37 protein-coding genes, 1 other RNA gene and 2 riboswitches (1 of these 40 only partly in view) are annotated in these 40949 nt (G+C 67.5%); of the genes, 19 read left to right on the forward strand and 19 right to left on the reverse strand.

Annotated features, from left to right (window positions below; all coding sequences use genetic code 11):
* From nadB to LRH25_RS21755, 12 genes are all read right to left on the reverse strand, one after another.
* On the reverse strand, nt 1–846 hold the 5' portion of the coding sequence (nadB, locus tag LRH25_RS21700; RefSeq protein ID WP_231012187.1) for an L-aspartate oxidase. 828 nt of this gene lie to the left of the window's left edge; 846 of the gene's 1674 nt are visible here — the first part of the coding sequence; its start codon is at nt 844–846; the stop codon falls past the left edge of the window.
* A 126-nt stretch (nt 847–972) separates the two neighbouring features.
* Nucleotides 973–3579 (reverse strand): ATP-dependent chaperone ClpB, encoded by a 2607-nt coding sequence (gene clpB / locus LRH25_RS21705; protein ID WP_141288930.1) that lies wholly within the window; start codon nt 3577–3579, stop codon nt 973–975.
* A 141-nt stretch (nt 3580–3720) separates the two neighbouring features.
* Nucleotides 3721–4209 (reverse strand): flavin reductase family protein, encoded by a 489-nt coding sequence (locus LRH25_RS21710; protein WP_231012188.1) that lies wholly within the window; start codon nt 4207–4209, stop codon nt 3721–3723.
* 173 nt (nt 4210–4382) lie between these two features.
* The gene (locus LRH25_RS21715) at nt 4383–5690 is read right to left on the reverse strand and encodes an MFS transporter (RefSeq protein ID WP_141288934.1); all 1308 of its coding nucleotides are present in this window, start codon (nt 5688–5690) and stop codon (nt 4383–4385) included.
* A 34-nt stretch (nt 5691–5724) separates the two neighbouring features.
* On the reverse strand, nt 5725–6732 hold the full coding sequence (locus tag LRH25_RS21720; protein ID WP_231012189.1) for a MerR family transcriptional regulator: 1008 nt from the start codon (nt 6730–6732) through the stop codon (nt 5725–5727).
* A gap of 7 nt (nt 6733–6739) precedes the next feature.
* Nucleotides 6740–7123, reverse strand: coding sequence for a CrcB family protein (locus LRH25_RS21725; RefSeq protein ID WP_231012191.1), 384 nt, complete (start codon nt 7121–7123; stop codon nt 6740–6742).
* The gene (locus tag LRH25_RS21730) at nt 7120–7611 is read right to left on the reverse strand and encodes a molybdenum cofactor biosynthesis protein MoaE (protein WP_231012193.1); all 492 of its coding nucleotides are present in this window, start codon (nt 7609–7611) and stop codon (nt 7120–7122) included. Before LRH25_RS21730 ends, LRH25_RS21725 begins: the two co-directional genes overlap by 4 nt.
* A gap of 4 nt (nt 7612–7615) precedes the next feature.
* A complete protein-coding gene (locus tag LRH25_RS21735) occupies nt 7616–7870 on the reverse strand; it encodes a MoaD/ThiS family protein (protein WP_231012206.1) in 255 nt (84 codons plus the stop codon).
* Between the two features lie 2 nt (nt 7871–7872).
* Nucleotides 7873–9168, reverse strand: a complete 1296-nt coding sequence (locus LRH25_RS21740) for a molybdopterin molybdotransferase MoeA (protein WP_231012194.1) — start codon at nt 9166–9168, stop codon at nt 7873–7875.
* Nucleotides 9169–9173: 5 nt separating this feature from the next.
* On the reverse strand, nt 9174–10580 hold the full coding sequence (gene thrC, locus LRH25_RS21745) for a threonine synthase (RefSeq protein ID WP_141287689.1): 1407 nt from the start codon (nt 10578–10580) through the stop codon (nt 9174–9176).
* Between the two features lie 14 nt (nt 10581–10594).
* A complete protein-coding gene (locus tag LRH25_RS21750; protein ID WP_141287688.1) occupies nt 10595–11905 on the reverse strand; it encodes a homoserine dehydrogenase in 1311 nt (436 codons plus the stop codon).
* Nucleotides 11906–11929: 24 nt separating this feature from the next.
* Nucleotides 11930–13156 carry a pyridoxal phosphate-dependent aminotransferase gene (locus LRH25_RS21755; protein ID WP_141287687.1) on the reverse strand — a complete coding sequence of 409 codons (1227 nt, stop codon included), beginning with the start codon at nt 13154–13156 and terminating at the stop codon, nt 11930–11932.
* Between the two features lie 171 nt (nt 13157–13327).
* Here LRH25_RS21755 and LRH25_RS21760 point away from each other — a divergent pair, with 171 nt between their 5' ends.
* The 5 genes from LRH25_RS21760 (at nt 13328) to moaA (ending at nt 18251) form a co-directional block, all read left to right on the forward strand.
* Nucleotides 13328–13708, forward strand: a complete 381-nt coding sequence (locus LRH25_RS21760; RefSeq protein ID WP_141287686.1) for an Mth938-like domain-containing protein — start codon at nt 13328–13330, stop codon at nt 13706–13708.
* A 120-nt stretch (nt 13709–13828) separates the two neighbouring features.
* Nucleotides 13829–14305 carry a peroxiredoxin gene (locus LRH25_RS21765; protein ID WP_141287685.1) on the forward strand — a complete coding sequence of 159 codons (477 nt, stop codon included), beginning with the start codon at nt 13829–13831 and terminating at the stop codon, nt 14303–14305.
* A gap of 155 nt (nt 14306–14460) precedes the next feature.
* Nucleotides 14461–16116 carry a PhoH family protein gene (locus LRH25_RS21770; protein ID WP_141287684.1) on the forward strand — a complete coding sequence of 552 codons (1656 nt, stop codon included), beginning with the start codon at nt 14461–14463 and terminating at the stop codon, nt 16114–16116.
* Between the two features lie 387 nt (nt 16117–16503).
* Nucleotides 16504–17010: a C40 family peptidase gene (locus tag LRH25_RS21775; protein ID WP_375140575.1), complete on the forward strand. Its 507-nt coding sequence runs from the start codon at nt 16504–16506 to the stop codon at nt 17008–17010.
* Between the two features lie 122 nt (nt 17011–17132).
* Entirely contained in the window at nt 17133–18251 is a 1119-nt protein-coding gene (gene moaA, locus LRH25_RS21780) for a GTP 3',8-cyclase MoaA (RefSeq protein ID WP_141287682.1), read from the forward strand.
* Nucleotides 18252–18350: 99 nt separating this feature from the next.
* Here moaA and rnhA read toward each other — a convergent pair whose 3' ends face one another.
* Together rnhA and LRH25_RS21790 are read right to left on the reverse strand one after the other, a co-directional pair.
* Nucleotides 18351–18788: a ribonuclease HI gene (gene rnhA / locus LRH25_RS21785; RefSeq protein WP_141287681.1), complete on the reverse strand. Its 438-nt coding sequence runs from the start codon at nt 18786–18788 to the stop codon at nt 18351–18353.
* 11 nt (nt 18789–18799) lie between these two features.
* Nucleotides 18800–19681, reverse strand: a complete 882-nt coding sequence (locus tag LRH25_RS21790) for a class I SAM-dependent methyltransferase (RefSeq protein ID WP_231012195.1) — start codon at nt 19679–19681, stop codon at nt 18800–18802.
* On the opposite strand from LRH25_RS21790, the gene gloB reads away from it, so the two are divergent.
* Nucleotides 19680–20453 carry a hydroxyacylglutathione hydrolase gene (gene gloB, locus LRH25_RS21795; protein ID WP_141289862.1) on the forward strand — a complete coding sequence of 258 codons (774 nt, stop codon included), beginning with the start codon at nt 19680–19682 and terminating at the stop codon, nt 20451–20453. The genes LRH25_RS21790 and gloB overlap by 2 nt on opposite strands.
* Nucleotides 20450–22114: a transglycosylase SLT domain-containing protein gene (locus tag LRH25_RS21800; protein ID WP_231012197.1), complete on the forward strand. Its 1665-nt coding sequence runs from the start codon at nt 20450–20452 to the stop codon at nt 22112–22114. The genes gloB and LRH25_RS21800 overlap by 4 nt, the downstream gene beginning before the upstream one ends.
* Before the next feature lie 19 nt (nt 22115–22133).
* On the opposite strand, the gene recR is transcribed toward LRH25_RS21800, so the two are convergent.
* The 3 genes from recR to dnaX form a co-directional block, all read right to left on the reverse strand.
* Entirely contained in the window at nt 22134–22721 is a 588-nt protein-coding gene (gene recR, locus LRH25_RS21805; protein ID WP_141289861.1) for a recombination mediator RecR, read from the reverse strand.
* Between the two features lie 112 nt (nt 22722–22833).
* Entirely contained in the window at nt 22834–23160 is a 327-nt protein-coding gene (locus tag LRH25_RS21810) for a YbaB/EbfC family nucleoid-associated protein (protein WP_141289860.1), read from the reverse strand.
* A gap of 69 nt (nt 23161–23229) precedes the next feature.
* On the reverse strand, nt 23230–25356 hold the full coding sequence (dnaX, locus tag LRH25_RS21815) for a DNA polymerase III subunit gamma/tau (RefSeq protein WP_231012200.1): 2127 nt from the start codon (nt 25354–25356) through the stop codon (nt 23230–23232).
* A gap of 249 nt (nt 25357–25605) precedes the next feature.
* Between dnaX and LRH25_RS21820 the strand changes: the two genes are divergently transcribed.
* From LRH25_RS21820 to LRH25_RS21840, 5 genes are all read left to right on the forward strand, one after another.
* Nucleotides 25606–26535 (forward strand): hypothetical protein, encoded by a 930-nt coding sequence (locus tag LRH25_RS21820; RefSeq protein WP_141288447.1) that lies wholly within the window; start codon nt 25606–25608, stop codon nt 26533–26535.
* 75 nt (nt 26536–26610) lie between these two features.
* Entirely contained in the window at nt 26611–27744 is a 1134-nt protein-coding gene (locus LRH25_RS21825) for an AIR synthase-related protein (RefSeq protein ID WP_141288446.1), read from the forward strand.
* Between the two features lie 62 nt (nt 27745–27806).
* Nucleotides 27807–27903: signal recognition particle sRNA small type (gene ffs, locus LRH25_RS21830), an RNA gene on the forward strand.
* A gap of 181 nt (nt 27904–28084) precedes the next feature.
* Nucleotides 28085–28252, forward strand: a complete 168-nt coding sequence (locus tag LRH25_RS21835) for a hypothetical protein (RefSeq protein WP_170200925.1) — start codon at nt 28085–28087, stop codon at nt 28250–28252.
* Between the two features lie 77 nt (nt 28253–28329).
* Nucleotides 28330–30015: an NAD(P)/FAD-dependent oxidoreductase gene (locus LRH25_RS21840; RefSeq protein WP_141288445.1), complete on the forward strand. Its 1686-nt coding sequence runs from the start codon at nt 28330–28332 to the stop codon at nt 30013–30015.
* Nucleotides 30016–30030: 15 nt separating this feature from the next.
* Here the strand turns inward: LRH25_RS21840 and LRH25_RS21845 are convergent, their stop codons facing one another.
* Nucleotides 30031–30288 (reverse strand): hypothetical protein, encoded by a 258-nt coding sequence (locus LRH25_RS21845; RefSeq protein ID WP_141288444.1) that lies wholly within the window; start codon nt 30286–30288, stop codon nt 30031–30033.
* Nucleotides 30289–30339: 51 nt separating this feature from the next.
* A riboswitch (glycine riboswitch) is annotated at nt 30340–30430 on the forward strand.
* Nucleotides 30431–30446: 16 nt separating this feature from the next.
* A riboswitch (glycine riboswitch) is annotated at nt 30447–30572 on the forward strand.
* Nucleotides 30573–30631: 59 nt separating this feature from the next.
* Between LRH25_RS21845 and gcvT the strand changes: the two genes are divergently transcribed.
* The 4 genes from gcvT to LRH25_RS21865 all read left to right on the forward strand — a co-directional run bounded on the left by gcvT (nt 30632) and on the right by LRH25_RS21865 (nt 36747).
* Nucleotides 30632–31777 carry a glycine cleavage system aminomethyltransferase GcvT gene (gene gcvT / locus LRH25_RS21850; RefSeq protein ID WP_231012201.1) on the forward strand — a complete coding sequence of 382 codons (1146 nt, stop codon included), beginning with the start codon at nt 30632–30634 and terminating at the stop codon, nt 31775–31777.
* A gap of 166 nt (nt 31778–31943) precedes the next feature.
* Nucleotides 31944–32318: a glycine cleavage system protein GcvH gene (gene gcvH / locus LRH25_RS21855; protein WP_141288416.1), complete on the forward strand. Its 375-nt coding sequence runs from the start codon at nt 31944–31946 to the stop codon at nt 32316–32318.
* Nucleotides 32319–32418: 100 nt separating this feature from the next.
* Nucleotides 32419–35316, forward strand: coding sequence for an aminomethyl-transferring glycine dehydrogenase (gene gcvP, locus LRH25_RS21860; RefSeq protein ID WP_141288417.1), 2898 nt, complete (start codon nt 32419–32421; stop codon nt 35314–35316).
* A 39-nt stretch (nt 35317–35355) separates the two neighbouring features.
* Nucleotides 35356–36747, forward strand: coding sequence for an L-serine ammonia-lyase (locus tag LRH25_RS21865; RefSeq protein WP_141288418.1), 1392 nt, complete (start codon nt 35356–35358; stop codon nt 36745–36747).
* 33 nt (nt 36748–36780) lie between these two features.
* Here LRH25_RS21865 and LRH25_RS21870 read toward each other — a convergent pair whose 3' ends face one another.
* The gene (locus LRH25_RS21870; protein WP_141288419.1) at nt 36781–37011 is read right to left on the reverse strand and encodes a DUF2789 domain-containing protein; all 231 of its coding nucleotides are present in this window, start codon (nt 37009–37011) and stop codon (nt 36781–36783) included.
* Nucleotides 37012–37181: 170 nt separating this feature from the next.
* Here LRH25_RS21870 and LRH25_RS21875 point away from each other — a divergent pair, with 170 nt between their 5' ends.
* From LRH25_RS21875 to LRH25_RS21885, 3 genes are all read left to right on the forward strand, one after another.
* A complete protein-coding gene (locus tag LRH25_RS21875) occupies nt 37182–38042 on the forward strand; it encodes a DUF72 domain-containing protein (protein WP_141288420.1) in 861 nt (286 codons plus the stop codon).
* Nucleotides 38043–38118: 76 nt separating this feature from the next.
* The gene (locus LRH25_RS21880) at nt 38119–38814 is read left to right on the forward strand and encodes a response regulator transcription factor (RefSeq protein ID WP_141288421.1); all 696 of its coding nucleotides are present in this window, start codon (nt 38119–38121) and stop codon (nt 38812–38814) included.
* A 79-nt stretch (nt 38815–38893) separates the two neighbouring features.
* Nucleotides 38894–40456, forward strand: coding sequence for a sensor histidine kinase (locus tag LRH25_RS21885; protein ID WP_231012202.1), 1563 nt, complete (start codon nt 38894–38896; stop codon nt 40454–40456).
* Nucleotides 40457–40949: the final 493 nt, after the last annotated feature.

Here is a 40949-nt window from a genome sequence, read left to right on the forward strand (position 1 = left end):
CCGCAGCACCGCACCTTCACCGCGCATGGCCTCGGTGATCAGGAAGCTGCGCTCCTGCGGGTGGTAGAGGCAGGTCGGGTGGAACTGGATGAACTCCATGTTGGCGGCACGGCAGCCAGCGCGCCAGGCCATCGCGATGCCGTCGCCGGTGGCGGTGTCTGGGTTGCTGGTGTAGCGGTAGACCTTGCCGACACCACCGGTGGCCAGCACCACGGCACGGGCCGGCAGCGTCTCGACCCGCTGGGTGTCGATGTCCAGCGCGTAGATGCCGTGGCAACGCGGTGCACTGCCTTCGGACTGCTTCAGGTGGCGGTTGGTGATCAGGTCGACCGCCATCCAGCGCGCGCGCAGGTCCACCAGCGGATGCGCGCGGGCGCGGCCCAGCAGCGACTCGTGGATGGCCTTGCCGGTGGCGTCCGCCGCGTGGGCGATGCGGCGCACTGCGTGGCCGCCTTCACGCGTCAGGTGCAGGCCCAGCGGGCCGTCCGGGTCCGGCGAAAACGGCACGCCCTGCTCCACCAGCCAGCCCACCGCGCGCGCGCTGTGCTCGGCAATGAAACGCGCGGTGTCTTCGGCGACCAGGCCGGCGCCGGCGTCCTGCGTGTCGCGCACATGGGACTCGACGCTGTCGTCCGAACCCAGCACGCCGACGATGCCGCCCTGGGCCCAGGCCGTGGCGCCCTCGCCCAGGTCACGCTTGGCCAGCACGACAACGGGCTGGCCTTGCTCGGCCAGGTGCAGTGCCACCGTGAGCCCGGCCAGGCCGGCCCCGACGATGACCACCGGCAGCTCGCCGTTGACAGGAAAAGGCGAAATGCCGGCCGCGGCCGCAGAAGCTTGGGACATGGTGTGTGCAGCAAAGGGCGGGCTTCAGGCTTCGCCCATGAAAAAAGCGTGCGCCCATTCTAGGGACGCACGCTTGTCGCAGCCGGCAGCAGGGCCGCTGGCTGATTCAGCGCAAGCGCGGAGCGCTCAGTGCACCACGCGGCCGAAGTTGAACTGGCCGTCTTCCACGTCCACCGGCACCACATCCTTCGGGCCGAAGCGGCCTTGCAGGATCAGCTTGGCGACCGGGTTCTCGATGCGCTGCTGGATCGCGCGCTTCAGCGGCCGGGCGCCAAAGACGGGGTCGAAGCCGACCTTGGCAATCTCCGCCAGCGCCGCTTCCGAGACTTCCAGCTTCATGTCCATCTTGGCCAGCCGTGCATCCAGGCCTTGCAGCTGGATCTTGGCAATGGCGGCGATGTTCTTCTCGTCCAGCGCATGGAAGACCACGGTCTCGTCGATGCGGTTGAGGAACTCCGGCCGGAAGTGCGCCTTGACCTCGCCCCACACCGCCTCGCGGATCAGTTCCGGGTCCTGACCCTGCATCTGCATGATCATGTGCGAGCCGAGGTTGCTGGTCATCACGATGACGGTGTTCTTGAAGTCCACGGTGCGACCCTGGCCGTCGGTCAGCCGGCCATCGTCCAGCACCTGCAGCAGCACGTTGAACACGTCCGGGTGGGCCTTCTCCACTTCGTCGAGCAGCAGCACGCTGTAAGGCTTGCGCCGCACGGCCTCGGTCAGCGTGCCACCTTCCTCGTAGCCCACATAGCCTGGCGGCGCGCCGATCAACCGGCTCACCGAGTGCTTCTCCATGAACTCGCTCATGTCGATGCGCACCATGTGGTCCTCGCTGTCGAACAGGAAGCCGGCCAGCGCCTTGCACAGCTCGGTCTTGCCCACGCCGGTGGGCCCCAGGAACAGGAAGCTGCCCAGCGGCCGGTTCGGGTCGGACAGGCCGGCACGCGAACGGCGGATGGCATCCGCCACCGCGACGATGGCCTCGTCCTGGCCCACCACGCGCTCGTGCAGCTTGGTTTCCATCTGCAGCAGCTTGTCGCGCTCGCCCTGCATCAGCTTGGCGACCGGGATGCCGGTGGCGCGTGCCACGACCTCGGCGATCTCTTCGGCGCCGACCATGGTACGCAGCAACTGCGGCCGGCCGCTGCCGTCCTTCGCACCCTGCGCCTTGCCGGTCTCTGTGGCCTGCGCTTCCTTGTGCTTCTTCTCCAGCTCCGGCAGCTTGCCGTACTGCAGCTCGGCCACCTTGTTGAAGTCACCCTTGCGCTTCAATTCCTCGATCTGGAACTTGATGCGGTCGATCTCTTCCTTCAGGTGGGCCGAGCCTTGCGCAGCAGCCTTCTCCGCGGTCCAGATCTCTTCGAGGTCGTTGTACTCGCGCTGCAGCTTCAGCAGCTCTTCCTCGATCAGCGCCAGACGCTTCTGCGAGCCCTCGTCGTGCTCCTTCTTCATCGCCTCGCGCTCGATCTTCAGCTGGATCATGCGGCGGTCCAGCCGGTCCATGACCTCGGGCTTGGAGTCGATCTCGATCTTGATCTTGGCCGCGGCCTCGTCGATCAGGTCGATGGCCTTGTCGGGCAGGAAACGGTCGGTGATGTAGCGGTGGCTGAGCTCGGCCGCGGCGACGATGGCCGGGTCGGTGATCTCCACGCCATGGTGCACCTCGTACTTCTCCTGTAGGCCGCGCAGGATGGCAATCGTCGCCTCCACGGTCGGTTCGCCCACCAGCACCTTCTGGAAGCGGCGCTCCAGCGCAGCGTCCTTTTCGACGTACTTGCGGTATTCGTCCAGCGTGGTGGCGCCGATGCAATGCAATTCACCGCGCGCCAGCGCGGGTTTGAGCATGTTGCCGGCGTCCATCGCGCCTTCGGCCTTGCCCGCGCCCACCATGGTGTGCAGCTCGTCGATGAACAGGATGATGCGGCCTTCGTCCTGCGAGACTTCCTTCAGCACCGCCTTCAGCCGTTCCTCGAACTCGCCGCGGTACTTGGCACCGGCCAGCAAGCCGGCCATGTCCAGCACCAGCACACGCTTGTTCTTCAGGGTCTCGGGCACTTCGCCGTTGACGATGCGCTGCGCCAGGCCTTCGACGATGGCCGTCTTGCCCACGCCGGGTTCGCCGATCAGCACCGGGTTGTTCTTGCTGCGGCGCTGCAGCACCTGTATCGCGCGGCGGATCTCGTCGTCACGGCCGATCACCGGGTCCAGCTTACCCTGGCGGGCGCGTTCGGTGAGGTCCAGCGTGTACTTCTTCAGCGCCTCGCGCTGGCCCTCGGCTTCGGCCGAATCGACCGTCTGGCCGCCGCGCACTGCGGTGATCGCGGCTTCGAGTGCCTTGCGCGTCAGCCCGTGGCCGCGCACGATGCCGCCGATGTCGTTCTTCGCATCGGCCAGCGCCAGCAGGAACATTTCATTGGCGATGAACTGGTCGCCGCGCTGCATGGCTTCCTTGTCGGCCTGTTGCAGCAGTTGCACCAGCTCGCGGCCGGCCTGGACCTGCTGGTCACGGCCCTGCACGCTGGGCAGGCCGTTGATCGCCGTTTCCATTGCGGTGCGCAGCGCCGCGGTGTTGGCGCCGGCCCGGTCCAGCAAGGCCTTGGGGCCGTCTGGCTGGGCGAGCATGGCGGCCAGCACGTGGGCTGGCTCGATGTAGGGGTTGTCGCGCGCCACGGCCAGGCTTTGGGCCTCGGCGAGCGCCTGTTGGAATGCAGTGGTGAGTTTGTCGAGACGCATGGGAATGACCTCCAATTGCGTACGGACATGGGGCAAAGACGCCCTGTTTTCAAGTCCCGCCGCGGGTCTGCCAGCATTCGATGGCAAAGCCCGCACTCACGGCTTGCGCTGCATCAAGGCCAGCGCCGGATCACGCCCTGGCTACAGCGGCTCGCCCACCGCCCGGTAGTGACCCGACTGGAACACCAGCGGCGCGCCGGCATGATGCTGCAGCGCCAGCACCCTGCCAATGAACAGCACATGGTCACCGGCTTCCTGTGCGCTGTGCAGCTGGCAGGAAAAGTTTGCCAGCGCGCCTTCCAGCAGCGGCACGCCGCCGGGGCCGTCGTGCCAGGGGCCTTCGGCAAACCGGTCCGCGTGCGGCGTGGCAAAGCGGCGCGAAAGCTCCATCTGCCCCTGGCCCAGCACATTGATCGCAAAGTGCGAGGCCTGCTCGAAGATCGGCCGGTTCGGGCTGCCACTGCGCAGCGACCACAGCACCAGCGGCGGATCCAGCGACAGCGCATTGAACGAATTCGCCGTCAGCCCGACCGCGCGGCCGGCGGCGTCGCGGCAGGTGACGATGGTCACGCCCGTGGCAAAACGGCCCAGCGCGTGGCGCAGGTCCAGGGGATCGATCAGCCGTTCCATCAACATCAGACCGCGATGGTAAGGCGTTTACCCTCATTTTCCTCGCCAGGGACTTCGCCGCATCGCCAAGCCCGCGGCACTTTGCACCGGCTCTCAAGGGAACGCAGGGCCGCCCCAAGTTTCCTTGACCCCCTCGGGGGGCCTGGCGCGAGGCGTCGGGTCTGGGGGTGCTCTCAACCGGCCGCGGGCCCGTCGTTCACGTTGCGCATCGGCGTGGCCAGCAGCGCCACGCCGACCACAGCGACCAGCAGCCCGCCGCCCCCAAGGAACAGCGCATTCAGCGGCACCGCGCGCAGCAGCCAACCGGTGGCCGCGGCCGAGACTGGCGCCAGGCCCATGAAGATGAACATGAACAGGCTCATCGCCCGGCCCAGCATGGCCGGCGGCACGCGGCGCTGGATCCAGGTGAACACGGCCACCTGCATGAAGCCGCCCAGCGCGCCGATCAGCAGCAGCAGCCCCGCGCCCTGCCAGGTGGCAGTGATGCTGCCCATAGGCATGAACAGCAGGCCCACCGTCGCGTCCACCGCCAGCAGCGTCAGCCCCAGGCTGCGCAGCCGCCAGTGCGGCTTGGCGCCTGCCAGGCCCATGCCCAGCAGCGTGCCGGCACCATGTGCGGCCATCATGCTGCCCAGCGCTGCGGCCCCCAGTTGCGCTTGTTCCTTGGCCAGCACTGGCAATGCAATCTGCACCGGCCCGCTGATCAGCAAGGCCACCGCAGACCAGTAGAGCAAGCAGGTGCGCAGTTGCACATCCCGCCAAAAGGACTTCAGCCCGTCGGCCACCGCACCCAGCACCGAGGCCCCTGCCGGCATGGCCGGCTTGCCGCCCAGCATGTGCACCTTGCGCAGCGTCCAGATGGTGATGGCGAAGCTGAAGGCGTCCAGCGCAAACGCGGCCGCGAGACCGCGTGCATCCGTCAGCGCGCCCGCCTCATGGCCGGTGCCCAGCACGGCAATCATCAGCCCGGCCAGCAGCGGGCCGGCGAACATCGTCAGCTGGCGCAGGCCCAGCATCACGCTGTTGGCCGGCTGCAGCCACTCCCGCTGAACGACCTGCGGCAGCATGGACGTGCCGGCCGGGATGCTGAAAGCCGTGGCCAGGCCGATGCCCAGCGACAAGGCATACAAGCACGGCAGGTTCAGCGTGCCCGCCCAGACCATGCCCGCCAGCGTGCCCAGCAGCGCGGTGTTGACGTACTTGGTGACCATCATCACCTGCTTGGGCGAATGGCGGTCCACGAAGGCACCGCCGATCAGGATGAACAGCGCCCGCGGCACGCCCAGCATGGCCAGCACGATGCCCAGCACACGGGTGTCGGCCGTCATCTGCAGCACCAGCCAGGGCAAGCCGATCAGGGTGAACTGGTCGCCCAGCATCGAGATCAGGCCGCCGCTGAGCATCCAGCGGAAGTTGTGGTTGCGCAGCAGCGCTTGTCGCGGCGTGGGCGCGGCGGAAGGCGGGAGTGTTGGACTTGTCATGGCCGCGACTTTCCGGCCTGACGTGGCGTGAGGGTCAAGCCCCGTCGGGCACTGCCTGGTTCAGGAAGGCGCGCCGCTCGGGCGTCAGCGGGCCACCCAGTTGCAGCAGCGGCTCGGCTTCGAAGGCCTGGCGCAAGCGGTCGCGCAGCTTCGCATCGCCGCCGGTTGCCTGGTGCGACAGCTCGAACCAGCGGCGCGCCAGTGCCCTCACGGGCTCGCTGCCAGGCGCGGCCTTGGCGTCCATCAGGCCCTGCGCGTCGCTGGCCAGCTGGGCCCAGGCCTCGCGCGGCACATGGCCCAGCTGGCGCAAGTCGTCTTCGCTGAGGTAGCGCAGCATCAGCGACAGCCGCAGCTGCACCGCCGGCTCGATGAACTGCACCATGGCCAGCGATGGGCCGCCACCGAGTTGCAGGCCAGGGTCGCTGTGATAGGCCCGGCCCCAGCGCTCCATCATGTCGAAATCGCCCTGCATCCAGTCGCGCATCAGCGTCATCCAGCGCTGGGCCAGCGGCTGCACCTGCGGGTCCAGTGGGTCAACGCCGCGGTCCATCACCTCCTGGATTTCGGCGATCAGCTGCCACCAGTCGGTCGCCACGCTGGGCCAGCGGGCGAAGATGCGCCGCGTTTCGGACGGACTGAAATGCGCGTCGCAGACCGTCATCATCTGCAACGTGATCAGCAGCTCGTCCAGCTCCGGCCCCTGCCCTTCGTGGAAGCGCTGCTGCATCAGCTCCAGCCGCTGCTGCAGCGCCTGTGCCTGGCGGATCTGCTGCTGCAGGGCCAGCAGTTGGCGCTCGATGATCTGAGGCATCCGGGCGCCGTCTTCCGCCAGCAGCCGGCCGACTTCCTCCAACGTCAGCCCCAGGCCCTGCAGCGCCTGGATGGCATGCAGCCGCGCCACGTCGTCCTGGTTGTAGAGCCGGTAGTCGTTTTCGGCACGGGCCGACGGGCGCAGCAGGCCGATGCTGTCGTAATGGTGCAGCGTGCGCACCGTGAGGCCGGCGCGCCTGGCGAGTTCGCCGACCTTCAGCAGGGCCGCCATGCCCTGCTCAGCGCAGCACCAGCCGGCCGATGCCGAAGCCGGCGGCCGCGCAGGCCAGCGCGCCGAACAGGTGCGCCGCCGAATGCAGCAGCGCCATGCCGAACTGGCCGCGCTGCAACAGGCCCAGCGACTCGCCGGAGAAGGATGAAAAAGTGGTGAAGCCGCCCAGCACGCCGGTCACCAGCAGCAATCGCAACAACTCGTCCGGCGAGCGCGCGAACCAGACCAGCGCAAAGCCGATCAGCAAGCCGCCCACGCAGTTGACAAACAGCGTGCCCAGCGGGAAGCCGCCCCAGCTGCCGTTCAGCCACAGCGCCGCGCCCCAGCGCGCGAGCGCACCAACGGCCGAGCCGATGGCCACCGCCAGGGCCTGCAACAACGTTGGCGTCATGACGCCGGCGCCTCGCCCGCGGCGTTGCCAGCTGCGATGCCCCAGCGCGCCAGCGCTGCGTCGTCCGCCACGCGGGCGTCTACCCAGCGGCTGCCTTGCGGCGTGTCTTCCTTCTTCCAGAACGGGGCCTGGGTCTTCAGGTAGTCCATCAGGAATTCGCAGCCCTGAAATGCATCGCCCCGATGCGCCGCAGCGACCGCGACCAGCACGATCTGGTCCAGCGGCAGCAGCGGGCCCACGCGGTGCACCACGCGCGCCGCCAGCAAACCAAAGCGGGCCACAGCCTGGTCGACCATGGCCTCGATGGCCTTTTCGGTCATGCCGGGGTAGTGTTCCAGCGTCATGGCGCTGACCGCGGCGCCGTCGTTGCGGTCCCGCACCGTGCCGACAAAGCTGACCACCGCACCCACGCCAGCCAGGCCGGCGCGCAAGGCGGCCACTTCGGCGCTCAAGTCGAAGTCTTCGGTCTGGATGCTGACGCGGGGCATGGCCTCAGCCACCGGTGACCGGCGGGAAAAACGCCAGTTCGTCCCCGTCCGACAGCAGGGCGGACTCTTCGGCCAGTTGCTGGTTCAGCGCAGCGCGCACCGCCCTGCCCTGCGCCAGCTTGCCGGCAAAGGGCTCGCCCCGCGCGACCAGCGCGGCGCGCGCGGCGGAGATGCTGCTGCCGGCCGGCAGGCTCAGCGCCTGTTCGGCGCCCAGGGCCTCGCGCAGGGATGCGAAAAACTTCAGCTGGATGGTGATCATGGTCACGCCGCGATCAGGTTGGCCAGCGGCAGGAAGCGCACGGTGTCGCCGCGCACAATCGCCCGGCCGGCGGGGTTGTCCACCAGGCCATCGGCCCATACGGTGGAGGTGAGCACGCCCGAGCCCTGGTTGTCGAACAGCACCAGTTCACCTTCGGGCGTGATCTGCACCCGCAGGAACTCGCGCCGCTTGTCGGCCCTGGGCCAGTCGAAGGCGGCGCGCAGCGGCAGGCTTTGCGGCAGCGTGGCCGGCATGCCTTGCAGCGCCCGCAGCACCGGCGCCACCGTCACCAGGAAGGTCACGAAGCTGGAGACCGGGTTGCCCGGCAGGCCGATGAACAAGGCTTCGCCGCTGGCATCGTCGTCGCCACGGCGGATGGCGCCAAACGCCAGCGGCTTGCCGGGCTTGATGGCGATCTGCCACAGGTCCAGCCGGCCTTCGGCCTGGGCGGCCGGGCGCAAATGGTCTTCCTCGCCGACGGAAACGCCGCCGGAGGTCACGATCAGGTCCGCATCGTGCGCGGCGGTGCGCAGCGCGGCGCGTGTCGCGTCCAGCCGGTCGGGCACGATGCCCAGGTCCTGCACCTCGCAGCCGGCCGCCTGCAGCAGCGCACGCAGCGTGAAGCGATTGGAGTTGTAGATGGCGCCGGGCTTCAGCGGCTCGCCGGGCATGGCGAGTTCGTCGCCGGTCGAGAACAGCGCCACGCGCGGGCGGCGCAGCACCGGCAACTCGGCCAGGCCCACCGCCGCCGCCAGGCCCAGCGCCTGCGGCGTGAGCCGCGTGCCGGCTCGAAGCACGGTGGCGCCAATCGCCACGTCTTCGCCACGCCGGCGTATGGCTTGCCCGAGCTTGGGCTGCGCAGCGAGCGAAATGCGCACTCGCGCCACGTCACCCGCCACGTCCACCGCAGCCGGCAGGGCTTCGCAGATCTCCTGCATCAGCACCGTGTCCGCACCGGCTGGCACCTGGGCGCCGGTGAAGATGCGCGCCGCGGTGCCAGGCACCAGCGGCTGGCCAGGTGCACCAGCGGCAATGCGCTGGCTGATGGGCAGCACCGCCGCGCCGTACGCCCCCGGCAACAAGTCCGCGAAGCGAACCGCGTAGCCGTCCATCGCGCTGTTGTCGGCGGGCGGCACGTCCAGCGTGGACTGCACCGGCGAGGCCAGCACACGGCCCAGCGCCTGCGCGGTCGGCACGGCTTCCTGCGCCTGCAGGCGGTGCTGGGCCGCAGCAGACGTGAGGCGCTGCAGCGCCTCGTCCAGGGTCATCATCGGCGGGTGGGCAGCGGTGGTGCTCATGGCGGTCAGGCGCAATGCTGCTCGATGAGGGACTTGACTGCGGCAACGTCGGGCTTCATCACGCTGAAGCGCTTGGGCAGCAGTTCGATGTCGGCCAAGGCCGCGGGCCGGCTCGGCTCCCGGCCCAGCGCTTCGCGGATGGTCTCGGCGAACTTGGCCGGCAGCGCGGTCTCCAGCACGATCATCGGCACGCCGGCTTCGACGTGCTCGGCAGCGACCTTCACGCCATCGGCCGTGTGCGGGTCGATCATGTCGTGGTGCTGCTGCCAGGTGGCACGGATGGTCGCCACGCGGTCGGCATGCGTGCTCTTGCCGGAGACAAATCCGAACTCGGCGAAGCGGGCTTTTTCTGCGGCCGACAGCGTGAAGCTGCCTTCGCGGAACAGCGTGCGGGTGCGCTCTGCCGCTCCTGCGTCATGGCCCAGCAGGTCGAAGATGAAGCGCTCGAAGTTCGAGGCCTTGGAAATGTCCATTGACGGGCTGCTGGTCTCGTAGGTGTCTGCGCTGCCACGCACCCGGTAGGTGCCGGTGCGGAAGAACTCGTCCAGCACATCGTTCTCGTTGGTGGCCACGACCAGCTGCTTGATCGGCAGGCCCATCATGCGGGCGACGTGGCCGGCGCAGACGTTGCCGAAATTGCCCGAGGGCACGGCAAAGCTGACCTGCTCGCTGTCCTGCTTCGTCGCTTGAAAGTACCCGGCGAAATAGTAGACGACCTGCGCCAGCAGGCGCGCCCAGTTGATCGAGTTGACGGTGCCGATCTTGTGCTGGCGCTTGAAGGCCAGGTCGTTCGACACGGCCTTGACGATGTCCTGCGCATCGTCGAACACGCCCTCCACGGCGATGTTGTGGATGTTCTCGTCCTGCAGGCTGAACATCTGCGCCTGCTGGAACGGGCTCATGCGGCCATGTGGGCTGAGCATGAAGACGCGCACGCCGCGCTTGCCGCGCATCGCGTATTCGGCCGCGCTGCCGGTGTCGCCCGAGGTGGCGCCGAGGATGTTGAGCTGTTCGCCGCGGCGCGCCAGTTCGTACTCGAACAGGTTGCCCAGCAGTTGCATCGCCATGTCCTTGAAGGCCAGCGTCGGGCCGTTGGACAGGGCTTCGATCTGCAGCCCGCTGTCGCCCAACGCGCGCAGCGGCACGATGGCTTCGCTGCCAAACACGGCGGGGGTGTAGGTCTTGTGGACCAAGGCTTTCAGGTCGGCGGCGGGAATGTCGTCGATGTAGAGCGACAGGATCTCGAAGGCCAGTTCTGCATACGACAGGCCGCGCCAGCGCGCCAGCGTCGTGCTGTCGACCTTCGGGTAGACGACAGGCAGGTAGAGCCCGCCATCGGGCGCCAGGCCTTCGAGCAGGATCTCGCAGAAGCGGCGCTCGGTCTTGTCGCCACGGGTGCTGATGTAAAGCATGGGCGTTGTCCGGCTCAGGCGAGCTCTTCCTTGCGGATGCTGACGATGGGCCCCAGCACGGTGGGCAGGGCCTGCATCTGCGCCAGCGCGGCGCGCATGCGGCCTTCCAGCGTGTCGTGCGTCAGGATGATCAGGTCGGTCTGCTTCTCGCCTTCGTTGGACTCCCGCTGCAGCACGGCATCGATGGACAGGTTGTGCTCGGCCAGGATGGTGGTGATGCTGGACAGCACGCCCGGCTCGTCGGCCACACGCAGGCGCAGGTAGAACGAGGTCTGCACTTCGCTCAGCGGCAGGATGGGCGTGTCGGCCAGCGCGTCCGGCTGGAAGGCCAGGTGCGGCACGCGGTGGTCCGGGTCGGCGGTGTGCAGGCGGGTGATGTCGACCAGGTCGGCCACCACGGCCGAAGCGGTGGGTTCGGCGCCTGCGCCCTTGCCGTAATACAGCGTGGTGCCGACGGCATCGCCCTGCACCACCACGGCGTTCATCGCGCCTTCGACGTTGGCGATCAGGCGCTTGGCCGGCACCAGCGTGGGGTGCACCCGCAATTCAATCCCGCTGTCACGCCGGCGCGTGATGCCCAGCAGCTTGATGCGGTAGCCGAGCTGTTCGGCGTAGCGGATGTCGGTCGCCTGCAGCTGGGTGATGCCTTCGATGTGGGCCTTGGCGAACTGCACTGGCACGCCGAACGCGATGGCGCTCATGATGGTCAGCTTGTGCGCGGCGTCCACGCCTTCGATGTCGAAGGTCGGGTCGGCTTCGGCATAGCCCAGGCGCTGGGCTTCCTTCAGCACGGTGGCGAAGTCCAACCCCTTGTCGCGCATCTCGCTGAGGATGAAGTTCGTCGTGCCGTTGATGATGCCGGCGATCCATTCGATGCGGTTGCCGGTCAGGCCCTCGCGCAGCGCCTTGATGATGGGAATGCCGCCGGCGACAGCAGCCTCGAAGCCGACCATCACGCCCTTGGCATGCGCAGCGGCGAAGATCTCCGTGCCGTGCACCGCCAGCAGCGCCTTGTTGGCCGTGACCACGTGCTTGCCGGCGGCAATGGCTTCGAGCACCAGTTCCTTGGCCAGCGTGGTGCCGCCAACCAGCTCGATGACGATGTCGATGGCCGGGTTGGCAATGATGTCGCGCGCATTGGCGACGACCTCGGCCTTGTCGCCGACGATGGCGCGGGCCTGGTCCAGGTTGCGCCGGTTGACGGCGACCAGCTCGATGCCACGGCCGGCCCGGCGACGAATCTCTTCCTGGTTGCGGGAGAGCACGTGGAAGACGCCGGCACCGACGGTGCCCAGGCCAATCAGGCCAACCTGGATGGGTTTCATGAAAACAATGCTCGTGGAAAAAACTCAGGCGGAATGTCGCTTGCGATAGCCGTCAAGGAAGCGGGCGATGCGGCCCACGGCTTCGGTGAGGTCGTCGGTGTTGGGCAGGAAGACGACGCGGAAATGGTCCGGCGCGATCCAGTTGAAACCGGTGCCCTGTACGATCAGCACCTTTTCCTCGGCCAGCAGTTCGTAGGCGAACTGCTGGTCGTCGGCGATGGGGTACAGCTTCGGGTCCAGTCGCGGGAACATGTAGAGCGCAGCCTTGGGCTTGACGACACTGACGCCCGGGATCTGGGTCAGCAGTTCGTAGGCCAGGTCGCGTTGGCGTGCCAGCCGGCCGCCAGGCGCCACCAGGTCCTTGATGCTCTGATAGCCGCCGAGTGCGGTCTGGATCGCGAGCTGGCCAGGCGTGTTGGCGCAAAGGCGCATGGAGGCCAGCATGTTCAGGCCCTCGATGTAGTCCTTGGCGCGCTTCTTGTTGCCCGAGACGATCATCCAGCCAGCCCGGTAGCCGCAGGAACGGTAGTTCTTGCTCAGGCCGTTGAAGGTCAGGAACAGCACGTCGTCGGCCAGCGAGGCGATGCTGGTGTGCGTGGCGCCGTCGTACAAGGTCTTGTCGTAGATCTCGTCGGAGAAGACGACCAGCTCGTGCTCGCGCGCGATGTCGACCATGCCTTGCAGGATCTCGTCGGGATAGAGCGCACCGGTGGGATTGTTGGGGTTGATCAGCACCAGCGCCTTGGTGCGCGGCGTGATCTTGGCGCGCATGTCGGCCAGGTCCGGCAGCCAGCCAGAGCCTTCGTCGCAGTGATAGTGCACCGGCGTGCCACCCGAGAGCGACACCACTGCGGTGTAGAGCGGATAGTCGGGCGACGGGATCAGCACTTCGTCGCCACTGTCCAGCAGCGCGTTCATGCTCATCGAGATCAGTTCGGAGGCGCCATTGCCGAGGTAGACATCGTCCACCGTGACGCCGGCGATCTTCTTTTCCTGGCAGTAGTGCACCACCGCCTTGCGCGGCGCAAACAGGCCTTTGGAATCGGTGTACCCGGCGGCATTGGGCAGGTTGCGGATCATGTCCTGCACGATCTCGTCGGGCGGCTCCAGGCCAAACGCGGCCACGTTGCCAATGTTCAGCTTGATGATCTTGTGGCCCTCTTCCTCCATCTGCCTGGCTTTGTCCAGCACAGGGCCACGGATGTCGTAGCCAACGTTGGCGAGCTTGCTGGACTTGGCAATCGGTTTCAAACCGTTGTCTCCTGTGGGAAACCTATAATTTAACCATAGACACCCTGTGAAAAGGCCTGTTCCGAGGCCTTCGCAACAAGCGAAGCCAAGCCTGCCGAAACACGTAGCCGCAGCCCACGCTGCCATCTGCCGCTGGCCGCTCAGGTCACCCCAACGCCCAAAGGAAGTCGATTGAAATTCCAGCCCGATCAACTCGAAGGCGTGAATGCCATCTCCCGGCTTGATGCCGACCGCCTGTGGGTGCACCAGACGCCGTTCACGCACAGCGTGCTGGTGCCCTGGCACGGCGAAGTCCAGCCCTGGCATGCCAACTCGCCGGCCGAACTGACCGCTGCGCACTTCGAGCAGATCCTGACGCTGCAGCCCGAACTGGTGATCTTCGGCAGCGGGCCCAAGCTGTCGTTTGTCCCGCCGCAGCTGTACCGCGCGCTGATCGAGCGGCGCATCGGAATCGAAACCATGGACACCGGCGCCGCCTGCCGCACCTACAACGTGCTGGTCAACGAGGGCCGCAAGGTGGTGGGCGCAATCCTGTTGGCGCCGGCCGCCTGAAGCTCGATTCAGGGCTGACCCCGAGACATTCTGGTGCGAGCCGGAGCCAGGAATATGTCCGCTTCAATCTATAATGTCGAGTGATGCCTCCCGGGGCGCCCGCTAGAAGACACGATCCTCATGACGCCAGCCCTCAATAAACATCTTCCGGAAATTGAAGCGCAAGCCACCGGCGGTGTGAAGTTCACCCCGCAGGCGTTTCACGGTCGGGCCGTGGTCCTGTATTTCTATCCCAAGGACAACACGCCCGGTTGCACGACCGAAGCCATGCAGTTCCGCGACCAGCACAAGGAATTTGTCAAGGCTGGTGCGGTTGTATTTGGTGTGTCGCGCGACAACATGGCTTCGCACGACAAGTTCAAGCAAAACCTTGAATTGCCCTTCGAGCTGATTGCAGACACCGAAGAAAAGCTGTGCCACATGTTTGGCGTGGTCAAGAACAAGATCATGTATGGGAAGAAGGTCAAGGGCATTGAACGCTCCACCTTCCTGATCGACGAAAAAGGCGTGCTGCGCGCCGAGTGGCGCGGCATCAAGGTCGCGGGCCACGTGGACGAAGTACTGAAGGCGCTGAAGGAACTGAAAACAGCAGCCTGAAAGCCAGCGGCGCAAGCCGCTTTCCAGGGCCGGCGAGTTGTGCATAATGGGTTCATGCCCGAGATCAACGCGTCGCGCATCCAGCCAAAAGCCGCACAGCTTCCTGTGCGGCTTTTTTGTTTCTGAACCTGCTTTCGATCCAATCACCGCTGTCCATGCCTCTGCCCAAGCCCCCTGCCTCTCGCGCATCCTTCCTCCCCGCTGCCGCTTACGACACCCAGGCAGCACCCAAGCCCTCCCGCCAGCCCACCAAGGCCGCCGCACCGGCGGCCGACGAACGCACGCCAGCACTCGAACTGCGCGCCGACCCGGCGCCGGTTGCCGCCGCGCCCACCGGCATGCCCACGAAGGCCGCGGCCAAGAAGAGCACCGCCCCGGCTCGCCCGGCGGCCCAATCCAAACCCCGCAAGCCGCGCCACACCGGCCCGGCCAAGCTGTTCGTGCTGGACACCAACGTGCTGATGCACGACCCGATGTCGATCTACCGCTTCGACGAGCACGACATCTACCTGCCGATGATCACGCTCGAAGAGCTCGACGGCCACAAGAAGGGCATGAGCGAGGTCTCGCGCAACGTGCGCCAGGTCAGCCGCGAGCTCGATGCGCTGGCCGGCGACAGCCTGGACCCGGCTGCAGGTGTGCCGCTGGCCAAGACCGGCCACCGCGAAGCCGGCGGCAAGCTGTTCTTCCAGACCACCTTCCTGGACGCCAAACTGCCGGCCGGCCTGCCGCAGGGCAAGGCCGACAACCAGATCCTGGGTGTGGTGCAGTCGCTGCGCGAGCAGCACAGCAAGGAGCGCGAGGTCGTGCTGGTGTCCAAGGACATCAACATGCGCATCAAGGCCCGTGCGATGGGCCTGGCTGCCGAGGACTATTTCAACGACAAGACGCTGGAAGACGGCGACCTGCTCTACACCGGCGTGATGGCCTTGCCGGCGGACTTCTGGGAGCGCCATGGCAAGACCATGGAAAGCTGGAACCAGGGCGGCCACACCTTCTACCGCATCAGCGGCCCGCTGGTGCCGGTGCTGATGGTCAACCAGTTTGTCTTCCTGGAAGTGCCGGGCGAAGCGCCGCTGTACGCGCGCGTCAACGAGATCACCGGCAAGACGGCCGTGCTGAAGACGCTGCGCGACTACACGCATGCCAAAAACTCGATCTGGGGCGTGACTGCACGCAACCGCGAGCAGAACTTTGCGCTGAACCTGCTGATGGACCCGGAGTGCGACTTCATCACACTGACCGGCACCGCAGGCACCGGCAAGACGCTGATGACGCTGGCCGCGGGCTTGAGCCAGGTGATGGAAGACCGCCGCTACACCGAGATCATCGTGACCAGGGTCACCGTGCCTGTGGGTGAAGACATTGGCTTCCTGCCCGGCAACGAGGAAGAAAAGATGGGCCCATGGATGGGCGCACTGGACGACAACCTGGAAGTGCTGGCCAAGAGCGACAACTCGGCCGGCGAATGGGGCCGCGCCGCGACCAACGACCTGGTGCGCTCGAAGATCAAGATCAAGAGCCTGAACTTCATGCGCGGCCGCACCTTCCTGAACAAGTTCGTCATCATCGACGAGGCGCAGAACCTGACGCCCAAGCAGATGAAGACCTTGATCACCCGCGCGGGCCCGGGCACCAAGATCGTCTGCCTGGGCAACCTGGCACAGATCGACACGCCTTACCTCACCGAAGGCTCGTCCGGCCTGACCTTCGCAGTCGACCGCTTCAAGGGCTGGCCGCACTCGGGCCACATCACGCTGGCCCGAGGCGAACGCTCGCGCCTGGCGGACTTTGCCTCCGAGGTGCTCTAACACACCGCTGAAGCCGGTCGGCACCCGGGTAAACCGGGCTCACATTCAAAACGGGGCCGATCGACCCCGTTTTGCTGTGCAGTGCAGCAAAAACATGACTTCATCTGCCAACCCCAGGTCCACGAGTCAACAAGGCATTGGTGACAAAAAGCTGCGGCAATCTGTGCTAAGGGTTTGTCAGGCATGATTTTTCCTGGCTTTTTCGGCTTGACACCCCTAGCTTGCTTGTCTATTCTTGCCCGCGTGCATTCTCCTGAGTTCCCCGCTGGCCGGGTCAGCCAGCCGAGTCCCCGACTCGTCTTGTTGTGCTTGTTTTCGCTGCTGATGCTGCTCTTTGCGAGCCAGGCAGTCCAAGCCGCCCCTGACGCCGCCAATCCTGATCCTGTCATGCGCTTGCTGGAAGAGCGCGGCATGCTGCCGGTCGTTGGCAGCAATGGCGAACACTCCTTGCTCTCGCAGGTGCGCGACACAGCATCCGACTTGGTGCTGTCGGCCATGAACTTCATTGGCGTGCGCTACCGCCGCGGCGGCACCTCCGCCGAAGAAGGCTTCGACTGCTCTGGCTTCACCCGCCACATTTTCGAGAACAGCATCGGCCTGGTGCTGCCGCGCCGTGCAGACGAACAAGCCCGCGCCCCAGGCCTGCTGGCCGTCAAGGAATCGGACCTGAAGCCAGGCGACTTGGTGTTCTTCAATACCTTGCGCCATGCGTTCTCGCACGTCGGCATTTACGTGGGCGACGGCAAGTTCATTCATTCTCCGCGCGCTGGCGGCGAGGTGCGGGTCGAGGACATGCACTACTCCTACTGGGCCAAACGCTTCAATGGCGCGCGTCGTGTGCCGCAGATCGGCGCGGCCGAGCCGGTCACGGTGGCCCCCACCGACCGCCACTGAGCCACCCTCGCTCATCCAAGACCGCCCAGGCCCGCAGATGCGGGCCTTTCTTTGTCTTCATCGCTTCCAGCGCGATGCCCCTCGCAGCCGCCGACCTTGCAATGCACGGGCACAATGAGACGATGTCCAAACGCGTGATTCCTGTGGCCGACTGGCGCGACCTGGCGCCACCTGCCGTGGTGCCCGTCGCCGCGGCTTCACATGGCTTGGTGCTGGACAGCCTGCAGCGCCCGCTGCGCGACCTGCGCATCTCGGTCACCGACCGTTGCAATTTCCGCTGCAGCTACTGCATGCCGCGCGAAGTCTTTGATTCGCGCTACCAATTCCTGCCGCATGAAGCGCTGCTGAGCTTTGAAGAGATCTCGCGGCTGGCGCGGCAGTTCGCTTTGCTGGGCGTGCGCAAGCTGCGGCTGACCGGAGGCGAGCCACTGCTGCGCAAGCACCTGGAAAACCTGGTGGGGCAACTGGCCGAGTTACGCAGCCCGGACGGCCAGCCCCTGGACATCACGCTCACGACCAATGGCTCGCTGCTGGCCCGCAAGGCGCAAGCCCTGCGCGACGCCGGCCTGCGCCGCGTCACCGTCAGCCTGGACGCACTGGACGACGGCGTGTTCCAGCGCATGAATGACGTGGGCTTTCCCGTGGCCGATGTGCTGCACGGCATCGACACCGCACTGGCCACCGGCCTGGGACCGATTAAGGTCAACATGGTGGTCAAGCGCGGCGTCAACGACCACCAGGTCGTGCCGATGGCCCGCCACATGCGTGAGCACTACGGCCCGCTGGTCACGCTGCGCTTCATCGAGTTCATGGACGTGGGTGCCACCAACCGCTGGCAGCTGGACGAAGTGCTGCCCTCGGCCGAACTGCTGACACGGCTGTCGGCACACTGGTCGCTGCAGCCGCTGCCCGCCAGCGCGCCCGGCGAAACCGCGCAGCGCTGGGCCTATGCCGACGGCCGCGGCGAAATCGGCCTGATCTCCAGCGTCAGCCAGGCATTTTGCGGCGATTGCAACCGCGCCAGGCTGTCGACCGAAGGCAAGCTCTACCTCTGCCTGTTCGCCAGCCGCGGGTACGATCTGCGGCAATTGCTGCGCGAAGGCGCTGCCGACGCGGCACTTGCCGAGCGCATCCAGGCGATCTGGCAAGGCCGCAATGACCGCTATTCGGAGCTTCGAGCGCTGAACAGCACCGACTCAGAAGCGGAACGCCGCGTCGAGATGCACTACATCGGTGGCTGAATGGAACCCCACCCGCCAAGCGGGCCGTCATCCGGCTTGGGGCGGCCCTGCGCTCGGCTGATGCCGCCCTGTTCTACCTCTTCGCGGAACCACCCCGACTCAGCTTGACGACGAGGTCACGCCGCGGTTGGCCAGCGCGTCGGCGCGCTCGTTGCCTGGGTCGCCTGCGTGGCCCTTGACCCAGTGCCAGGTCACGTCGTGTTGCAGCACTTGCGCTTCCAGTGCCTGCCAGAGCTCGACGTTCTTGACCGGCTTGCCGTCGGCCGTGCGCCAGCCGCGTTTTTTCCAGCCGTGGATCCAGGTCATGATGCCGTTGCGCACGTATTCGCTGTCGGTGTAGATGGCCACCGTGCAGCGCCGCTTCAGCGTGCTCAGCGCCTGGATCACCGCGGTCAGTTCCATGCGGTTGTTGGTGGTCAGCTTCTCGCCGCCCCAGAGTTCTTTTTCATGCTCGCCGGCACGCAGCCAGGCGCCCCAGCCGCCCGGGCCCGGGTTGCCTTTGCAGGCACCGTCGGTGTAGATCGTCACATCGCTCATGTCTTGTTTCTTCAGGAAGGTCGCCGCGGGTCGCTGGCCCGGCCCTGCCGGTTGGCCACGGCCGCGGGCGCGGCCTGCTTGGCCTTGCGTTCGTTGCGCGCCAGGCCGATCAGGCGCATGCCGCGCACCCGCTTGACCGCCACGACAAAGTAGACGGCGCCCAGGACCGGCCACCAGCGGCCACCCACGCTTTCCATCCAGCCGAATCGCGCCAGCCAGCGCGGCGACAAAAGCGGCGGACGATAACAGCCCAGCCGCCCGATCTCCAGTTCCATGCCCAGCAGGCGCAGCCAGTCGCGCAGCCGCCAGTAGCCGATGAACTCGCCCTCGCTGGGCAGGAACAGCGGCCGCTCGCGTGCGCCCAGCCAGTGCCGCACCCGGCCGCCGCGCTGGCGCAGTCCCCACAGGCTCACCGGGTTCAGGCCCGAGATCACGACCCGCCCTTCGGGCCGCAGCACGCGGGCCACCTCGGCCAGCGTGCGGTGTGCGTCGGCCGCCATCTCCAGCGTATGCGGCATCACCACCAGGTCCAGGCTGCGGTCCTCGAAGGGCAAGGCCTCCGGTTCGCAGAACAGCGAAGGCTGGCGCAACGACAGCAAGCCCGGGTTGGCCACCGTACCGTCAGGGGTATCCAGCATGATGGCCCCCGATTGGCGTTCAATCCCAGGCCTGGGGAGCGCCGGATCGCCGGAGGGCAAGCCAGCCAGCCAACGTTGCGGCATGCGGTTGCAGCGCAAGGCGTCGATTTGCGGCAGGCCCAGCTGCAGCGCGTGAAAGCCGAACAGGTCAGCCACCGCTTCGTCGACGCGGGCCTGCTCCCAGTCCAGCAGATAGCGCCCCGGCGGGGTTTCCAGCCAGTGTGTCAACTCTATAATCCGGGCCTCATCTGTCATGAAACTGGTCGCACTGCCTGCCTTCACCGACAACTACATCTGGATGCTGCACGACGGCCGACAAGCGCTCGTCGTCGATCCGGGTGATGCGGCGCCTGTGCAGGAAGCACTCGCGGCGCAGCATCTGGTGCTGACCGGCATTCTAGTGACCCATCACCACGCAGATCACGTTGGCGGTGTGGCGGCCCTGATGCCGCAACTCGAAGGCCCCGTATGGGGCCCCGCCGGCGAAACGATGCCGGTGCCCGTCACCCGCATGCATCAGGGCGGACAAGCGTGTTGGCAAGGCCTTTGCTTCGAGATCCTGGACGTACCGGGGCACACTTCAGGGCACATCGCCTACTTTCTTGCTGCCAGCGGCGCCGAGGCGCCGCTGCTGTTTTGCGGCGACACGCTTTTCTCCGGTGGCTGTGGTCGATTGTTCGAGGGAACTCCACGGCAGATGCACGACTCACTGAACAGGCTCAGTGCCCTGCCCGGCAACACCCGGGTCTGCTGTGCCCATGAATACACCCTCTCGAACCTGCGTTTCGCGCAGGCCGTGGAGCCCGCCAACCCGGCCTTGGCCGCCTACGTCGAACACTGCCAAACGCTGCGCCGCGAGGGCCAGCCCACGCTGCCTTCGACGATTGCGACCGAACAAGCGATCAACCCCTTCCTGCGGTCCGAACAGCCCGCGGTGATGGCTTCCGCGCGTCAACACGACGCCTCGGTGCACGACCCGCTGTCAGCCTTTGCCGCCTTGCGTGAATGGAAGAACGTCTTCAGATGAACAAAACAATCCTCGGCTTCATGGCGGCAACGAGCGCCCTGCTGGCAGGCTGCGCCACCCCAGACTTTGCCGACCCGGCCAGCGGGTCGAGTGCCAGCGGCCCCGTCGCCCAGCGCCTGTCGCGCACGCCCGCCCTCGCTGTTCCCGCCATCCCGGCAGCGGCCCAGCTGAGGAATGACGACAGCGACCGGACCGTCTCTGCCATCCCCAGCCCGGTCGCCGGCCTGAACCTGGAAGCCTTGGGATCGGATTCGGCCAGCGATGTGCGGCCAATCGACCCGCTGGCGCCCAGCACCCCGATCGACCCACTGGCGCTCACCGCCCAGGAAGACCTCTGGCAGCGCATCCGCAACGGCTACGCCATGCCGGACCTCGAAGGCGAACTGGTCGCCAGCCGCGAGCAGTTCTATGCTGCCAAGCCCGAGTACATGCGCCGCATGGCCGAGCGCGGCGGCCGCTACCTTTACCACGTGGTCGACGAGCTGGAAAAGCGCCACATGCCGACCGAGCTGGCCTTGCTGCCCTTTGTCGAAAGCGCGTTCAACCCGCAGGCCATCTCGGTCGCCAAGGCCTCGGGCATGTGGCAGTTCGTGCCCGCCACCGGCAAGGACTACGCGCTCAAGCAAAACATCTTCCGCGACGACCGCCGCGACGTGCTGGCCTCGACCCGCGCCGCGCTGGACTACCTGGACCGGCTGCACACCATGTTCAACGACTGGCAGCTCGCGCTGGCAGCCTACAACTGGGGCGAAGGCAATGTGCAGCGCGCCATTGCGCGCAACGAGAAGGCCGGCCTGCCGACCGACTACGCCAGCCTGAAGATGCCGGACGAAACCCGCTACTACGTGCCCAAGCTGCAGGCGATCAAGAACATCGTTTCGAAGCCCGAGCAGTTTGCGGTGCAACTGCCGCCGCTGAAGAACCACCCGTATTTCCTCAGCGTGCCGATCGAGCGCGACATGGACGTGGCGCTGGCCGCCAAGCTGGCCAACGTGCCGCTGGAAGAGTTCAAGCAGCTGAACCCGCAGATGAACAAGCCGGTGATCCTCGCCGCCGGCACCGAGCAGGTGCTACTGCCCTACGACAACGCCAACCTGTTCGCCGACAACCTGCGCGCCTTCCGCGGCCAGTTGGCCAGCTGGACCGCCTGGCAGGCCCCGCGCACGCTGCACCCGGGCGAAGTGGCCAGGCAGGTCGGCATGAGCGAAGCGCAGCTGCGCGAGGTCAACCGCATTCCGCCGCGCATGCTGGTCAAGGCCGGCTCCACGCTGCTGGTGCCGCGTGGTGCCAAGCTGGAGGCCGACGTGCCCGAAGCCCTGGCCGACAACGCGACCATGGCCCTGGCACCGGATGTGCCGCCGCTGCGCCGCATGACGCTGCGCGCCGGCAAGAAGGGGGACAGCGTGGCCGCAGTGGCACAACGCTACCGCGTCAGCGCCGTGCAGGTGGCAGCTTGGAACAAGGTGACTGCGGCCGCGAAATTCAAGCCCGGCGTGTCCTATGTGGTCTTCGTGCCGCAGGCCGCGCCATCGCAGCGTGCTGCAACGCGAGTGGCGAGCACGGCCAATGCGCGTACCGCCACGGCTCGTGCAACCAAGCCGGCCCCGGCAACTCGCAATGTGAAGACGGTTGCCAAGCCTGTGCGGGTCGCGCAGCGCTGAGCCTGGCCAGGCGCGTCCGTCAGCGCCTGTCCACCATCGCATGCGCGATGGTGGACAGGTCCACATATTCCAATTCGCTGCCCGCCGGCACGCCACGCGCCAGCCGCGTGACACGCACACCCTGCGCCTTCAGGCCTTCGGCCAGCACATGCGCGGTGGCCTCGCCTTCGGCCGTGAAGCTGGTCGCGAGGATGACCTCCTCGACCTTGCCATCCAGCGCGCGCTGCACCATGGACAGCCCGCCCAGCTCGCTGATGCCGATGCCGTCCAGCGGGCTGATGCGGCCCATCAGCACGTAGTAGAAGCCGTGGTAGCTGCCGGTGCGCTCCAGCGCGGCCTGGTCGGCCGGGCTCTCGATCACGCACAGCTGCCGCGCGTCCCGCGACTCGTCGCTGCAGATGTCGCAGATTGCCGCTTCGGTGAAGGTGTGGCAGCGCTCGCAGTGGTGCACCGCACGCAGCGCGCCGCCCAGCGCCTCGGCCAGCTGCTCGGCACCCTCGCGGTCATGCTGCAGCAGGTGGAAGGCCATGCGCTGCGCCGACTTGACGCCGACACCGGGTAGACGACGCAGCGCCTCGATCAGCGCGTCAAGCCTCGTTTGACTCACGGCAGTGACCACCCCTCGCCCGACGGGAACGTCGGCCGGTCCCCCGAGGGGACTGCGGGCCAGCTTGGGGCGGCCCGGCGCTCGTCCCGCGGAATCACTCGTTCCTCGCTGATCAGAACGGCATCTTCATGCCGGGTGGCAGCGGCATGCCGGCCGTCAGCTTGCCCATCTTTTCCTGGCTCAGCGTCTCGGCGCGGCGCACCGCGTCGTTGAAGGCCGCGGCCACCAGGTCTTCCAGCATGTCCTTGTCGTCGGCCAGCAGGCTGGGGTCGATGGTCACGCGCTTGACGTCGTTCTTGCAGGTCATCACGACCTTGACCAGGCCGGCGCCGGACTGGCCTTCGACCTCGATCAGCGCCAGCTCATCCTGCGCCTTGCGCAGGTTGTCCTGCATGGCCTGGGCCTGCTTCATCAGGCCGGCGAGTTGACCCTTCATCATGGGGAGATCCTTTCTTTCGGAGTACGGAGCAAAGCCGGGGCATTCGGACGCCCCGGCGCAGACAGATCATCAGGTCGGCTTGATCGAGCCGGGCACGATGCGGGCGGTGCTGAACTGGGCCAGCAGCGACTGCACCAAAGGATGTGATTGGACCACCAGTTCGGCCTCGCGCTGGCGCAGCCTGGCCTGTTCGGCATCGCGCAGCGCAGGGGAATCCAGCGCCACGCCAGACGCAACGTCCAGCACCAGCTCAGCCTGGCCGGACCAGTTGCGCAGCGCGGCCTGCAGCTTCTCGACCAGCGGTGGCGCGCGCAGTGTCTCGCGCTCCACGCGCAGCGACCAGCGCACTGCGCCCTCCTCGCCCGCAGGCACCTGCGCGATCAGCTCGGCCTGCATGGCCAGCGCACGCACCAGCGCCACCAGGCTGCCGCTGGCCGACATGCCCGCCACCGCCTCGGCCCATTGGTCACCGAGTGCCGTGCGCGGCACGCGCAGCAATGCCAGGTCACGCTCCGGCGCGGGCGTAGGGCGGGCGAGCGGTGCTTCGTCGAAGTCCTCGGCCTCACCAAGCGGTTCGGCGACCATCAAGGCGTCACCCGCATCGCGCTCGCGCTGTGCCGCAGCGTCCCGCGCCTGCGCCAGGCGCGAGGCCATGGCGGAGGCCGGGCCGCGCGGGGCGGCAGGCTCGGGTTCAGGTTCAGCCGCGCGCAGCGCCCTGGCCGCCACGCGTGGCGCGGCTTCGCCTTCGAATGGCGCCTCGTCCATCCAAGGCGGCGGCTCGTCGATAGCAGAAGGCTTTCGGGCCAGCGATGCACGGCTGGGCGGCGCCGCGGGCACTGCAACGGGCGGCGCCAGATGGCTGGCAACGGAAACCGGCTTGGGCACCGCGGCTGGCGGTTGTGCCACAACAGGCGGGGGCGCAACAGCCGGCGCCGCGGCAGGCTTGGTGGCCACAGAGGCGGGGGAAGGCGCAGGCGTGGGCACACTGGCGACCGCAGGCCGCGGCGGGCTGACCGAGGTCGAGGCCACCTGCGGCGATGCGACCAGCGCCGCGGTCGGCCTGACCGCAGGCGCAGCAGGCACGCGCCCTTCGCCACCAGCAGATGGAAAGGCCAGGAAGCGGAGCAGCACCATCACCAGGCCGGCGTATTCATCAGGCGCCAGGCTCAGTTCGGCGCGGCCGTGCAGCACCATGCTGTAAAGCAGCTGGGTTTCGTCCTGCGCGAGCTGCGGTGCCAGCTGGCGCGGCGCTTCCATGTCCGGGTCGGTCTCGTCCAGCGCGCCGGGCACCGCCTGCTCCACGGCCATGTGCTGCAGCAATCGAGCGATCTCCTCCAGCGTCCCCGCGGCCGACAGCCCTTGCGCACGCAGCCCATCAACCTCGGCCAGCACCGCTTTCCCGTCACGCTGCGCCAGCGCGCCGACCAGCCGAAGCGCATGGCTGCGGTCCACCGTGCCGAGCATCGCGCGCACGGCGGGCTCCTGCAGCTGACCACCGCCGTAGGCAATTGCCTGGTCGGTCAACGACAGCGCATCGCGCATCGAGCCTCGTGCGGCGCGGGACAGCAGGCGCAGCGCACCCGGCTCGGCCGCCACGCTTTCGGCCTCCAGCACGCGGGTCAGGTGTTCCAGCACCGTCTGCGGCGCCATGGGCCGCAGGTTGAACTGCAGGCAGCGGCTCAGCACTGTCGGCAGCATCTTCTCGGGGTCGGTCGTCGCCAGCACGAACTTCAGGTACTCGGGCGGCTCTTCGAGCGTCTTCAGCAGCGCGTTGAACGCGTCCTTGGTCAGCTGGTGGGCTTCGTCGATCATGAAGACCTTGAAGCGGCCGACGGTGGGCTTGTAGGCGGAGCGTTCGATCAGCTCGCGAATCTCGTCAATGCTGCGGTTGGACGCAGCGTCCAGCTCCATGTAGTCGATGTAGCGGTCGGCGTCGATCTCGCGGCACGCGGTGCACTGGCCGCAGGGCCGCGCAGTGATGCCACCGGTGCCGTCCGGCCCGGTGCAGTTCAGGCTCTTGGCCAGGATGCGCGAAACCGTGGTCTTGCCAATGCCGCGCGTGCCGGTGAACAGGTAGGCATGGTGCAGCCGCTGCTGCTCCAGCGCGTGCGTCAAGGCGCGCACCACATGGTCCTGGCCGACCATTTCCTCGAAGCTGCGGGGGCGGTACTTGCGCGCCAGGACGACATAACTCATCCGCTCATTCTAAGGTTGGCCGGCCAGCCCGCCGACCGGGGCGCCGGACACGCCGCGGGCATTCGGGTTGACCCGCCGTGCCGCATGCGACACCCGCGTTTTGGGTCCTCATGAACCCCCATCGGAGGGTGGCAGGCCGGAAGGCCCGCGGCGCACGATGAGCGCAGCTGTCGCCGCTCGCGGCAGCCCGCAGCGCCACCGCCCAGACAGGGTCCAGACCATGCGCTGCACCCTTTTTTGGAGACAAACATGAGCACTGTGCACACCCGTTACGTGACCTGGCTTTCACGTGGCCGCCGCGGCCACGGCAGCGCCGCGCTGGACCTCGTCGCGCCACTGTCCACCCAAGTGGACAACCCCGGCGGCTACCAGGCCTGGGCTTCGTCCAACATCAGCTGGCAGGACAGCAACGGCCAGGACCAGACGGCGCAATTCGCCTTCTGGTCAGTCACCGGGGCCGCCGGCGGCCCCGGCGTGAGCTTCTCGCCCAGCCTGAACATCGAAGTAGAAGGCAGCGACGTGCAGGCCACCGCCTGGTACCTGCCCGGTGGCGGCCGCGGCAATGGCGAAAAGGGCACTTTCGTCGACGCCTTCGACGTGGCGCAAGGCACCTTCGTCGACGACGATTTCGTGACCATCTCGCCGGATGCCGAACTGACCAACGCCGCCAACGAAACCGGCTTCGTGCCCAGCGCCGCGGTCGAGACCGTGTCTGCCTACGACACCATCCACGCTGTGCCCTTCATGGATTGGCGCGTGATGGTGCAGGCCCCGGCTGGCAGCGACAGCGTCAGCACCACCCACCTGCACACCGGCGCGGGCAGCACCGGCGTGGCCTTTGCGTTCTACCAGAGCACCGGCGGTGGCGGCGGCATGAAGCTGCCCAACCTGGGCAGGTACCAGAAGGGCACCTGGGTCAGCTGGGGCGTGATGGTGGACGGCGGTGGCCCGACTGGCAACGGTCCCGTCGGCCCGTGGGACCCATTGGTGCTTTCGCTGGCAACGGCCCTGGCCATGGCCGAAGCGGCGAAGCTGTCGGACCCTGAACTGCAGCGCGCCGGGCTGGACCTGGCCGCCAAGCAGCTGGAGATGACGGCAGCGAAGATGGCCGAAGCCATGCGCAAGGGCTTCAGCAGCCCGGTGCGGGTAACGGGCATGGCAGCGCCGAACAAGCGCTGACCCCGGTGGCCGGAGGCTGGCAGGCCTCCGGCCACCAAGCGGGTGCGGTCCGCGGCTGTCGGATAATCCCGACCCATGACCGCATCCGCTTCCCACAGCCCCGCCGCCGACACCCTCAGCTACGAGCAGGCCGGCGTCAACTACGATCTGATCGACCCGCTGAAGGTCGCCGCGCAACGCGCCGCTGCCGCCACCGCCGGCCACCTCGCCGGCCACGGCTTCAGCGAAGTGCCGGCCTCGCGCGGCGAATCGGCCTACGTGGTCGACGTGGGTCCGTTCTACCTGGCCAGCATCGTCGAATGCCTGGGCTCCAAGGCCCTGGTGGCCGACGAGATGAAGGCACTGACCGGCAAGAGCTACTACGCCGGGATTGCGCAGGACACCATTGCGATGGCGGTCAACGACCTGATCACCGTCGGCGCCACGCCGCTGGTCGTGCAGGCCTACTGGGCCGCCGGTGGCAGCGACTGGTTCGCCGACGCGCAACGCGCGCAAGCCCTGGTCGAAGGCTGGAAGAAGGCCTGCGACGTGTGCGGCGTGGCCTGGGGCGGCGGCGAAACGCCGGCACTGGCCGGCATTGTCGAGAGTGGCCGCATCGACCTGGCTGCGTCCTGCACCGGCATCATCAACCCCAAGACCCGCCTCAGCGTGGGCGACGCACTGGGCGCCGGTGACGCCATCGTGCTGCTCAGCTCCAGCGGCATCCATGCCAACGGCCTGAGCCTGGCGCGCAAGCTGGTCGAGCGCCTGCCGCAGGGCTACCTGACCGAGATCGAGCCCGGCCTCACCTACGGCGAAGCGCTGCTGGCGCCGACCACGCTGTACAGCCCGGTCACCGAAGCGCTGGCCAAGGCCGGCGTGACCATGCACTACTGCGCCAACATCACCGGCCACGGCTGGCGCAAGCTGTTGCGCCACCCGAGCAGCCTGAGCTACCGCATCCACAGCGTGCCCGCCGTGCCGCCGGTGCTGAAGTTCATCCAGCAACACGCCAAGCAAGACGACCGCGAGGCCTATTCCACGCTGAACATGGGCGCAGGCTTCGCGCTGTTCGTGAAGGCCGGGGACGCCGAGCGCACCGTCGAGATCGCCAAGGCCCAGGGCGTGGATGCGATCGTCGCCGGCGTGGTCGAAGCCAGCGCCAGCAAGCAGGTGCTGATCGAGCCGATCAACGTGCGCTTTGGCGACGACGACCTGCAACTGCGCTAAGAGCGCCGGATTTCCTGGTCGGGGCCCGGGCCGCCTCTTCGGCCTGGGTTAGAATTCGTCGTGACGGGCCTCCTCGCATGGAAGCACGGCCAACTGGGTCAGGTGGGGAACCAAGCAGCCCTAACTGTTGTGACCAGTGCCGAGATCAGGCTCGTCACCTTTGCCAATCCCTCGCGGGGTTCGAGCAAAAGGACACCAAGCCACTTGAACAAGCCGCTTTGCGCACCCTCCGCGCGGCGGCTTTTTCTTTGAACCTTGCCTGGCGGACTCGCCAGACGGGCTGCCAGCCACGGCGCTTGTGGCCTAATCGAGGGTTGATTCTTTTTTCACTGGAGCCACCATGGGCAACAAGATCGTTACCGAAGCCGACCGCAAGGCCACCCCGCGTCCCGCCGCTCCGAGCGGTGTCACCGTCACCACGCACCGCGGCCAGCGCGTGAGCCTGGAACGTGGCTCGCACACCCGCAGCAAGAAGAGCGCCGGCAAGCGCGCGAAGAAGGGCGGCTAAAGCCCCCGCCCTGGCCTGCCGGTGGTGTCACTGGCCCTGCGCCAGGGCCTGATTGACCGCCACCGCAGACCTGCACCATGCTGAGGATCACCGAGCTCCGCCTGCCGCTGAACCATGCCGAAGACGCGCTGCGTCCGGCCATCGTCGCCAGGCTGGGCGTTGCGGACACGGCACTGAGCCGGTTCACTTTGTTCAAGCGCGCCTATGACGCGCGCAAGAAATCGGCCATCGTGCTGATCTACACGGTGGACTGCGAGCTGGCGCCAGAAGCTGATGAAGCCGCCGTGCTTCAAAAGCATGCGGGTGACCCTCACATCCGGCTCTCACCGGACACCTCCTATCGTTTTGTCGGCCATGTGCCGGCAGACTATTTCGCCGCCGACGCCGTGGCCGGCGGCAAGCACCGCCCACTGGTGGTCGGCTTCGGCCCGTGCGGCATCTTCGCCGCGCTGATCCTGGCCCAGATGGGCTTGCGCCCCATCGTGCTGGAGCGCGGCAAGGAAGTGCGCCAGCGCACCAAGGACACCTGGGGCCTGTGGCGCCAGCAGCAGCTGAACCCGGAGTCGAACGTGCAGTTCGGCGAAGGCGGCGCCGGCACCTTCTCCGACGGCAAGCTGTGGAGCCAGATCAGCGACCCACGCCACCTGACGCGCAAGGTGCTGAACGAGTTCGTCAAGGCCGGCGCGCCCGAGGAAATCCTCTACGTCAGCAAGCCGCACATCGGCACCTTCCGGCTGGTCAGCATGGTCGAGAAGATCCGGGCCGACATCGTCGCGCTGGGCGGCGAGATCCGCTTCGAGCAGCGGGTCACCGACGTGCTGATCGAAGGCGAGGGCGAGCAGCGCCACATTCGCGGCGTGACGCTGGCCTCCGGCGAAACACTGCGCTCGGACCACGTCGTGATGGCGCTGGGCCACAGCGCGCGCGACACCTTCACCATGCTGCACGAGCGCGGCGTCTACATGGAAGCCAAGCCGTTTTCCATTGGCTTCCGGGTCGAACATCCGCAAGGCGTGATCGACCGGGCACGTTTCGGCACGAATGCCGGCCATCCCATCCTCGGCGCGGCCGACTACAAGCTGGTGCACCACGCCAGCAATGGCCGTTCGGTCTACAGCTTCTGCATGTGCCCTGGCGGCACCGTGGTGGCCGCAACCTCGGAGCCCGAGCGCGTGGTGACCAACGGCATGAGCCAGTATTCGCGCAACGAGCGCAATGCCAACGCCGGCATCGTCGTCGGCATTGACCCGGCTGACTACCGGCAGATCCCGGGCAGCGGGCCCGTCAGCCCGCTGGACGGCATGGCTTTCCAGCGCGTCTGGGAGTCTCGCGCCTACGAACTGGGCGGCGGCGGCTACGTGGCGCCCGCCGCACTGGTGGGCGACTTCATCAAGCGCCAGCCCAGCCGCGTGCTCGGCAATGTGGAGCCCTCGTACAAGCCCGGCGTGCAGCTGACCGAGCTGGCCGCCAAGGACCGCCCCGTCCTGCCGCACTACGTGCTGGATGCAATCCGCGAGGCATTGCCCGCCTTCGAGCGGCAGATCAAGGGCTTCTCGATGCCAGACGCGGTGCTGACCGGCGTCGAGACCCGCACCTCCTCGCCGCTGCGCATGACACGCGGCAAGGACTACCAGAGCCTGAACGTCAAGGGCCTGTTCCCGGCCGGCGAAGGCGCGGGCTATGCAGGCGGCATCATGTCCGCTGGCGTGGACGGCATCGAGGTCGCCGAGGCCGTGGGCCGCGCGATGCTGGCTACGGCCTGAAGCCTCCGCGAGCGTTCAGCCGCCGCTGGCGGACGCCGGCGTGGCCGGCAGTAACAGCACGTCGGCCTTGCCGCCCACGCAATCGATCGTCTGGCCGGGCTTGCAGGCTGGCTTGGGTGGGTCGTAAATCGTGTAGTGGCCACCCGGCCGATAAATCAGCAGCAGCCACAGCACCACCACCGTGGCTGCCGTGACGGCGATGACGACCAGGCGCTGGCGGCGCGAGGTCGGTTGATAACGGTCTTGATGTGGGTCTTGGTCAATTCTTGGCACGGCCGGGACTATCGCACGGCGCTGGCGCCACGCGCGGCTGCGGTTACACTGCCCAGCTTGTTAGGAGAGAGCTCCACCCGGAGCCGCCGAAGGCGCAGAGGCACACCCTCGAACGCTCAGGCAAAAGGACTGACAAGCGTCTTGCCGTAACACGCGGGGCGTTCCTCACTGGAGAGAGGCGGGTGATGGCTGCAAGGCCATGAGCCCGTCCACCGAAGGGGCAAGCGGTGGCCGTTATCAACGGCGCCGTCAATCTCTCAGGTAAAGCGGACAGGGAGGGCCTATTGGATGAAGAGATTCGCCAGACCGCCCTCCAAGCGCCGACCTGAAGAGACGACCCCGCATGAGCTCCACGCCTGACACCCTGCTGCAGACCCCGCTGCACGCCCTGCACCTCGAACTCGGCGCCCGCATGGTGCCTTTTGCCGGCTACGCGATGCCGGTGCAATACCCGGCCGGCCTGATGGCCGAGCACCGCCAGTGCCGCGATTCGGCCGCGCTGTTCGACGTCTCGCACATGGGCCAGTTGCGCCTGATCGGCGCCGACGCGGCCGCCGCTTTGGAAACCCTGGTGCCGGTGGACGTGATCGACCTGGCGCCCGGCAAGCAGCGCTACGCCTTCTTCACGAACGACGAAGGCGGCATCCTCGACGACCTGATGATCACCCGCCCGGCCGGCAAGGGAGCAGCCAGCTTCGGCGACCTGTTCGTGGTGGTGAACGCTGGCTGCAAGGACGCGGACATCGCGCACCTGCAGGCCCGCATTGGCAGCCGCTGCGAAGTCAGGCCGCTGCCCGAGCGTGCGCTGCTGGCGCTGCAGGGCCCGAAGGCGGTCGACGCCCTCTCCCGCCTGAACCCCGAAGTCGCCAAGCTGACCTTCATGACCGGCGGCCTGTTCACATTGGCCGGCGCCGAATGCTTCGTGACCCGTTCGGGCTACAGCGGCGAAGACGGCTTCGAGATCTCGGTGCACGAGAACGACGCCATCGCCCTGGCCCGCGAACTGCTCGCCCAGCCGGAAGTGAAGCCTGCCGGCCTGGGTGCGCGCGACACGCTGCGCCTGGAAGCCGGCCTGTGCCTGTACGGCCACGACATCGACACGACGACCACGCCAGTCGAAGCCGCGCTGACCTGGGGCGTCCAGAAGGTGCGGCGTGCTGGTGGCGCGCGCGCTGGTGGCTACCCTGGCGCCGCGGTCATCGACCGCCAGTTCGCCGAAGGCGCGGCGCGCAAGCGCGTGGGCCTGGTCGGCAAGGAACGGGCGCCGGTGCGCGAAGGCACCAAGCTGTTCTCGGCAGACGGCACCGAGCTGGGCACCGTGACCAGCGGCACGCTGGGCCCGACCGTGAACACGCCGGTCGCGCTGGCCTACCTGCCGACCGCGCAGGCCGCGGTGGGCACCGAAGTCTTCGCCGAAGTGCGCGGCAAGCGGCTGCCGATGACGGTCGCCGCCACGCCGTTCACACCGAACCGCTACTACCGCGGCTGAGCGCAGCGAGATCGGTCAGAGGCGGGCTTGCGACCTGCCCCATCCGGGGTTGGACAGCCCCGCCCCGCCGATCTAACCTGCGCGCTGGCACGGCGCCGCCGTGCTGCCGCCTCCCCCTTTGTTTGTTCCTGAATTCTTTCTCCCGCCACACCACGGAGCCCGACACATGACGACCATGTACACCAACGATCACGAGTGGATCAACATCGAGGACCACGAAGCCGCCGTCGTCGGCATCACGCTGCACGCGCAGGATGCCCTGGGCGATGTGGTCTTCGTAGACCTGCCCGAGGTCGGCACGACCTACGCCAAGGGCGACATCGCCGGCGTGGTCGAGTCGGTCAAGGCCGCGGCCGACATCTACATGCCGGTCAGCGGCGAAGTCGTCGAAGTCAACGAAGCGCTGCGTGCCGATCCTTCGCTGGCCAACACCGACCCGATGGGCAACGGCTGGTTCTTCAAGGTCCACGTGTCGGACATGGCCGAGTTCGAAGCGCTGATGGATGCGCCTTCGTACGACGCGCTGCTGAAGACGCTCTGATCCCGCGCTGATCCTGCCGGGTTCGGTGGCGCGATCCGCCGCCGAACCTTCCCGCCTTTCCCCTGCCGCCACCGCGGCCGCCCCGCCGAGACCCGCTGCCATGCTGATGTCCGCCCACGCGCCCCTGGACGCCCTTGAAAACAACGCCGAGTTCGTCGCCCGCCACATCGGGCCGGCGCCGGAGGACGAAGCTGCGATGCTCAGCGTGATCGGCGCGGCCTCGCGTCGTGCGCTGATCGAAACCCTGGTGCCCGCCAGCATCGCCCGCAGCGCGCCCATGCAGTTGCCCGCGCCGCTGACCGAAGCCCAGGCGTTGGCCGAGCTGAAGGCCATCGCTGGCAAGAACCAGTGCCTCAAGAGCTTCATCGGCCAGGGCTACCACGGCACGCTGACCCCCGGCGTCATCCTGCGCAACATCCTCGAGAACCCGGCCTGGTACACCGCCTACACGCCTTACCAGGCCGAGATCTCGCAAGGCCGCATGGAAGCCCTGGTCAACTTCCAGACCCTGGTGACCGACCTGACCGGCATGGCCGTGGCCAACGCCTCGATGCTGGACGAGGCCACCTCGGCCGCCGAAGCCATGACGCTGGCCGCCCGCGTGGGCAAGAGCAAGAGCGAAACCTTCTTCGTGGCAGACGACGTGCTGCCGCAGTCGCTGGAAGTGATCCGCACCCGCGCCAAGCCGCTGGGCATCACGGTCGTCGTCGGCCCGGCCGAGCAAGCCGGCCAGCAGGAATGCTTTGCCGCGCTGGTGCAGTACCCCGGCGTGACCGGCCGGGTGCGCGCGTTGCAGCCGCTGGCCGATGCCGTGCACGCCAAGGGCGGCCTGCTGATCGTCGCGGCCGACCTGCTGGCGCTGACGCTGATGCAGGCCCCGGCCGAGCAAGGCGCTGACATCGCGCTGGGCAATACCCAGCGCTTCGGCATGCCCATGGGCGCTGGCGGTCCGCACGCCGCCTACCTGGCCTGCAAGGACGAATTCAAGCGCTCTTTGCCCGGCCGCCTGGTGGGCGTGAGCGTGGACGCGCACGGCGCGCCCGCCTATCGCCTGGCGCTGCAGACCCGCGAGCAGCACATCCGCCGCGAAAAGGCCACGTCCAACATCTGCACCGCGCAGGTGCTGCCGGCCGTCGTCGCCAGCATGTACGCCGTTTATCACGGCCCGGATGGCCTCAAGCGCATCGCCCGCCGCGTGGCCAGCTACACCGCCATCCTGGCCGCCGGCCTGAAGCAACTGGGCGCCACGCTGGCGCATGAAGAAGCCTTTGACACGCTGGAAGTGAAGTCAGCCGGCCAGACGGAAGCCATTCTGGCAACGGCCCGCGCCGCCGGCATGAACCTGCGCAAGGCGAGCGACGCTTCGGTCGGCATCACGCTGGACGAGACCACCACGCGCGCCGACCTGCTGGCGATCTGGGCCCTGTTCGCCCACGGCAATTCGCTGCCCACCTTCGACCAGTTCGAAGCCGGCGTGGCGCCGCTGGTGCCGGCCGCCCTGGCCCGCAGCTCGGCCTTCCTGACGCATCCGGTCTTCAACGCCCACCACAGCGAAACCGAGATGCTGCGCTACATCCGCAAGCTCTCGGACAAGGACCTGGCGCTGGACCGCAGCATGATCCCGCTGGGCTCGTGCACCATGAAGCTGAACGCCACCAGCGAGATGATCCCCATCACCTGGCCGGAGTTCGCCAACATCCACCCGTTTGCCCCGGCCGACCAGCTGGCCGGCTACGCGCTGCTGAACGAGCAGCTCTGCGCCTGGCTGGCACAAGCCACCGGTTACGCCGGCATCAGCCTGCAGCCCAACGCCGGCTCGCAAGGCGAATACGCCGGCCTGCTGGCCATCCAGGCCTGGCATGCCAGCCGCGGTGAAGCCCACCGCCGCATCTGCCTGATCCCCGAGAGCGCGCACGGCACCAACCCGGCCAGCGCGATGATGGTCGGCATGCAGGTGGTCGTCGTGAAATGCGACGCCAACGGCAGCGTGGACCTGGCGGACCTGAAGGCCAAGTGCGAGAAGCATGCGGCCGACCTGGCTGCGATCATGATCACCTACCCCTCCACCTACGGCGTGTTCGAGCCGCAGGTGAAGGCGCTGTGCGAGATGGTGCACAGCTTCGGCGGCCGGGTGTACGTGGACGGCGCCAACATGAACGCAATGGTCGGCGTGGCAGCGCCGGGCCAGTTCGGCGGCGACGTGAGCCACCTGAACCTGCACAAGACCTTCTGCATTCCGCACGGCGGTGGCGGCCCGGGCGTCGGCCCGGTCTGCGTGGTCGAAGACCTGGTGCCCTTCCTGCCGGGCCACGGCACCGCCGGCCAGCAGCGCCTGGGCGGAGTGGGCGCCGTCTCGGCCGCGCCGCTGGGCAATGCCGCGGTGCTGCCCATCAGCTGGATGTACGTGCGCATGATGGGTGCCGAAGGCCTGCAGGCCGCGACTGAAACCGCCATCCTCAGCGCCAACTATGTCGCGGCCCGCCTGTCTGGCCACTACGACATCCACTTCAGCGGCAGCAAGGACGGCATCAAGGGCGGCGGCGTCGCCCACGAGTGCATCCTGGACCTGCGCCCGCTGAAGGACTCGTCCGGCATCAGCGCCGAAGACGTGGCCAAGCGCCTGATCGACTACGGCTTCCACGCGCCCACGCTGTCCTTCCCGGTCGCCGGCACGCTGATGGTCGAGCCGACCGAGAGCGAACCCAAAGCCGAGCTGGACCGCTTCTGCGACGCGATGATCGCGATCCGCGAAGAGATCCGCCAGGTCGAGGCTGGCACGCTGCCGCGCGAGGACAACCCGCTGAAGAACGCGCCGCACACCGCCGAACAGCTGGTGAAGACCGAGTGGACGCACGGCTACAGCCGCGAGGCCGCCGCCTACCCGTTGGCCAGCCTGCGCCAGGGCAAGTACTGGTCGCCGGTCGGCCGCGTGGACAACGTCTGGGGCGACCGGAACCTGTTCTGCAGTTGCATTCCAGTTTCCGAACTCGAGGCCTGATCCTCCCGCGATCCGCCCAGCCTCTTAGCAAGGTCCACGATGGCAGTCTCAGTCTTCGATCTGTTCAAGATCGGCATCGGCCCGAGCAGCTCGCACACGGTAGGTCCGATGCGCGCGGCGCGGCTGTTCGTTGGTCGCCTGCGGCACGAGGACTTGCTGCCTCGCGTGGCCCGCGTGCGCTGCTGGCTCTACGGTTCGCTGGGTGCCACCGGCAAGGGCCACGGCAGCGACAAGGCCGTGCTGCTGGGCCTGGCCGGCCATGAGCCGGACAGCGTGGACGTGGAGCAGGTGCCGGCCATCCTGGAAGCCATGCGCGGCGAGCGGCGGCTGAACCTGCTGGGCGAGCATCCGGTCCATTTCCTCGAGGCCGAGGATCTGCTCTTCATGCGCCGAGAGACGCTGCCCTTCCACGCGAATGGCATGCGGCTCACGGCCTATGACGCGGCCGGCGCCGAGCTGGAGTCGCGCACCTACTACTCGGTCGGTGGCGGCTTTGTCGTCAGCGATGAAGTGGCAGCCGACGGCAGCAAGCAGAAGGTCATCGCACCGGATGCCACCGTGCTGCCCTTGCCCTTCACCAGCGGCGACCAGTTGCTCGCGCTATGCCAGGAACACGGCCTGTCCATCGCCCAGGTCATGCGGCGCAACGAGCTGCACTGGCGCACGGAGGCCGAGATCCACAGCGGCCTGATGAAGATCTGGCAGGTGATGCAGGACTGCGTGGCCCGCGGCTGCAGGACCGAAGGCATCCTGCCGGGCGGCTTCAAAGTGCGCCGCCGCGCCGCCACTTTGCATCGCGCGTTGACATCCAACCCCGAGGCCGCGCTGCGCGACCCGCTGCAGGTGATGGACTGGGTCAACCTCTATGCACTGGCGGTCAACGAGGAAAACGCTGCCGGCGGCCGCGTGGTGACGGCGCCGACCAATGGCGCTGCCGGCATCGTGCCGGCCGTCCTCCACTACTACACGCGCTTCGTGCACAGCGCGACCGACGCGGGCGTGGTGGACTTCCTGCTCACCGCCGCGGCCATCGGCATCCTCTACAAGGAAAACGCCAGCATCTCGGGCGCCGAAGTCGGCTGCCAGGGCGAGGTGGGCGTGGCCTGTTCCATGGCCGCCGCTGCGCTGTGCCAGGTCATGGGCGGTACGCCAGAGCAGGTGGAAAACGCCGCCGAGATCGGCATGGAACACCACCTGGGGCTGACCTGCGACCCGGTCGGCGGCCTGGTGCAGATCCCCTGCATCGAGCGCAACGCCATCGCCTCGGTCAAGGCCATCAATGCGGCCCGCATGGCGCTGCACGGCGATGGCACGCACCACGTCAGCCTGGACAAGGTCATCAAGACCATGCGCGAGACCGGGGCGGACATGAAGACCAAATACAAGGAAACCGCTCGCGGCGGCCTGGCGGTCAACATCGTCGAGTGTTGAGCAGCGCAGCCCGCCCGGCGCGGGCCGGCTCGCTCAATGCAAGGCCAGGTTCAGTTGGTCGACCACCTCGGCCCAGTCGGCGTCCTGCTTGAGCTGTTCCTTCAGCAGTTGCGCCTGGGCGGGCGTCCAGAAGTCGGCTTCATTGAGGGCCACGCCGCTGGGCAGCGGCCGGTGCGCGTGGATGAAACTGCGAATGTCCGCTTCCTCGGCGGGCAGGCCCAGTTGGGCAAACAGCTCGTGGAACTGATGGAAGCTGCAGTCCATGGTCGACTTCTCCTCGTGATGCCGCGTGGCGCGGCGAATGGCCGAACCATAGGCCTGCCGGCGCGAGTTGCAAAGACGGACATGGCCTCAGCCGAACGTGGGCGCCCTCCTACGGCGCCAGAGCCGCTACGATCAACTCACTACCGCTGCGGCTGCACGCCTTGATCGCCATGCACACGCTTTCTCTCCTGCCTGATGCTGTAACGCCCTCCTCGTCGACATCCGGCGCACCCCGCATCCGCGTGGGCATTGGCGGCTGGGTCTTCGAGCCCTGGCGCGATGGCAATTTCTTCCCCGTGGGCTGGCCCAAGACCAAGGAACTCGCGTACGCCAGCAGCAAGCTCAGCGCAATCGAGATCAACAGCACCTACTACAGCGACCAGCGGCCCAGCACCTTTGCCAAGTGGCATGACGACACGCCGCCCGGCTTCATGTTCTCGCTGAAGGCCAACCGCTTCACGACCAACCGCCGGGTGCTGGCCGAGGCCGGTGGCTCGGTAGAGAAATTCCTGGCCAGCGGGCTGCTCGAATTGAAGGACAAGCTCGGCCCCATCGTCTGGCAATTCGCGCCAAGCAAGCGTTTCGATGCGGCCGACTTCGGCGCCTTCCTGAAGCTGCTGCCACGCGAGCTGGGCGGCCGGCCGCTGCGCCACGCACTGGACGTGCGGCATGAGAGCTTCCGTTGCCCCGAGTACCTGGACCTGGCGCGGTCCATGGGCATGGCCACGGTGTTCACCGAGGCTGACGACTACCCGCCGCTGCCGGACCTGACCGCCGACTTCGCCTACTGCCGCTTCATGCGCACCGCGTCCGAACAGCCGGAGGGCTGTGAACCCGAGGTGCTGGACGGCCTGGCCAAAAGCGTCGCCACCTGGCGCGACGGACAAGAGCCGACCGGGCTGCCCAAGGTCGAGGCCGGTCCGCCGCCGGCTGAGCTGGCGCATCCGCGCGACGTGTTCTTCTATTTCATCAGTGGCGCCAAGGAGCGCAACCCGGCCGCCGCCCAGGCGCTGCTGAGCCGCTTGGGCTGAAGCGCCGCGCCAAGGCCTGGCATTGCCCGGTGTTTCCCGCCTCCCCGTCGCGCTCAGCGCACGTTAAGCTTTGCCCATGAACCTCTTGCTCGCTGAAGACGATGCGCTGCTCTCGGACGCCCTGTCTGCGCAATTGCGCGAGGCTGGCTTCCAGGTGGAGCACGCACCGAATGGCGCAGTGGCCGAATACCTGCTGCTGAAGCAACCTTACGACCTGGCGGTGCTGGACCTTGGCCTGCCCATGGTCGACGGGCTGACGGTGCTGCGCCGCGTGCGCGCCGCCAAGCCCGGCTTGCCGGTGCTGGTCTTGACCGCACTCGACAGCCTGGACGACCGCGTGGCCGGCCTGAATGCCGGGGCCGACGACTACCTGACCAAACCCTTCGACTTTCCCGAGCTGGAAGCACGGCTGCGGGCACTGCTGCGCCGCAGCAAACCGGTCAGCAGCGCCAGCGAAATGGGCCCGCTGAGCTTCGACCGTGACACCCGCCGCGCCACGCTGCGCAGCGAGCCGCTGGAACTCAGCCCGCGCGAGTGGATGCTGCTGGACCTGCTGCTGACGCAGCGCGAGAAGGTGGTCACCAAGGAGCAGATCAACCAGGTCTGGGCAACCGATCGCGCCGGCGGTGCCAGCGAGGGCGGTGCCGGTGGCAACAACGCGATCGAGGTCTACATTCACAGGCTGCGTCGCAAGCTGGAGGGTTCCGGACTGGTCATCCGCACCGTGCGCGGGCTGGGTTACCTGCTCGAGGCTGAAGCCGTGGTCGCCTGAAACCGCGCTTCGCTGAACCCGCGTGCTGCGCCGATCGGGCGCTGCAGCCCTTGTCCTTGCCTCCCATCGCCCTGCCGCCATGAATGCCGACCCGGGCCTGCCGCCCGGCCCAACGCCGGTGCCCGCCGGCCTGCCTGATCCGCTGCCGCCGGGCCGCTGGCAACCGCTGAGCCATCGCCTGCTCGGCAAGGGGCTGGGCGCGCTGCACGGGGCGCGCTCGCTGCGCCAGCAGTTGCTGGTCTGGGTGCTGCTGCCGCAGCTCGTGCTGTGGCTGGCCGGCGCGTTCTTCACCTACAACCTGGCAGCCCGCTATGCCAATGCGGCGATCGATGCCAGCCTGCTGCAGGCCACGCGTGCGCTCGCACGCCAGGTCAAGCCGGTGGGCAACGGGCTGCTGATCGACTTTCCACGCGCTGCGCAGGACATTCTGGAAGCCGACCCGAACGACCGGGTGCTCTACACCGTCAGCTCGCCTCCGGGACAGTTCATCCTCGGCAACCGCAACCTGCCAATGCCACCGACCGCGGGCGATGCTGGCGCGGCACCGGGCGACCCGCGCTTCTACGACGGCCAGATCCAGCTCAACCCGCACCTGGAGCAGGGCGAAAAACCCATTTTCGAGCAGGTGCGGGTGGCCGCGCTGTACCTCAGCTACGGCGACGACATCGGCCCTTCGCAGACCATGCTGGTCCAGGTCGCGCGTTCCAGCACCAACCGCGAGGAACTGGCGCGCCGCATCCTGCTGGACACGGTGCTGCCCCTGTCGGTGCTGATCATCGCGATGACGATGATCGTCTGGGCCGGCATTGGAGCCGGCCTGGCGCCATTGAGCAAGCTGCGCAGCCAGGTGGTCGGACGCGCAGCCAATGACCTGACGCCGATCCAGATCGATGTGGCGCCGCACGAGGTGCGCGCGCTGGCCCAGGCCATCAATGCGTTGCTGGCCGCAGTCCAGCGCAACGTGGGCGCGCAAAAACGCTTCATCAGCGACGCCGCCCACCAGTTGCGCACACCACTGGCCGGCCTGAAAAGCCAGACCGAGCTGGCACTCAAAGACGCCACCGAGCCAGCCCTTCAGGCCCGCCTGCAGCGCGTGCACGAAAGCGCGACCCGCAGCGCCCACCTGGTCAACCAGTTGCTCACGCTGGCCCGTGCCGAGCCGGAATCGGCCACGCGCCAGTCGCAGGAACGGGTGGACATGGCCAAGCTGGCGCGCGAGCTGACAGCGGAGCTGGTGCCACGCGCCCTGCATGCCGGGCAGGACCTGGGCTTTGCGGTGGCAGACGAGGCCGAGCCGCTGCATGTGCGCGGCACCAGCCTGCTGCTGCGCGAGGCCTTGATCAATGTGATCGACAACGCGCTGCGCTACGCCGGCCGCGGCGCCGAGGTCACGGTGCTGGTGGCGGCAGAAGGCGACGACTGGGTGCGCATCGAGGTCAACGACAACGGCCCCGGCCTGCCGCTGGAGCAACAGCACCAGGTGTTCGAGCGCTTCTTCCGCGCCACGCACGAAGGCACGGGCTGCGGCCTGGGCCTGGCGATCGTCAAGGAGATCGTCGAACGGCATGCCGGCCGGGTGTCGGTGCAGTCGGTCCATCCCACCGGGCTGTCGGTGCAACTGCGCCTGCCCCGCTCGCACTGAGCGGCGTTTTTCAGCCACTTCATCGATACCTCCGAGCCCGCCGGACACTGTTTTCCGGGTTCGCCGGTCGGCACGTCACACAGCGCGCTTCCTTAAGGTCAGCCAGCTGCCGCCCACCCTCAAGGGCCGGAGGCTCACCTGCGGGTTACCCGGGCTTACGCGAACTTGGCGTTTGATTGGCACCGAAGAAGCGTTGCTTGTACGCCAACACCCTATCGTAAGTACCTATAAATTCCATGTTCAGTATTCATTAATAATTCGGCTCGCCGCAAGCAATCTGAACATTGCACAACAACACGAGTGGCCTGCGGCCCACTCTTCCCGTCAGGAGACAAACCATGAAGATTCGTCACCCCGCTTGGCGTCACACCCCGCTGGCCATCGGCCTGCTGCTCGCCACCGCCCAGTCCGCCTTCGCGCTGGACTGGGGCGGCTACTTCCGCGCAGGCCCCGGCCTGACCTCGAAGAACACCTCGCGCGCCTGCTACGACCT

The sequence above is a fragment of the Ideonella azotifigens genome, from assembly GCF_021043325.1.
Taxonomy (GTDB): Bacteria; Pseudomonadota; Gammaproteobacteria; order Burkholderiales; family Burkholderiaceae_C; genus Ideonella; species Ideonella azotifigens.

What these genes read in the sequence shown, in the direction of transcription:
- clpB (WP_141288930.1), bottom strand. Translation starts at nt 3,579, where the DNA reads ATGCGTCTCGACAAACTCACCACTGCATTCCAACAGGCGCTCGCCGAG.
- LRH25_RS21710 (WP_231012188.1), bottom strand. Translation starts at nt 4,209, where the DNA reads ATGGAACGGCTGATCGATCCCCTGGACCTGCGCCACGCGCTGGGCCGT.
- LRH25_RS21715 (WP_141288934.1), bottom strand. Translation starts at nt 5,690, where the DNA reads ATGACAAGTCCAACACTCCCGCCTTCCGCCGCGCCCACGCCGCGACAA.
- LRH25_RS21720 (WP_231012189.1), bottom strand. Translation starts at nt 6,732, where the DNA reads ATGGCGGCCCTGCTGAAGGTCGGCGAACTCGCCAGGCGCGCCGGCCTC.
- LRH25_RS21725 (WP_231012191.1), bottom strand. Translation starts at nt 7,123, where the DNA reads ATGACGCCAACGTTGTTGCAGGCCCTGGCGGTGGCCATCGGCTCGGCC.
- LRH25_RS21730 (WP_231012193.1), bottom strand. Translation starts at nt 7,611, where the DNA reads ATGCCCCGCGTCAGCATCCAGACCGAAGACTTCGACTTGAGCGCCGAA.
- LRH25_RS21735 (WP_231012206.1), bottom strand. Translation starts at nt 7,870, where the DNA reads ATGATCACCATCCAGCTGAAGTTTTTCGCATCCCTGCGCGAGGCCCTG.
- LRH25_RS21740 (WP_231012194.1), bottom strand. Translation starts at nt 9,168, where the DNA reads ATGAGCACCACCGCTGCCCACCCGCCGATGATGACCCTGGACGAGGCG.
- thrC (WP_141287689.1), bottom strand. Translation starts at nt 10,580, where the DNA reads ATGCTTTACATCAGCACCCGTGGCGACAAGACCGAGCGCCGCTTCTGC.
- LRH25_RS21750 (WP_141287688.1), bottom strand. Translation starts at nt 11,905, where the DNA reads ATGAAACCCATCCAGGTTGGCCTGATTGGCCTGGGCACCGTCGGTGCC.
- LRH25_RS21765 (WP_141287685.1), top strand. Translation starts at nt 13,829, where the DNA reads ATGACGCCAGCCCTCAATAAACATCTTCCGGAAATTGAAGCGCAAGCC.
- LRH25_RS21770 (WP_141287684.1), top strand. Translation starts at nt 14,461, where the DNA reads ATGCCTCTGCCCAAGCCCCCTGCCTCTCGCGCATCCTTCCTCCCCGCT.
- LRH25_RS21775 (WP_375140575.1), top strand. Translation starts at nt 16,504, where the DNA reads ATGCGCTTGCTGGAAGAGCGCGGCATGCTGCCGGTCGTTGGCAGCAAT.
- moaA (WP_141287682.1), top strand. Translation starts at nt 17,133, where the DNA reads ATGTCCAAACGCGTGATTCCTGTGGCCGACTGGCGCGACCTGGCGCCA.
- rnhA (WP_141287681.1), bottom strand. Translation starts at nt 18,788, where the DNA reads ATGAGCGATGTGACGATCTACACCGACGGTGCCTGCAAAGGCAACCCG.
- gloB (WP_141289862.1), top strand. Translation starts at nt 19,680, where the DNA reads ATGAAACTGGTCGCACTGCCTGCCTTCACCGACAACTACATCTGGATG.
- LRH25_RS21790 (WP_231012195.1), bottom strand. Translation starts at nt 19,681, where the DNA reads ATGACAGATGAGGCCCGGATTATAGAGTTGACACACTGGCTGGAAACC.
- LRH25_RS21800 (WP_231012197.1), top strand. Translation starts at nt 20,450, where the DNA reads ATGAACAAAACAATCCTCGGCTTCATGGCGGCAACGAGCGCCCTGCTG.
- LRH25_RS21810 (WP_141289860.1), bottom strand. Translation starts at nt 23,160, where the DNA reads ATGATGAAGGGTCAACTCGCCGGCCTGATGAAGCAGGCCCAGGCCATG.
- dnaX (WP_231012200.1), bottom strand. Translation starts at nt 25,356, where the DNA reads ATGAGTTATGTCGTCCTGGCGCGCAAGTACCGCCCCCGCAGCTTCGAG.
- LRH25_RS21820 (WP_141288447.1), top strand. Translation starts at nt 25,606, where the DNA reads ATGAGCACTGTGCACACCCGTTACGTGACCTGGCTTTCACGTGGCCGC.
- LRH25_RS21825 (WP_141288446.1), top strand. Translation starts at nt 26,611, where the DNA reads ATGACCGCATCCGCTTCCCACAGCCCCGCCGCCGACACCCTCAGCTAC.
- LRH25_RS21835 (WP_170200925.1), top strand. Translation starts at nt 28,085, where the DNA reads ATGGGCAACAAGATCGTTACCGAAGCCGACCGCAAGGCCACCCCGCGT.
- LRH25_RS21840 (WP_141288445.1), top strand. Translation starts at nt 28,330, where the DNA reads ATGCTGAGGATCACCGAGCTCCGCCTGCCGCTGAACCATGCCGAAGAC.
- gcvT (WP_231012201.1), top strand. Translation starts at nt 30,632, where the DNA reads ATGAGCTCCACGCCTGACACCCTGCTGCAGACCCCGCTGCACGCCCTG.
- gcvH (WP_141288416.1), top strand. Translation starts at nt 31,944, where the DNA reads ATGACGACCATGTACACCAACGATCACGAGTGGATCAACATCGAGGAC.
- gcvP (WP_141288417.1), top strand. Translation starts at nt 32,419, where the DNA reads ATGCTGATGTCCGCCCACGCGCCCCTGGACGCCCTTGAAAACAACGCC.
- LRH25_RS21865 (WP_141288418.1), top strand. Translation starts at nt 35,356, where the DNA reads ATGGCAGTCTCAGTCTTCGATCTGTTCAAGATCGGCATCGGCCCGAGC.
- LRH25_RS21870 (WP_141288419.1), bottom strand. Translation starts at nt 37,011, where the DNA reads ATGGACTGCAGCTTCCATCAGTTCCACGAGCTGTTTGCCCAACTGGGC.
- LRH25_RS21875 (WP_141288420.1), top strand. Translation starts at nt 37,182, where the DNA reads ATGCACACGCTTTCTCTCCTGCCTGATGCTGTAACGCCCTCCTCGTCG.
- LRH25_RS21880 (WP_141288421.1), top strand. Translation starts at nt 38,119, where the DNA reads ATGAACCTCTTGCTCGCTGAAGACGATGCGCTGCTCTCGGACGCCCTG.
- LRH25_RS21885 (WP_231012202.1), top strand. Translation starts at nt 38,894, where the DNA reads ATGAATGCCGACCCGGGCCTGCCGCCCGGCCCAACGCCGGTGCCCGCC.